Origin of the sequence: Leifsonia sp. (assembly GCF_051955155.1) — a bacterium.
GTDB lineage: Bacteria > Actinomycetota > Actinomycetes > Actinomycetales > Microbacteriaceae > Leifsonia.
In genome coordinates this window covers 1-56,755 of the sequence record NZ_JBQCGZ010000008.1, presented here as the reverse complement: position 1 = coordinate 56,755, position 56,755 = coordinate 1, and the positions used below count along the sequence as shown (strand labels likewise).

Sequence of the window (56,755 nt, the reverse complement as noted above, 5' to 3'; positions counted from 1 at the left end):
GATGAGCGCCAGCCCGATGCCGGTGTTGCCGCTCGTCGCCTCCACGATGGTCGCCCCCGGCGCCAGCGCGCCCGACGCCTCTGCGGTGCGGATCATGTTCAGCGCGATGCGGTCCTTCGACGAGCCGCCAGGGTTGCGGCCCTCCAGCTTGACCAGCACGCGGGACTCCAGCCCCGCGGGGAGCGCGTGCAGCTCCACGACCGGTGTGTTCCCGATGAGGGCGGCCACCGAGTCGCAGACCTCGCCGAGGGGCAGGTTCCCTGGCAGGTCGGCGGAGCGGAGGTCGAGGGTCGTCATGCAGGAACGATAGGTCCGCGCGCCGGGCGGCGCACCTGCTGTTGCCCCGTATTACGGTCCGCGACCGCTCAGGCCCCTGTCGCCACGGGCCGGGACGGGTCGTTGGACCAGGCGGAGAACGACCCGGGGTAGAGCGCCGGCATCGGGAGCCCGGCGGTCACCATCGCGAGCGCCGCGTGCGCCGCGGTGACGCCGGAGCCGCAGTACACGCCCGCCGGTGTTTCCGGCGCGACGCCGAGCCCCGCGAAGTGCGCGGCGAGCTCCGCCGGGGCGAGCATCCGGCCGTCCGCGGCGAGCGTCGCCGACGTCGGGGCGCTCACAGCACCGGGGATGTGCCCGGCACGCGGGTCGACCGGCTCCACCTCGCCGCGGAAGCGCTCTGCGGCGCGCGCGTCCAGCAGCACGCCGTCTTCCGCCATCCGGGCGGCGGCGTCCGCGTCCAGGGTCGGCAGTGTCCCGAAGCGCACCCGGATGCCGCCCGGCTCCGGGCGCGCGCCCTGCGTCTCCAGCCGCCCGCCGGCCGCGACCCAGGCGTCGAGCCCGCCGTCGAGCACGCGGACATCGGCCACGCCCGCGTGCAGAAGCAGCCACCACAGCCGGGCCGCCGAGGTGCCGGAGACGGCGTCGTAGACAACGACCGCGTCTGCGTCGTTCAGCCCCCAGCGCCGAGCGGAGGCGGCGAAGTCGGCCTCGTCCGGCAGCGGGTGCCGTCCGTCGGTGGGTTCTCCGTGCCCGGCGAGCTCGGTGTCCAGGTCGACGTATACCGCCCCCGGAATGTGGCCATTCGCGTACTCCTGCGCGCCGGGAGGGCCGCCGAGCTTCCAGCGGACGTCGAGCACCCGCGGCGGCGTGGACGAGGAGAGGGCGGCGGCGAGGTCGGCAGCGTCGATCAACGGGGTCACCCGGCCATTCTCGCACCGGCCGGACGCACGACGGGCGGTCGCCGGTCGCCCGGAGACGGCCCGTCGTTGCCGACTGTCAGCAGCGCGTCATTTCTCCGACCGCCGGCGTGATCGAGCCCGGTCCGCCGATCAGCGTGATGCTCTTCGTCTGCCAGCCGCCCATCGCGAGCGCGGCGGAGTAGGCGACGCAGCCCGGGCGGGTCAGGAGCAGCGGCTGGTGCTTCGTGCCCGCCAGCACGGCGCCGACGAGAGCGTCCGCGAACACTTCCCCGCTCGCCAGGTACACCGCGCCGCCGTCGGGGAAGGCCGCCTGCGCGACGTTCTTCGACGCCTCGTACCGGTCGGCTCCGCCGTAGCGGTGCATGTGCGCCGCGCCGCCGACCAGGCCGGCCAGCTGCGTGTAGATGCCGGCCGAGACCGAGCCCGCGCCGCCCACGACGGAGATGTCCGTCGGGTGGAGCTTCGCGATGACCGCCAGCGTCGCCTGGTCGAGAGTCCCCGCGTCGCCGCGCACGGTGAGCACCGGCGAACCGTCGGAGGCGCCCGCTGCGGATGCCGAGAGGGAGTCGGGGAAGCCCTGGCCGGTCGCGATGTAGAGGTTGCTCACCGCAGGAGCGCCCGGCTTCGCATACACCCCGGACACCAGCGCCCTGGCGACGGCGTAGCGGTCCGCACCCGCGTAGCGGACGACGTGACCCACGCCGACGATGTCGGTGAGAGCCTGCTCGACCGCCGGCGACACCGAGGCCGGCCCCCCGGCGATGACGATGTCCGTCGGTTTCAGACGCTTGACCTCGTCCGACACCGCCGTCGGCATCGCCCCTGGCCGCGTCAGGAGCACCGGACCGCCCTGCCTGGTCGCCGCCGGACCGGCGACGAGCGCGTCCGGGAAGTTCTCGCCGCTGGCGATGTACACCGTGTCCGCGGTGCCGGGGAACGCCTCCTTCGAGACCGAGACCGCGAGGGCATACCGGTCGGCACCGGAGAGGCGATCGCTCGGCACCGTTCCGACGCGCACGGCCGTCGTCGCGGTCGCCGATCGGCTGTTCGAGCCGTAGGCGGCGACCGCGGACACCAGGTGCATCCCCTGCGAGAGCGAGCTGACCGGCAGCGACCAACTCCCGTTCGCCGCGACCGGCGCGGTGCCGGTCGGCGTGGCCGCGCCGTCGACCGTCACGATGACCGAGTCCGCCGTCGTGGAGTTCGTCAGCGAGCCGGAGATCACGGCGGCGCCGGTGTCGCCCGCCACATTCGAGATCGACGGGGCGTCTAGCTGGACGGCCGGCTCCCAGTCGGTGTGCACGCCCATGATGCTGTCGGCGGAACCCTGCATCGGGAAGACGGTCGAGAATGCGCCCGTGTCCTTGCAGGCGGCGCTCGACCACGATCCCGCGGAGTTGACGCCGACGGCGTAGTTGCCGATCATCGCCGCACCGCCGCTGTCGCCGTGGTACATGCACATCGTGGTGATGATGGAGTTGACGTCCTTGCCGTTGTTGCCGTTGTCGTCGGCGTCCACCGTCACGATCTCGTTCACCGAGACCACCTTGCCGCAGGTCCAGCCGGTGGTGCGCCCGGACTTGCAGATGGATGCGCCGGTGGTCGCCGTGATCGTGCCCCGGACCGGCAGCGTGCTGCCGTTCCAGGTCGAGGTGAGCGGGCGCGGGGTCTGCGCGCTGCCCGTCACCGGGATGAGGCCGGCGTCGCGGTTCCCGCCGAACTCGAAGGACGAGGAGTCGAGGTCGCCGATCGGCTTGCCCGCCGCGGTCGCGTCCTGGTTCGGCTTGGTCTGGTTGTAGCGGTACGCGGTCACCGGGTCCGCGGGCACGGGGTCGTTGGCGAGCAGGCAGTGGCCCGCCGTCACGAGCGTCTTCACTCCCCCGCGGAAGCCGTTGAAGCCGGTCGAGCAGATGGAGATGTAGTCGGCGTTGAGTTCGAGGTACCAGCCCTGGCCGTTGTCGAGGTTGTCGTACGACGAGAACGGCTTCGAGGTCTCCGGCGCCGCGGGCGGGGTCGCCGCCGTCGGTTCGGCGCCGAGCGCGGCGACGGCCTTCTCCTGCGTCGCGGTGGTCGTGTGCACCCGGATCGTCGTGTCGTCGATCCAGACATCGGCCGGCTTCACGCCGGTCTTCTCCAGCTCGGGCAGGATGTTCGACGCCGTCGCCGCCGTCTGCGCCTGCTCGAGGTAGTGCTGCGGCGAGATCCCGAGGTCGCGCTGCACCGCGGCGCTCAGCCCCTGCGGGAGGGCGGACGGGTCGTCCGGGCCGAGCGTGGCGTCACCTGTGCCAGGAGCCGGCGTGGGCGCGGGCGTCGCCGGACCCTCCGGCGCCGACGGCCTGGGCGCCGTGAGCCCGGCCGGCTCCGCACTCTTACCGATCGCCTGCGTTGCGGCGGGCGCAGTCGCGCAGCCCGCCAGCAGACCGACCGCCGCGGCCAGAGCCACGGCCACGCCTGCACGACGAATCATCGTTCCCCCTCGATAGCGATGGGCTCGCTCGTCGAGCCCAGCTGCATCCTAGTGGGGCCGGAATACGTGCAGACGTGCAAAAGCGGGCGGCTTCGAGATTTCGAAGCCGCCCGCTTTCTCGGTGCGACGCGTCAGCGGCCGGTGGAGGCCTTCGCGTTCGACTCGTAGGAGGTGTTCGTGGACTCGAAGAAGTTCACGAGCTCCAGCGTGTCGTTGGCGGTCGCCATCCACTTGGCCGGGTTGGAGACCTTGTACTCGGCCTCGAAGCCCAGCTCCTCCAGGCGGCGGTCGGCCAGGTACTTGACGTACTGGTTGATGTAGTTGGCGTTCAGGCCCAGGATGCCGCCGGGCAGGAGGTCGCGGTTGTACTGCTCCTCCATCTCAACGGCGTCCAGGATCATCTGCTTGATCTCGGCGGCGAACTCCGGGGTCTGCAGGTCGGGGTTCTCCTCGAGCACCGTGAGGATGAGGTTGATCCCGAACTTCAGGTGCAGCGACTCGTCGCGCACCACCCAGTCGATCAGCGAGCCGAAGTTGCGCAGCAGGTTCCGCTGGCGGAACGAGAGCGCCACCATGAAGCCGGAGTAGAACCAGATGCCCTCGAGGATCACGTTGTACGCGATGAGGTTGCGGATGAAGTCCTGCTTGCCCTCGGTCGTCGTGATGTCGAGCGCCTGCTCCGTCATCCGCTTGATGAACGTGACCTCGAACTCCTCCTTCTTCGCCATCGACGGCACGTCGACGTGGGAGTTGTAGGCCTGCTCGCGGTCGATCGGGAACGTCTCCAGGACGTACTCGAACGACATGCAGTGGTTCGCCTCCTCCCACATCTGCTTGGCGAGGTAGAGGTGCGCCTCCGCCGCGTTGATGTAGGGGTACACGCCGAAGGCGAGCGCCTTGTTCACGAGGAGCTCGTTCGGGTTGAAGTAGCTCATCAGGAAGGTGACGGCGTGGCGCTCCTCGTCGGTCATCTTCTTGAAGTCCGCGATGTCCTCGCCCAGCTGGATCTCGTTCGGGAACCAGGTGTTCGCGACGGCCTGGTCGTACAGGTCCATCGCCCACTGGTACTTGACGGGCTTCAGCAGCAGGCCCTCTTCGATTCCCGTTCCCAGGATGCCCATGGTGTTTCTCTCCTCTGTGTTGCTCAGGCTCGGTCGCCGGGTCGGATCACTGGCAGGACTCGCACTGCAGGTCGTCCATCGGGTCGACCGGCACGTAGTACTCCTCCACTCGGGTGCTGTTCATCACTTGTCACCCCCCGCGGTGTTCGACGTGCTCAGGCCTCCGAAGCCGAACCCGCGACGGGCGGGAGCGGCGGGGGCGGGTGCCGAGGCGCTCTCGGCGGCCGGGGTGGCGGGCGCCGCGGCGCCGACGCTCGCGAAGCCCTTGCGGCCGCCCGAGATCTCCTCGGACTTGTTCACCTTGACGGTCGACTGCTCGGCCTGGTGACGCGGCTTCATGTGCAGGTAGTAGGTGGTCTTGACGCCCTTCTCCCACGCTGCGTAGTAGATGTCCATCATGTCGCCGAGGTCGCGCGTCTCGAGGTACATGTTGCGGCTGATGGCCTGGTCGATCCACTTCTGGGCACGGGCGGCCACCTCGATGAAGGCGTACGGCGAGAGCTGGAAGCTGGTCTTGAAGGCCGCCTTGATCTCGTCCGGGATGGCCGCGATGCCCTGGATGTCGCCCTGCGAGCGCAGGATGGACTCGCGGGTCTCCTCCCACAGCCCGCGCTCCTGCAGAGCCGAGACCAGGTTGCGGTTGACCTCGAGGAACTTGCCGGACGAGGTCGAGCGGCTGAAGATCTGCGAGAACTGCGGGTCGAAGCCGGGGGTGGTGCCGGCGACGAGGCCGATGGACGCGGTCGGGGCGATCGCCATCAGGGTGGCGTTGCGCATGCCGCCCTTGACCTTCTCGCGCAGGCGGTCCCAGTCGAGGCGGATGGTGCGGTCCACCGTGATCGGGGTGCCGCGGTCGGCCTCGGTCAGCGCGATCGAGTCGTAGGGCACCAGGCCCTGCGACCAGCGCGAGCCCTCGAAGTTCGGGTACGCGCCGCGCTCCTGGGCGAGGTCGGCGCTCTCGTCGATCGCCGCGTAGGAGACGTGCTCCATGATCTCGTCGATCAGCGCGTACGCCTCCTCGCTCTCGTAGCTGAGGCCGAGCTTCTCGACGACGTCGGTGAAGCCCATCACGCCGAGGCCGATCGCGCGGTTCTGCTGGTTGGAGAAGTCCGCCTCCGGAACGCTCGACACGGTGATGTCGATGAGGTTGTCCAGCTGACGGACGGCCTGGCGGGCGCTCTCCTCGATGCGGGCGAAGTCCATCTTGCCGTCGACCAGGTGGCGCGACAGGTTGATCGAGGCCAGGTTGCAGACCGACACGTTGTCGCGGTCCTGCGGCAGCGTGATCTCGGTGCACAGGTTGGAGAGGTGGATCGTGCCCGTGTTGTTGTTCAGAGCACGGTTGTTGATGGTGTCCTTCCAGGTCAGCCACGGGTGGCTGGTGGTCTGCAGGCTCATCAGGATGTCCTTGAACTGCGCGCGGGCGCTGATCTTCTTGAACATCCGCAGGTTGCCGGCCTCGGCCTCGTCGATGTAGTGCTGGTAGCGCTCCGAGAACTCCTTGCCGTAGAGCTCGTTGAGGTCGGCGACCTCCAGCGGGTCGAAGAGGTACCAGTCCTGGTCGTTCTGGACACGCTTCATGAACTCGTCGCTGATCCAGACCGCGGTGTTCGCGGTGCGGGTGCGGCGGTAGGGGTCACCCGAGTTCTGACGCAGATCCAGGAACTCCGGGAAGTCCATGTGCCAGTTCTCCATGTAGAAGCAGAGGGCGCCGAACTTCTTGCCGCCGCGGCTGACCGCGCGCAGCACGGAGTCGATCGTGTGCATGAACGGGATCGGGCCGGTGGAGGTGGTGTTGTTGGAGCGGATCGGCGAGCCCTGCGCGCGCAGCTTGGTGACCGAGAGGCCGATGCCGCCGGTGCCCTTGGTGAGCCACATGACGTCGCGGACCGACTTGGCGATGTGCTCGATGTCGTCCTGCATCTCCATGACGAAGCAGTTGGAGAGCTGTGGGTAGGCAGTGCCCGCGTTCACGAGCGTGGAGCCGGCGGCGAGGTACTCGAGCTTCGACATCTTGTCGTAGAAGGCGATCGCGTGGCTGGTGGGGTCGGCCTCGTTGAGGGAGAGGCCCATCGCGATGCGCATCCAGAAGTACTGCGGGACCTCGAGCGAGTCGCCATTGCGGGCCTTGATGCCGTAGCGGTTGTTGAGCGTGACCACGCCGATGTACTTGAGCAGCTCGTCGCGCGACGGGTCGAGGTAGCCGGCGAGGCGGTCGAGGTCGAAGAGGGAGGTGAAGCGGGAGTCGAGCAGCGTCTCCGCGACGCCGCGCTCGATGTAGGCGCGGAAGTGGGAGCTGTGCAGCTCGACCAGCTCGTCGAAGCTCTCGTAGTCGCCGAGGACGCGCTTGTAGATCGTCTTGAGGAGCAGGCGGGCGGCGACGGTGTCGAACGCGGGGTCGTCCTTGACGTTCTGCAGCGCGACCTGGATGACCGCCTCGTCGAGCTGCTGGGTGGTGATGCCGTCGAACAGGGTCAGCTCGAGCTCGCTCGCGATCTGGGTGACCCAGGTGATGTTCTCGTCCAGCCCGGCGGCGGCGTGCTCGATCGCCAGGTTGATCTTGTTCGCGTCGTACGGCTCGCGCTCTCCGTTGCGCTTCACGACAGTGATAGCCACGTTCTCTCCCTCTCGATGTGCCGCTGGAATGAGCGGCTGGCCTGCTGGATTCCGCACCCGGTCATCCCCGTGGACCGGCCGGTGCGCCTCCGTGCTGAACCACTATATAGCGGGGCACCGACATTTCCATGCCCCCACATCTAGTGGGCGTGTCATCCACAGATGTGGGAAAGTTATGCACATTTCCACACCCTCATCGCGCCTCGCGGGACCTCGTCCGGAGTCGGTGCCGACCGATAGAGTTGGAGTCTTGTGAGCACCTACTCGAGCCTTCTGAAGACGCCGGGCGTCGCGCGGATCATCGCCGCCCAGCTGACCGCCCGGTTCCCGTTCGGCATGCTCTCGCTCGCGTTCCTGCTCCATATCGAGCGCATCCACCACTCGTACGGGGCGGCCGGGCTCGTGCTCGGCGCCATGAGCATCGGCCAGGCCATCGCCGGACCGATGACGAGCCGCCTGATGGGCGTGCTCGGGATGCGCGTCGTACTGTGGACGACGCTCGCCCTGTGCGCGGCGGCCGTCGCGGCGATCGGCGTCTTCGTCATGCCCGTCCCCGTCACGATGGCGGTCGCGTTCTTCGCCGGGCTCAGCATGCCGCCTATCCAGCCGGCGGTGCGCACCATCTATCCGAAGATGGTCAACTCCCGGCAGCTCACCCCGCTGTTCTCGCTCGACGCATCGTCGCAGGAGATCATCTGGATCGCCGGCCCGGTGGCGATCACCTTCGTCTCGACCCAGATCGGCACCGTCGAGGGCATCCTGATGTCGGTGGCGATCATGCTGCTCGGCGGCTTCTGGTTCATCGCCTCCCCCGAGGTCGGCCGCGTGCGCATCCCGCGCAGCAAGCGCCGGTTCGGCGTCGTTCTCGCCCGGCCGCCGGTGCTGCTGGCGACCGTGGTCGGCTTCCTGCTGATCGGCTCGTGCGCCGCGGTCGAGGCGGGTGTCGTCGCGACCTTCGGCGAGGGCTCTCCGCTGGCCGGCATCGTGCTCGCGATCTGGTCGCTCGGCTCGCTGGTCGGCGGTCTCGCGTTCGGACACGTGCCGATCGGGCCGTGGGCGACCGCGCGCCGGATGCTCATCGTCTTCGTCGGCGTCGTGCTCTCCACCTTCATGCTGTGGTCGTGGTGGGGCCTGTCGCTCACGCTGCTGATCGCCGGCCTCGGCATCGCGCCCGCCCTCGCGGTGCTGTTCGCGATCGTGTCGGCGAGCGTCAAGTTCTCGGACACCGCGGAGGCCTACGGCTGGGTCGGCACCGGCCAGCTGATCGGCGCGGCGCTCGGCTCCGCCGTCGCCGGCTTCCTCATCGACTCGAGCGGCGCGATCGGCGCGTTCTGGGTCGCCGGCGCGTTCGCGCTCGTCGGCTTCATCGTCCCCGCCCTCGCGCACCGCTTCCACCCCGACCTCCGCGGCCGCGACGCCTCGCCCATCCCCGACACCGAACCCGTCCCCGTCCAGCCCTCGTAGCGGTGAGTGGTGACATCATGTCACCACTCGGCTCGGATAGCCGCCGTTTGTCACCACTCGATTCGGGGCTGTGGAGAGATTCGGACGGTGCGGCACCGGATTGTGCAGGGTGGGGAGATGGGTCGCCCACCAACTCCCCTCCCCGGCGCGCTCGAGCGCGCGGCGGTCTCGGTCGGGGACTCCGACGCTCTGGGGGTGCCGAGGAGCCGTCTCCGTGCGGCCGATCTCGCGCGCCCGGTCCGCGGATTCCGCGTCCCGGCCGATGCAGAACTCGCGCAACGCTGCCGCGCCCTCCGGCTCCACCGCTCCGATCTGGCGTTCAGTCATTCGACCGCGCTGGAACTGTATGGCGCACCGCTTCCCGCGCGGATGAGACGGGACCCGCGTATCCACGTCACCGTCGCCGCGCCGACCCGGGCACCGCAGATCCACGGGGTCGCCGGCCACGTCACCCGGAGCATCGTCGTCCGGTCGCATCGCGGACTACCGGTGATCGCGCCGGAACAGTCGTGGCTGGATGCCGCTGCCATGCTCACGCGTCCGGACCTCGTCGCCGTCGGCGACTACTTCGTGGCGCACGGCTTCGCGACCCCCGCGTCGCTGGAGACGGCGCTCGCCGCATCCCGAGGACGCCGCGGACTTTCGGTGGCACGCCTTGCCCTTCCTCTTATCAGGGCGGGAGCGGAATCGCCGAGCGAGAGTCTGCTTCGCGTCCTCCTCCATGACGCGGGCCTCCCACCGTCGGCGTTGAACGTCAACGTCTTCGATCTTCAGGGGCGCTTCGTCGCTCGCGTGGACCTCGCCTACGAGGACCAGCGCATCGCGGTGGAGTACGAGGGCGACCATCACCGGACGGACAGGGCGCAGTGGCACAAGGACATTCATCGTCAGGGCCGTCTGGAGGACCTGGGGTGGCGGGTCATCCGCGTGACCGCCTCCGACCTGGCCACCCCCGCCACCCTCCTCACCCGTGTCCGTCGAGCTCTGGGTCTCGAACGGTGAGCAGTGGCGGAAATACCGGCCGGGTGGCGACGTGATGTCACCGCTCGGCGGGCGGGCTACCAGCGGGGGTGGATGGTGGGGCGGAGGCGGGTGTCGTAGAGGGCGTGGACGGCGGCGTCGAACGTGGCGGGGAGGCGGACGTCGGCGGCGGCCGCGTTGAGCCGGGCCTGCTCGGGTGAGCGGGCGCCGGGGATGACCGAGGTCACGCCGTCCTGCGCGATGATCCACGCGATCGCCGCCTGGGCGGGCGCCACGCCCTCCGGCGCGAGCGCCGCGAACGCGCGGGCGGCCTGCACGCCGGTCTCGTAGTCGACGCCCGAGAAGGTCTCGCCGACGTCGAACGCCTCGCCGTGCCGGTTGTAGTTCCGGTGGTCGTCGGCCGCGAACCGCGTCGACTCGGTGTAGCGGCCGCTCAGCAGGCCGGACGCGAGCGGGACGCGCGCGATGATCCCGACGCCGGCCTCGCGGGCGGCGGGCAGCACCTCGTCGAGCGGCTTGAGCCGGAACGCGTTCAGGATGATCTGTACGCTCGCCGTGCCCGGCCGCGCGATCGCGGCGAGCGCCTCGGCGCAGGTCTCGACGCTGACCCCGTAGCTCGCGATCGCGCCATCGGCGACCAGCGAGTCCAGTGCGTCGTATACGGCGTCGGAGGAGAACACCGGCGTCGGCGGGCAGTGCAGCTGGACGAGGTCCAGGGTGTCGACGCCGAGGTTCCGGCGCGAGCGGTCCGTCCACTCCCGGAACTTCGCGAGCGTGAAGTTCGCCGGGTCCTGCTCCTCGCGCCGCCCCATCTTGGTGGCGACGGTGAGCGGCAGCTCGGGATGCGCGGCGCGGTAGCGGCCGATCAGCTGCTCGCTGCGCCCGTCGCCGTAGACGTCCGCGGTATCGAAGAAGGTGACGCCGGACGCGGTCGCCGCATCCAGCACCGCCATCGCGTCCGCCTCCGACACGTCGCCCCAGTCGGCGCCGAGCTGCCAGGTTCCGAGTCCGACGACGGAGACCTGCCGGCCCGTCCTGCCAAGTGTGCGCTGTTCCATGCCGTCAGCCTACGCACGCGGCCGCGACCACCCGGGCAAGGCGCTTGCGGATGATGTGGTCGTTCGCCTCCACCCGGTGCATCGTGACGTGCCGCATCGTCTCGATCACGGCCAGGCTGCCCGGCGCGATGAAGGCGTCGAGCGTGCCGTAGACCACCTCGACGGGGACCCGCACCCTGGCGAGATCGCTGACGACCGTCTGCTGCTCGATGCAGTTCTCGAGCGAGCGCACGAACGGCGTCCAGTTGCGCTCGGTGATCTCGAAGACGCCCTTGATGGGCAGCAGCCGGGCGAGGATGCGGGCGTTGCGGATCGTGAAGTCCTTGTTCGCGCGCAGGAACTCGTAGGCCCGCAGGTAGGCGCTCACCCTGCTGCGCACGCGGCGGTCGCCGATCGCCGCCGGACTGCCGTAGATCGGAGGGCCGACGAGCACGAGCCGCGCGAGCGCTCCGGGATGCCGGGCGGCGTAGCGGGTGACGATGAGGCTGCCGAGGGAGTGGCCGACGAGGACGAACGGCTCCCGCAGGCGCAGCGAGCGCAGTGTGCTGGCGAGGGCCGCCTCGTGCTCCTCGATCGTGTACCGGGCGTCGGCCGGGGCGGGCGAGCGCCCGAACCCGAGGATGTCGATGGAGACCACGCGGCGCGTCGGCTCCAGGAGCGGCACGAGGTTCTGGAACGTCACGGACGAGGAGGCGATGCCGTGCACGAGGACGACGACGGGCCCCTCCCCCTCGTCGCCGGCGATGTGCAGCAGCGGCGGCCGCCGCAGCAGCCGGTCCAGCGCCCGGCGCACGCGCCCGCGTCCCGCCATCACGCGCCCCGCGCGTCGTCCGGCCACCACGACGGCGTCAGCCGGGCCACCAGGGCGAGGAACGAGTCGACGTCGCGCGGGCGCGGCCGGCTGAGCCAGACGTCGATGGCGCCGATGATGCCGTCGGCCAGGTAGCGCTCGATCGTGCGGCGCTCGATGTCGTCGGCCGCGGGCACGGAGACGCTGCGCTGGTCGAGCAGGAGCTCGATGGAGCCCTGGAAGTGCTCGCTGAGCATCGCGTGCAGGCTGGCGTCGCCGCTGTCGGTGCCGAGCCCGCGGCGGTAGATCGCGTCGTGCGCGTCGACGTGCTGGAGCACGGCGCGCGTCACGCCGCTCACCGCGGCGACCGCGTCCTCCGGGGCCACGTCCACGAGGTAGGCGGCGCGGAGGTCGTCGAGGTCGGAGCGCAGCACCCGGCGCAGCAGCTCGGCGGGCGACGACGCGTAGGTGTAGACGGTCGAGCGGTGCACGCCAGCCGCGGCGGCGAGGCCGGAGACGGTGACCTCGGTGATGGGCCCGGCGGTGGCGAGGTCGAGGACGGCGGCGGTCAGGCTCGCGAGCGTCTTCTCCTGCCTGGCATCCACTCCACGATCGTACAATGGAGATATCCGACAGATGTCGGATAACGAAAGGAGATTTCCCATGGCTCAGTACGATGTCGCCGACCGGTCCGCCATCGTCACGGGAGGCGGCTCCGGCATCGGCCGCGCCGTCGCCCTCACCCTCGCCGCGAGCGGCGCCGCCGTGCTCGTCACCGATCTGAACGAGGAGCACGCGAAGGCCGTCGTCGCCGAGATCCAGGCGGCGGGAGGCACCGCCGCCGCCCTCGCCGGAGACGTCACCGACCCGGCGTTCGCCGAGGCCAGCGTGAAGGCGGCGAACGAGCTCGCCCCGCTGAAGATCGCGGTCAACAACGCCGGCATCGGCGGCGAGGCCAACCCGGTCGCCGACTACTCGCTCGACGGCTGGCGCAAGGTCATCGAGGTCAACCTGAACGCCGTCCTCTACTCGATGCAGCCGCAGCTGACCGCGATGGCGGAGAACGGCGGTGGCGCGATCGTGAACATGGCGTCCATCCTGGGCTCCGTCGGCTTCCCGAACTCGTCCGCCTACGTCACCGCGAAGCACGGCCTGGTCGGCCTCACCCAGAACGCGGCGCTCGAATACGCGGACAAGAAGGTGCGCGTCGTCGCCGTCGGCCCCGGCTTCATCAAGACCCCGCTGGTGGAGGCGAACATGAGCCAGGAGGCGCTGCAGTTCCTGGAGAGCAAGCACGCCCTCGGCCGCCTCGGCGAGCCGGAGGAGGTCGCCGCCCTCGTCGCGTTCCTCGCCTCCGACGCCGCCAGCTTCATCACCGGCAGCTACCACCTGGTGGACGGCGGCTACACCGCCCAGTGATCCCCTGCCGTGCCCGGTCGCGCTCCCCTAGGCTGAGGAGCGTGACCGAGCACGACGACCTCCTGAGCGACGACCGCATCGAGCGGTTCCGCGCGCGAGCGGCGCAGTACGACGCCGAGAACCGCTTCTTCACCGAGGACTTCGCGGAGCTGGCGGAGGCCGGCTACCTGAAGGCGCTGGTCCCGACCGAGTTCGGCGGCCTCGGCCTCAGCCTCGAGCAGACCGCCCGGCTGCAGGTCCGGCTCGCCGGCGCCGCGCCCGCCACCGCGCTCGCGGTCAACATGCACCTGGTCTGGACCGGCATCGCCAAGACCCTGCACGACCGCGGCGACGACTCCCTGGAGTTCCTGCTGCGCGAGGCCGGCGCTGGAGAGGTGTTCGCATTCGGGCTGAGCGAGGCGGGCAACGACCTGGTCCTGTTCGGCTCGACAACGGACGCGCGGCCGCAGCCGGACGGCGGCTACCGCTTCCACGGCACCAAGATCTTCACCTCGCTCTCCCCCGCCTGGACCCGGCTCGGCACGATGGGCCTCGACTCCACGAGCGAGGACGCTCCGAAGATCGTCTACGGCTTCATCGACCGCACCGGCGGCGGCTTCGAGATCCGCGAGGACTGGGACACGCTCGGGATGCGCGCGACGCAGAGCAGCACGACCGTCCTCGACGGAGCGCTCGCGCCGGCCGACCGGGTCGTCCGGCGGCTCGACCCCGGCCCCAACCCGGACCCGCTGGTGTTCGCGATCTTCGCCAACTTCGAGATCCTGCTCGCGGCCGTCTACACCGGGATCGGCGCCCGCGCGCTCGAGCTCGCCGTCGCCGCCGCGCACCGCAGGAAGAGCCTCAAGAACGACGGCCGCAGCTACGCGAGCGACCCGGACATCCGCTGGCGGGTGGCGGAGGCGGCCATCGACCAGGACGCGCTGCTGCCGCAGCTGGACGCGATCGCCCGCGACGTCGACACGCTCGCCGACAACGGCGCGCAGTGGTTCCCCAAGCTGGTCGGGATGAAGGTGCGCGCCACCGAGACCGCTCGCCGCGTCGTCGACCAGGCCATCCGGGTCTCCGGCGGCTCCAGCTACTTCTCCGGCAGCGAGCTCGGGCGGCTCTACCGCGACGTGCTCGCCGGGATGTTCCACCCCTCCGACGCCGAGTCGGCCCACAACACCGTCGCGAACGCCTGGCTCGGCCCGGCGGAGGACTGAGAGCACACGAGAGCACGAGGAGCAGGATGCGCCCGATCACCGCACAGGACTTCGCCACCCGGCTCGCCCGCGGCGCCGCCCAGGCCCGCGAGGCGGGCTTCGACGGCCTGCTCGTCGCGCCAGGCGCCGACCTCGCCTACTTCGCCGACTACCTGCCGATCGCCACGACCGAGCGGATCACCCTGCTCGTCGTGCCGGCCGAGGGCGAGCCGACGATGATCGTGCCGGTGCTGGAGCACGACAGCGCGGCGGCCACCGCCGCCGCCGGCGCCTTCCGCATCGTCGACTGGCGAGACGGCGAGGACGAGTACGTCCCCACCGCGGCGCTGCTGGAGGCGGCCGGCCGCTACGCCGTCTCCGACGCCACCTGGGCGATGCACCTGCTGGCGCTGCAGGAGAAGCTCCCTGGCGCGCGCTTCGAGTCGATCTCGCACGCGCTGCCGATGCTGCGCGCCGTGAAGGGGCCGGACGAGATCGACCGGCTGGCCGCGGCCGGCGCCGCCGCGGACGCGACGTTCGAGGACATCCTCTCCGTCCGCTTCGCCGGCCGCACCGAGAACGAGGTGGCAGCCGACCTCGCCCGGCTGCTCCGCGAGCACGGGCACTCGCAGGTCGACTTCACCGTGGTCGGCTCCGGCCCGAACGGCGCGAACCCGCACCACGAGGCGGGCGAGCGCACCATCCTGGACGGCGACATGGTCGTGCTCGACTTCGGCGGGATCATGGACGGCTACGGCTCGGACACCACGCGGACCGTGCACGTCGGCGAGCCGACGGACGAGGAGCACGAGGTCTTCGAGGTCGTCCGGCACGCCCAGCAGGCGGCGTTCGAGGCGGTCGCGGTGGGCGTGCCCTGCCAGGACATCGACAGGGCGGCCCGCGCCGTGATCGCCGACGCGGGATACGGCGACCACTTCATCCACCGGGTCGGCCACGGCATCGGGATGACGACGCACGAGCCGCCGTACATGGTCGAGGGCGAGGAGCGGCCGATCGAGGCCGGGATGTGCTTCTCGATCGAACCGGGGATCTACCTGCCCGGCCGGTTCGGCGTCCGCATCGAGGACATCGTCGTGGCCGACCATGACGGCGCCCACCGGCTCAACAACACCAGCCGCGAGCTGCACATCGTCCGGTGACGACTGCGACGGCCGACCGCGACACGGAGCGACGCCGGGCGCTCCGCCGCATGAAGGTGCTGGCGACCGGCCTGCTGCTGATCGCCGCGGTCGTCTTCGCTGTCGCGTTCGCACTGCAGGACGCCTACCCGTGGCTCGGCTACGTCCGCGCGGCGGCCGAGGGCGCGATGGTCGGCGCGCTCGCGGACTGGTTCGCTGTCACCGCGCTGTTCCGGCACCCGCTCGGGCTGCGTATCCCGCACACGGCGATCATCCCGACCCGCAAGGACGAGATCGGCGAAAGCCTCGGCGAGTTCGTGGAGACCAACTTCCTCTCCGACGAGGTGGTGGCGACCCGGCTCGGCGGTCTGGACCTGGCGGGCGCGATCGCGGGCTGGCTGGCGACGCCGGCGAACGCGCGACGGGTGGTGGCCGAGGTCTCGGGAGGGCTGACCGGGATCGCGGGACTGCTCGACGACGACCGGATGCGGGAGGCGGTGGAGGCGGTCGTCCGCACGCACCTGGTGGAGCCGGAGTGGGGGCCGCCGCTCGGCCGGCTGGCTGAGCGCGTTCTCGCCTCCGGCGGCCACCGGGAGGCGGTGGACCTGCTGCTGGACCGGCTGGACGACTGGCTCGCCGCGCATCCGGAGGCCCTCACCCAGCTGGTCTCCGGCCGGCTGCCGTCCTGGCTGCCCTCGTTCGTGGACCGGCTGGTGGACGAGCGCGTGTACGTGGAGCTGCGCCGGTTCCTCTCCGACGTCCGGCACGATCCCGAGCACCGGGTGCGCCAGGCGCTCGACGACTACCTGGCCGACTTCGCCCGGCGGCTGCAGAACGACCCGGCGACGATCGGGCGGCTGGAGGACGCGAAGGCGCGGACGTTCGACGACCCGCGCATCCGCGAGCTGGCCGCGTCCGCGTGGACGGCGGCGCGGACGGCGGCGGTCGACGCGCTGTCCGACCCGAGCAGCGAGTTGCGGCACCGGGCGACCGCGGCGGTGGTGGATGCGGCGGCGCGGGTGCTGGACGACCAGGAGCTGCGCGCCTCGCTGAACGCGCGCCTCGGCGACGCCGCGCTGCACCTGGTCTCGACGTACCGGCACGACATCGCGAGCATCATCTCGGACACCGTTCGCGGCTGGGACCCGGAGGAGACGACGGACAAGATCGAGACCCAGGTGGGCCGCGACCTGCAGTTCATCCGCATCAACGGCACCGTCGTCGGCGCGCTCGCCGGCCTCGCCATCTACACCCTCGCCACCCTCACCTCGTCCCTCTTCTGACCCGCCCAGCAGCCGAGTACGCAGATTCTCTGCGTACTCGCGTGGTTCGGGGCGATTTTCTGCGTACTCGGCAGGTGGGGTATGGATGAGCGGGGTCAGGCGCGGCGGAGGGAGCGGCGGCGCACGAACGGGAGGGCGACGAGGCGCCAGCCGACGAGGAAGACGCCGAGCACCGCGAACGCGACGGCGATGAAGCTGGGCTGGACGCCCTGTCCGGCCGAGGTGCGGATCAGCATCCCGAGCGCGACCGTCATCAGCCAGATCGGAATGCCCGGCCACACGATCGCGAGCGGACGGCGCCATGCCCAGGTGACCAGCCAGCCGGCGACGAGCCCGACCAGGAACGGCCACAGCGTGGTGAGGATCCCCAGCGCACTCGCGGCCTCGCCGTGGCTGCGGCGCCCGACGAGCACGAACACGGTGACGAGGACGGCGTCGATCACGAACGCTACGAGCGCAGTCCTCCAGGATTTCACGCGGTCGATGCTACGCGGCGCCTCCCGTGGGTTCCCTGGACGCCGAGGGCTGCGCGACTGTCGTCATTCGGTGCGTTCGCCCCTGCTCGCGCGGGGACGGACGTACCGAACGCGGACAGTGACGGCCGGGCCTTCTCAGTAGACTTGCAGAGAGCCCACCGACGAGCCCTGGAGCCCCCCGTGCCGAATTCCGACTTCCTCGCCCAGCCCTCGCTCCCCCGCCCCGACGTCGGCGCCGACGACGCGGCCGGCATCGCCGCGCGCGCGTTCGGCCTGGAAGGCAGCATCCGCGAGCTCGGCAGCAACCAGGACCGCAACTTCCTTGTCGACACCGGCGAGGAGCGGTTCGTGCTCAAGATCGCCAACCCCGTCTTCTCCGCCGACGAGCTGCACGCGCAGAACGCCGCGCTGAGCGTGCTCGCCGGCTCCGGCATCCGCATCCCCGAGGTCGTCCCGTCGCTCGAAGGCGACGACGTGATCGAGGTGGACGTGCAGGGCCGCCCGCTGCTCGCGCGCGTGCTGCGCTACCTCGACGGAGACCCGCTCACCGACGTCGAGCGGCCGACCGTCGAGCAGCTGCGCACGCTCGGCGCGCTCGCCGGCTCCGTCGCCGCCGGCCTCGCCGGGCTCGACCATCCCGGCCTCGACCGCACCACGCAGTGGGACGCGCGGATCGGCGGCGAGGTCGTCGACCTCCTGCTCGACCACGTCGAGCAGCCCGCCAAGCGCCGGGCGGTCCGCGCGGCGACGGACGCCGCCCTCGCCCGCCTCGCGCCGCTCCGCGAGCGCCTGCGCGTGCAGGCGGTGCACGGCGACGTGACCGACGACAACATCGTGCTCGGCGACGACGGACCCGGGGTGATCGACTTCGGCGACGTCGCCGACGGCTGGCTGGTCGCGGAGCTCGCCTCCACCGTAACGAGCGCGCTGCACCACCTGCCGGACGAGCCGATCGCCGTGCTGGAGGTCATCGAGGCGTTCCACGAGCGGGCGCCGCTGGACGACGCGGACGTCGCCGCGCTCTGGCCGCTGGTCGTGCTGCGCGGTGCCGTGCTCGTCGTCAGCGGCGAGCAGCAGGTCGCGCTGGACGGCGACAACCTCTACGCCGACGAGAACCGCGCGCACGAGTGGGTCGCCTTCGATGTGGCCCGCCGGCTGGATGCGGACGAGCTGGAGGCGCTCATCCGCGCCCGGCTGTGGGGCACCGGGAGCGCCGTCTCCGGCCTCGGCCGCGTCGTCGGCTTCGAGAGCACGGCCGCCAACGTCGCCGACCTCTCCGTCACCTCCCGCGACCTCGACGAGGGCGCCTGGCTGCGGGCGGACGCGGAGGACGGCGTGCTCGCCCGGGTGTGCAGGGACAGCGGGCATGCCGTCACCCGCTACGGCGAGGCGCGGCTGACCAGGGCGACCGTCGACCGGAGCGCCCCGTCGGCGACGATCGCGCTCGGCGTCACGCTGGAGCTGCCGGGCGGGATGAGCGTGCTCGCGCCGTTCGCAGGCGAGCTGTCGCTGGTCGAGGGCTCGTGGCTGCTGCGCGGCGACGGCGTCGACCTCTGGCTCGACGGCCTGAGCCGTCCCCTCACGACAACCTCCGTCGCCGCCGGTGATGAGCTCGGGACGGCCGTCCGCCTCACCGTTCAGCTCAGCAGCATCCCCGGCCGACGCCCGCCGGCGTTCGTGACGCCCGCCTTCCCGCTCGCGGTGTGGAGCGCGGTCTCCCCCGACCCGTCGGCGCTGTTCGGCATCGACCTGGCCGTCGCGACCGCCGATCCGGCCGACGTGCTGGCGCGCAGGGACGCGACCTTCGCCCAGGTGCAGGAGCACTACTTCGCCGAGCCGCCGCTGATCGAGCGCGGCTGGCGGCACCACCTGCTGGACACCCGCGCGCAGAGCTACCTGGACATGGTCAACAACGTCACGCAGATCGGGCATGCGCATCCCCGGCTCGTGAACGCCGTCCGCGACCAGTGGGCCCGGCTGAACACCAACTCGCGGTTCCACTACGAGGAGCTGTCCCGGTTCACGCAGCGGCTGGCCGAGGTCGCGCCGGACGGGCTCGACACGGTCTTCCTCGTCAACAGCGGGAGCGAAGCGGTCGACCTCGCGCTCCGGCTCGCTCAGGTGCACACCGGCCGCCGCACCGTGCTCGCCGTGACCGAGGCGTACCACGGCTGGACGGTCGGGGCCGACGCGGTCTCGTCGTCGATCGGCGACAACCCGCGCGCCCTGGAGACGCGTCCCGACTGGGTGCGCCTCGTCGCCTCCCCGAACGTCTTCCACGGCAGGCACAGGGGCCTCGACTCCGCCCCCGCCTACCTGGCCGAGCTGGACGCGGACCTCGCCGAGCTCGACGCCGCCGGCGTCCCGGTCGCCGGCTTCATCGCGGAGCCGGTGTTCGGCAACGCGGGCGGCCTGATGCTGCCGGACGGCTACCTCGCCGGCGTCTACGAGCGCATCCGCGCGCGCGGCGGCGTCTGCATCGCCGACGAGGTGCAGGTCGGCTACGGCCGCCTCGGCCACTACTTCTGGGGCTCCGCGCAGCAGGGCGTCGTCCCGGACGTGATCACGGTCGCGAAGGCGATGGGCAACGGCCACCCGCTGGGCGCCGTCATCACGCGCCGCGAGATCGCGGAGTCGTTCGCCGCGGAGGGCAGCTTCTTCTCCTCGGCCGGCGGCAGCCCGGTCAGTTCGGTCGTCGGCCTCACCGTGCTCGACGTCATGCGCGACGAGGGCCTGCAGCAGAACGCGGCCGTCGTCGGTGACCACCTCGCCGACCGGCTGCGCGCCCTCGCCGATCGGCACCCGATCATCGGCGCCGTGCACGGGATGGGCCTCTACCTGGGCGTCGAGCTGGTGCGGGACAGGGACACCCTCGAGCCGGCAGGCGCGGAGGCGGCGCTGATCTGCGAGCGGATGCTGGCGGAGGGCGCGATCGTGCAGCCGACCGGGGACCACAAGAACGTCCTCAAGATCAAGCCGCCGCTGTGCATCACCCGCGAGAGCGCCGACCGCTTCGCGGACGCGCTGGACCTGGTCCTCGCGACGCTGAGTGGTGAGTAGATGCCCTTTCGAAGACGGAGATGCAGCATCTAGTCACTGTTCGGCGATGCCTCCGCCCGGCGTAGGGTCCGTGTGGCCGCGGCCGTGATCTCGGCGGCGACGCGGTCGAGCGCGGTCGAGCGCAGGGACCACTGCTGCCAGTACAGCGGGACGTCGAGCGCGCCGGCGTCGTCCAGCGGGACGAGCCTGCCGTCGGCGACCAGGGCGTCCGCCTGCAGGTCGGGCAGCATCGCCCAGCCGAGTCCGAGCTCGGTCGCGCGCACGAACTCGGTGGACGCCGGGATGGAGCTGCGCGGCGGCCTGGCTCCCGGTGCGAAGCCGGACAGGTACCTGTCCTGCAGGGTGTCCTTGCGGTCGAAGACCAGCATCGGCGCGGCGGCGGCCGCGTCCGGCGTCCAGCCGTCTGGGCACCAGCGCTCCACGAAGGCCCGGCTCGCCATCGGCCGGTAGGTCATCGCCCCGAGCGGGCTGACCACGCAGCCCTGCACCGGTTCCCGGTCGGAGCTGATCGCCGCCATCGCCGTGCCGTCGCGCAGGCGGTCGAGGGTGTGCTCCTGGTCGTCGAGCACAACGTCGACCGTGATGCCGGGCAGCGCAGCGAGCGCCGGCAGCACCCAGGTCGCGAGCGAGTCGGCGTTGACGACGAGCGGGATCCCGGCGGCCCCTTGCGCGGAATCGGCGAGCTCGGCCGCCGCCTCCGCCTCGAGCAGGGCGACCTGGCGGGCCAGCCGCACCAGCACCGCCCCGGCTTCGGTGGGCTCGATGGGCTTGCTGCGGCGCACCAGCACCCGCCCGCTCTGCTCCTCGAGCGCTTTGATCCGCTGGCTGACCGCCGACGGCGTGATGTGCAGCGCGGAGGCGGCGCGCTCGAACGTGCCGTTGTCGACGACGGCGGCGAGGGTGCGCAGGTGCTCGGCGTTGGTCTCCATCGACAGCAATGCTAATGGTTCTTAAGAAAGCTGAGCTGTACTGAATGAAACCCCTTCCGTATCGTCGTCGTGTGCCCTCGCTCTCCGCCCTCGCCCCGTTCGCCGCCGGCCTCGGTTCCGGCGCCTCGCTCATCGTCGCCATCGGCGCGCAGAACGCGTTCGTGCTCCGCCAGGGGCTGCGCCGGGAGCACGTGCTGCCGATCGTCGCGATCTGCGTCGTCAGCGATGCGGTGCTGATCACGGCGGGCGTCGCGGGGATCGGCGCGCTGGTGACGGCGGCGCCGCTCGCGCTGCAGATCGTGCGCTGGGCGGGCTTCGCGTTCCTGATCGGCTACGCGATCGTCGCGGCGCGGCGCGCGCTGCGGCCGACGGGCCTGTCCGCCGCCGGGGCGGGCGCCGCCTCGCTCGCGGCGGCGATCGGCACGTGCCTCGCGATCACCTGGCTGAACCCGCACGTGTACCTCGACACCGTCCTGCTGCTCGGTTCGCTCTCGGCCGCGCACGGCGAACCCGGCCGCTGGGTGTTCGGGGCCGGCGCGGCGACGGCGAGCCTGCTCTGGTTCACGGTGCTCGGCTTCGGCGCACGCGTCGCCGCCCCGGTCTTCGCGCGCCCGGTGGCCTGGCGCATCCTGGATGCCGGGATCGCCGTGCTCATGGCGGTGCTGGCGGTGCTGCTCGTGGTCTGACCCGGCGGCTCAGCCGAGCACCGCGGCCAGCTGCGCGGCGGACGGCACGCCGTCGACTGCCACCAGCCGGACCGCGAACTCCACGCTCTCCCCCGCAGCCAGCCGCGTCTCCGCGTCGAAGAACGGCGCGGGACCGAACCCGGGGTATTCGAGAGACCGCACGAACCACGGGGCCGGCGCCGGCACGCCGAGCGCCACGGTCGCTGTGCGGTCGGGGGCGGTCACGGCCAGCCGGCGCGCGCCGACGCCGAGCAGGTCGTCCGCCGGAGCCTCGCGCCCCTCGTCGGCGCGGGCCGTGGCACCCAGGAACCCGGGCGCCAGCCGCAGGAACACGCCGCCGTATCCCGCGCCGGCACGCCCGTTCGTCGCCGGACTCCCGAGCGTGAGGGGCCGGGCGGCGGCGACCGCGGAGCGCCAGTCCAGCACCCAGCCGTCGCCCGCTTCGCTCGCGGTCAGCGTCCGTTCCTCCGTCGCGAGCAGGTCCCCGGACGCGTCGGTCCAGTCCAGCGACGAGTGGATGCGACCGGAGACGCCGTCCACGTCGAGCGAGGTGGTCGTCATCCGGCCGTTGTCGCCGCGGTCGAGGTAGGCGTGCGCGTCGCGGTCGAAGCTCCGGCCGCCCCACAGGTTCGCGGGGCCTGCCTCGGCGATCGCGAGCGACAGTCCGTGGTGCCAGGTGTGGTCGGCGGGACGGAACCCGGCGAGCTCGACGCCGCCGCGCGTGCGGAGCGGGTACACATACGGCCGCGGCGACTCGAACGCCTCGGTCTCCGGATGTGCGACGTAGCGCGCGACGCGCCCTCCGTCGAGCCGGATGTCGATGCCCGTCGCATCCCGTTCGAGCCTTAGCGCCACGCCAGCCCGTCCAGCTCGGAGAACAGCCGCTCGGCGGCGACGGCCCTGCGCACCGCGCCCTCCGCGTCGCGCAGCACCGGGCGCCGCTCGGCGCCCTCGCCCTCCCACGTCACGTGGCCGTCGCCGATCGGGCGCACCGGCGCGTCGCCGACGGTCTCGATCACGCGCACGAAGCCGCCCGTCGCCGCCAGGGGCGAGAGCAGCCCGGCGTCGCCGCGGCGCGCGTGGATGAGGTTCTCCAGCAAGTCCGTCCTCCCGTACTGCGTCTCCCCCGCCCGGGTGGACAGCGTCAGCCGGTCGGTCGTGTACGACAGCGTGGCCTCGCCCTCCGTGCCACGCACCAGGACGACCGGATCCGCCTCCACGGGCCCGGCGAGCGTGAACGCGCAGGTCAGCGTGCCCGCGAACCGCGCCGCGCCGACCGCCGACGGGCGCACCAGGACCGTCGAGGTGTCGTCCACCTCGATGTCGTTGACCCGGCGCAGGTCGGTCTCGATGCCGCCGATCGCCTCCGGAGTGTCCCAGCCGGCGATCCGCAGCGAGGTCATCACGGCGTGCGCGAACGGGTTCGCCACCGCGCCGTCCGCGACCCGCTCGCCGTCGAGGTGCCGCCGCCCCGCCCAGCGGGACCGGGTCCAGTAGCCGTGCGGCCGGGTCCAGGAGCCGGACGCGCCGATCGCGCGCAGCTCGCCGAGCTCGCCGGCCGCGATCGCGCGCTGCAGTTCGGCGAGCGCGTGCGAGCCGAGGCTCTGGAAGCCCACCTGCACCATCCCGCCGGTCTCGGCGACGGCGCCTTCCAGGAGCGCGAGCGTCGCGAGGTCGGTGACCGGCGGCTTCTCCAGCAACACGTCCGCGCCCGCTCGCAGCGCCGCCATCGCGAGCGCGGCGTGCGTGTGCAGCGGCGTCGCGATCACGACGATGTCGACGGGGATGCGCCCGAGCAGGTCGTCCATGCTGTCCAGGCGCACCGGGAGCCGTTCCTCCGGCACGCGCACACCGTCGCGGATCAGCGGGCCGCCCGCCGGGTCCACCAGGGCGACGAGCTCCAGGATCCCGCGGTCCTGCAGGGCGAGGGCGTTGAGGATGTGGGCGGCGCCGTAGCCGTGCACGCCGACGACGGCGACGCGCGGCACCGCCAGGCGCCGCCGGCCGACGAGAGGGGCGCCGGGGTCGACCCGGGTCACGAGGCCGCTCCGCGCTCGGCGCGCAGGCGCAGCCGGAACCGGGCCGGGGTGGCGCCGCCGATCAGCAGCCGGACCCCGTCCGCCTGGTCGGTGCCGCCGAGGTAGGCGTAGTCCTCGCCGGGGGCGTAGGCGATCGGGTGGGCGACGGGGTCGAGCCCGTCGACCTCGACGCGGATGGCGTCGCCGCCCGCCGTGTACCGGGCGATGGGCCCGGTCAGCACGAACGCGCCGTCCTCCGGCCGCGGCCCGGGGACGTCCAGCACGCCGCCGGTGCGGAACGCCAGCTCGATCGAGAAGCCGACCCGCGGCCCCTCGATCGCGACGTCCAGGTCCGCGCCGTCGTCGCGCGGCCGGACGGCGATCGTCGTCCGCAGCTCCACCTCGTCCACCGCGCGCTCGCCGAACGCCATCGCGGCGGAGAACCGGCCGTCGTCGGTGAGGGCGTAGTCGCCTCCAGCATCGCGCCGCTCCGCCGGCAACGGTTGGTAGTACCCGGCCGCGACACGCTCGCCGAGCAGCAGCGATCCGTCGGCGGCGGCCTCCAGGCCCTCGGCGCGGAACGGGCCGAGCCCGAAGAAGGTGCGCGACAGCCGCACCGAGTCCAGCACCGCCTCCCCGGCCAGCAGGCGCAGGAAGGTCGGGTCGTTGGCGAGTCCCGAGCGGATGCCGCGGTGCCGCGCGTAGTCGGAGCCGCCGTACACGACCACCTCGGCCGCGCTCCCCCGGCGGACGGCGAGCGCGACGGTGGGATGAACGATGGTCTCGGGGAAGGCCGGGGCCTCGCTCGGCGGCAGCGCGTCCGCCAGCGACGGGTCGAGCAGCAGCTCGGCCAGCACGCCGGCGTCGTCCACGCCGTCTCGGACCGCCCGCTCGGCGGCCCACGCCAGGTCGCCGCGCACGGTGTCGATCGCCGCGCGGCGGAACGCCACGGCGTAGCGGCCCAGCGGGAACCGGGTGCCCTGGTCCTGGCGGCGGGAGGCGAGGGTCTCGACCGCCCCGTCCGCGCCGATCAGCGACAGGGTCAGCTCCAGGTTGCGCAGCACCGCCGCGCGGAGCGCCGGGCGGTCCAGGATGTCGGCGATGGCGGTGAGCGAGGGGATGCTGACGGCCGCCGCGTAGTTCGGACTGCGCTCGGAGAACCAGCCGTCCGCGTCGATGTCGACGCCCTCCGCGAGCCACTCGTCCACGCGCGCCACCAGGCGGTCGTCGGGGAACGAGCGGTGGATGCGCGCGAGCGCCGCGGACAGCTCCCAGCGGTGGTTGGGCGTGTGCACGCCGCCGGCGAGCAGCGCGGGCGCGGCCGCCCGGATGACGGCGGCCAGCGCCTCCCGGAGCGGCACGAGCGCGGCGTCGGCGTCCCGCAGCAGGTGGTGGACGTCGCACGCGTCGTTGATCGTGAAGGCACTGTCCGGCGGGGACTGCACGTTGTCGCCGCCCTCGAACAGCCCGGACCCGCTCTGCAGCCCGGCCAGCTCGGCGACGAGGGCCTCGGCGGCCGCGACCGTCCCGGCCGGCGCGTCCTCCGGCGCGGCGAGCGCGACCGACACGAGCGTCTTGACCCTGCGCATGAGCTCGCGGTGGGCGAGGCCAGGCGCGGCCACGACGGCCTCGCGCGCGCCGCGCAGCGCCGCCTGCCGTGCGGCGTCCGCGAATGTGCTGCCCATCAGTCCTTCAGTCCGGCGTTGATGTTGGCGTTCATGACGTACTTCTGGAAGACAAGGTAGAGCAGGACGAGCGGGATGATCGAGATCACGGACGCGCCGAGCAGCACCGACCAGTTGATGTTCTGCGCGCCGACGATGCTCTGGATGCCGATCTGCAGCGTGAACTTGGTGGGGTCGTTGAGCACGAGCAGCGGCCAGATGTAGTCGTTCCAGCGCCACTGGAACGAGAAGATCGCGAGCGTCAGCATGATCGGCCGCGAGATCGGCACCATGATCCGGAAGAAGATCGCGAGCTCGCGCGCGCCGTCGATGCGCGCCGCCTCCACCAGATCGTCCGGGACGGTGAGGAAGAACGCGCGGAACATCAGCACGCCCGTGGCCGTCAGGATCGACGGCACGATGATGCCGGCGAGCGAGTTGTACATCCCGAGGTCGCGGACCACCAGGAACGTCGGGGCCAGCATGACCTCGGTCGGCAGCATGGTGGTCGCCAGGATCCCGATGAACAGCACCTTGAGCCAGCGGTTGTCGTACTTGGCGAGCGCGTAGCCGGTGCAGCAGCTGGCGATCACGGTGAGCACCGTCGTCACGATCGCGACCAGGAACGTGTTGGCGAAGAACTGGTAGAAGTTGAAGCTGCTCCACGCGTCGACGTAGCCCTGCACGGTCCACGACTTCGGCAGCAGCGTGAGCGGGAACGAGAACAGGTCCCCGGCGGGCTTGAACGAGCTGAGCACGAACCACAGCAGCGGGAACCCGTAGGCGAGCGCCATGATCCAGAGCAGCGTGCTCGCGGAGATGGTGCGGCCGAGCTGCTTCGGCTTCCGGCCGCGGCGCCGGGCCGGGACCGTGCGCGCCGGCTCGGGTGCCGCCGCGCGGGGGGTGAGGGTGCTCGCGGTCATCGGCGGCGCTCCGTTCGGCGGTTGACGGCCAGCTGGATGATCGCGATGGCCATCAGGATGAGCATGAGGATGAAGCTGGCCGCGCTCGCGTAGCCGATCTGGCCCTGCTGGAAGCCGGTCTGGTAGATGTACTGGACCAGCAGGTTGTTCGAGGTGCCGGGTCCGCCGTTGTTCAGCGACTGGAAGAGCGCGTACTCCTTCATGGCGTTCAGCGTGGTCAGCAGGATCACGATGAACGAGGTCGGCGCGATGCTCGGCAGCGTGATGCTGCGGAACAGCCGCCAGGGCCCCGCGCCGTCGAGCGCCGCCGCCTCGTAGTAGGAGACCGGGACGTTCTTGATCGCCGCGATGAACAGCAGCATCGAGAACGCGGTCCCGCCCCAGGTGGAGGCGATCACGACGACGATCAGCGAGAGGTCGGCGTTCGACTGCCACGGGATGGCGTGGCCGCCGAGCGACTCGATGACGAAGTTGACCAGGCCGAAGTTCTCGCCGAACAGCCAGCGCCAGATCACGCCGCTCACGATCGGGGAGATCAGCCACGGGACGAAGAAGATGATCCTGGCGACCAGCTTCCCCTTCGAGAACCTGCTGACCATCAGGTTCGCGACCAGCAGCGAGAACACGAAGCTGGTCGGAACGACGATCAGGGTGAACAGCAGCGTTCGACCGAGGGCGGCGTAGAACGCGGAGTCGCCGAAGAGCTGTTCGTAGTTGGACAGCCCGATGAAGTGGAAGGAACCCACGCCGGTGTAGTCGGTGAACGAGTAGATGAGCCCGATCACCGCAGGCCAGACGAAGAACACCGCGAAGAGCACGACGTTCACCGCCACCAGCACGAGCGGGGCGAACCGGTAGTGGTTCAGGCGGGTGCGGCCGGCGCGGCGCGCGCCGCCCGCCTCCCGCGTGCGCGGCGCGACCGCCTCGGGGGCCGCGGTTCCTGTGACCGACATGGGTTCCCTCCCTTCGGATCGAACGGCTGTTACTGGCCGACCTGCTTGTTGTAGCCGGCGACGATGTTCTTCAGCGCCTGGGAGGCGGACTGCTGGCCGTTGATCGCCTTGCCGAGCTCGGTGACGGTCGGGTCGGTGGTCAGGGACTTGCCCTTCAGCACCCAGCCGGTCTGCGCCTGCAGGAAGTAGCCGGAGATCGGCTTGTAGAGCGCGAGCTCCTTGTTGTAGAGCGCGAACGCGTCCGTCGCGGCCTTCTTGCTGAAGCCGTACTGGATGTCCAGCCCGGTCTCGACCGGCAGGTAGCCGTTGATCTCGGAGAGCTTCGTGTACTGCGCCGGCTCGTACATCCACGTCAGGAAGTCCGTGGCCGCCTTGCCCTCGGCGTCGCTGTTCTGGAAGCCGACCATCAGGCCTCCCGAGTTGACGTCCGCCGCCTGAACGGGCTGTGCCGGGGTGGGCACGCTCGCCCAGTCGAACGAGGTGATGCTGTCGGAGAACGCCGACACCTGCCAGACGCCCGACCAGTACGCGGCGACCTGGCCGCTCTGGAACAGGGCCGACGGGTCGGCGCCGCTGGTCCACACCGACTTCGGCATGGTCTTGTCGTCGTTGAGACCGACGAAGTAGTCGACGGCCTTCTCACTGGCGCTGTCCGTGGAGAACGAGCCGCTGTCTCCGTCGCGGTGGACGTACTTCCCGCCCATCTCGTAGACCATCGCACGCAGCCGCGACGGGGAGGCGTCGTACACCAGCGAGTACTTGGCGCCGGTGGACTCGCGCACCTTGTCGGCGGCGGCCACGAACTCGGGCCACGTCCAGGTCTTCTCCGGGTCGGTCGGGAAGGTCACCCCCGCCTTCTCCCAGAGCGTCTTGTTGATGAACAGGCCGGTCGCCGTCACGTCGGAGGGGATGGCGAGGACCTTGCCGTCCGAGCCCTTCGCCACGTAGCTGGCGTTGATCTTGTTGGCCTTGTCGTCGGCGATCGCGGTGAGGTCGACGAGCTTGTTCTTCCAGATCGGGTCGAGCGCCGGAACGCTGGCGACGTCGGGCAGAGCGTTCGCCTGGGCGGCGTTGTGCAGCTTGGTCGCGTATCCCGAGTAAGGGATGTTGACGATGTCGATGGCGACACCGGTCTTCTTCTTATAGTCCGTCGCGAGCTGGTCGAAGCCCTTCTGCTGGGCGGCGCTGAGCGACACCCAGAGGGTCAGCTTCTTCGCATCGCCGCCGGAGCCGCCGGCCGAGCAGCCCGCGAGGGCGATGCCGGCGGCGGTCACGATCGCGGCGACGGCCAGCGAGCGCCGGCGTCGGGAGGTGCCTCTGAGGCGTGAAGTGAGAGTCATCGTTGAGTCCAATTCGTTCCGAGAAGTGGCCGGCGGCCGGCGAATGCGCGAACCGCTGCAGGCTTTTCTATCACTACGATAGATAAACCACAAGGAAAACTCGTCCGAGCATTTCCACCGCGCGACCGCGCGCCGCTTGTCAGGCGGGATGCCGGTGCGCGAGGATTTACTCACAGCGATGTGAAAGGGGCCGCAGATGAGCGTCTCGGAGACACCGCGCACGGCGACCACCCGCGACGTGACGGAGATCAACCGCACCGCGATCCTCGACCTGCTGCGCACCGCGGGCCCGGCGTCCCGCCGCGAGATCCGCGAGCGGACGGGCCTCGGCTCCGCGACCGTGGAGCGGCTCACGCAGGCGCTGATCGAGGACGGCCACGTCGAGATCGCCGGCCTCGACCGCTCCTCCCCCGGCCGCCCGTCCAGCCTGCTGCGCTACGTGTCCGGCCGCCGGGCCATCGCCGCCATCGACATCACAGAGTCCAACGCGCGCGGCCGCATCGTCGACCTCGGCGGCACCGTCCTGCACGAGATCAACGAGCCCTTCGTCTTCGACGGGGCCGACCCCGGCACCGCCCGGCTGGACGGCCTGCTCCGGCTCGCCGACCGCCTCGTCGCCGATGCGCCCGCCGTCGGCGCGCCGGTCGCGGGCATCGGCATCGCGCTCCCCGGCATCACCGACGAGGGCCACGTCACCAAGGCCAGCGAGCTGGAGTGGCGGGACGTCCCGGTCGCCGACATCCTGCGCGAGCGCACCGGGCTCCCGGTCCTGGCCGAGAACGACGCGAACGCGACGGTCTACGGCGAGTACCTGCACGGCGCCGCCCGCGGCGAGGAGAGCGCGATCGCCCTGGTCCTCGGCACCGGCATCGGCGCCGGCATCGCGAGCGAGGGCCGGCTGCACCGCGGCTTCCGCTCGGCCGCGGGCGAAGTCGGCTACCTGCTCACCTCGTCCGCCTCCTTCTCGCGGTACTTCACCGAGCACGGCGACACCGAGAACACGATCGCCACCGAGCTGGCCCCCTGGGTGGACCGCGCCGGCAGCCACGTCGACCGGCGCATCGGCCCCGCGTTCCGCCGGATGATGGCGGCAGTCGAGGCCGGTGACAAGGCGGCCGCGACCACGCGCGACGAGTTCTTCGACCACATCGGCCTGGTCTGCGCCGCCATCTCGGTCGTCATCGCCCCGAGCGTCATCGTGCTGGCCGGCGCGTTCGCGCAGTACAGCGCCCTCTCCGTCGACCAGCTCAGCCGCCGCCTGATCGGCCGTATCCCCTCCCCGCCGCGCCTCGCCGCGAGCGCCCTCCGCTTCGACGCCGCCATCACCGGCATCAGCGCCCTCGCCATCGAGCGCGCGCGCGAGGCCACCTACCTCGTCTGAGGCCGCGAGGCAGCGCTACAGGAAGTGCCGCTCGTCGGCGAACTCGCCCTGGCAGAACGCGATGAGGTGCGTGAGCATTGCGCTCGGCTGCATCCGTTCCGGCACCGCGAGCACGACGGAGTTCGGCGCGACGTCGTCGGAGATTCGGCGGTACACCAGCGGCAGGCCGTCGTAGGTGCGGTCGCCGTACGGCCTCCCCATCAGGATCGTGTAGCCGAGGCCGCGCGCCACCATCGAGCGGATCGTCTCGACCGCAGTACTCCGCCAGGCGATCGTCGGCAGCAGTCCCGCCTGGCGCAGGATGCTCTCCACGTGGCTGATCGCCGGCTCGATGCCGAGCAGGATGGCGCGCTCGTTCTCGAGCCGGCGCAGCGGGATCTCCTCCAGCTCGGCCAGCGGGTGGTCCGGCGCGACCACCACCTGGAGCCGAGCGGGCGTGATCTGGTGCGCCGTGACCCCGGTGCCGAGATGGTTCGCGTAGGTCAGGACCGTGTCGAGCTCCCCGGCGCGCATCCTGGCGGAGAGGACCGAGGTCGGCCCCTCGACGAACTGCAGATCCACCTGGGGATGCTCGCGGTCGAAGTGGGCGACGATCGCCGGGATCATCCACGGCGAGATCGTGGTGAAGCAGCCGATGCGCAGCGGTCCGGACAGGCCGTCCGATCGGACCAGATCACGAAGTGTCCCGGCATCGGCGAGCGTCGCCCTCGCCCGGGCATACGCCAGCTCGCCGGTCGGGGTGATCGTCGCACCCTCGCCGCGACGGCGCACCGCCAGCTGCACGCCGAGCGCGTCCTCCAAGTCGCGGAGCGCGACGGACACCGCCCCGGGCGTCAGGTGCAGACGGCGCGCGGCCGCCGTGATGGAGCGCTCTTCGACGACGGCGACGAAGCACTCGAGCTGGCGAAGGGTGAAGTCAGCCATGTTAGCAATTCTAAAGAACTAATAGAGCCAATTCCGTTTGATTCGGAAGTGGGATGCTGTTCAGACTGGGCGGACAGCGCCGGTCGCCACTGGCGCCCCCATCCCCCGAATCCGAGAGGCTCAACGATGAGTGTCCACACCCCCGGCAGCGCGCCGGAAATCTCTCCTCCTGGCACGGCAGACCAGGGCGAGGGCTCGCTCAACACCAAGCCGATGCGGCGCATCCTCGCGTCGAGCTTCATCGGCAGCACGATCGAGTTCTATGACTTCCTGCTCTACGCCACCGCCGCGTCCCTGGTCTTCCCGCAGGTGTTCTTCACCGGGCTCGATCCCGCCCTCGCCACCATCCTCTCCTTCGTCACCCTCGCCGCCGGCTACGTCGCGCGGCCGCTCGGCGGCATCATCTTCGGCCACTTCGGCGACCGGCTCGGACGCAAGGGCGTGCTGGTCACGTCGATGGTCTCGATGGGGATCGCGACGCTCCTGATGGGGCTGCTGCCCGGCACCGCCCAGGTCGGCGCGCTGGCGCCCGTCCTCCTCGTGCTGCTGCGCGTCTGGCAGGGTATCGCCGTCGGCGGCGAGTGGGGCGGCGCGATGCTGATCGCGCTCGAGCACGCGCCGGGCGGCAAGCGCGGTTTCGCCGCCTCGTTCGCCAACCTCGGCGCCCCGGCCGGGTCGAGCCTCGCCGCGCTGGCTCTCGGCGCTGCCAGCCTGCTGCCGCACGACCAGTTCATCGCGTGGGGCTGGCGGATCCCGTTCCTCGCAAGCGTTCTCCTGGTGGCCGTCGGCCTCGTCGTCCGGCTGCGCGTCTCCGAGAGTCCGCTCTTCACGCGGTTCCAGGCGGAGGCCGAGCGCAGGCGCATCCCCATCGTGGAGGTGTTCCGGACGAACGCGAAGAATGTGGTGCTCGGCGTCCTGGTCGCGATGACGCAGCTGACCATCTCCGGCATCGCCACCGTCTGGGCCGTCGGCTACGCCGTCGCCCAGGGCGCAGAGCAGACCGGGGTGCTGAGCGCGAAATCGGTCTCCGCGGTCGCGATGTTCGTCACGGCGATCACCGCGGCGCGGCTGTCGGATCGCTTCGGCCGCAAGCCGGTGATCGCGGTGGGCATCGTCGCGGCCATCCTCTTCGCCTACCCGATGCTGCTGCTGGTACAGAGCGGCACGGTCGCCGGCTTCGCCGTCGCCGTCATCGTCGGACAGGCCATCCAGGGCATCATTCTCGGCCCGCTCGCGGCGTTCCTCGCCGAGCTCTTCCCGACCTCCGTACGCTTCACGGGCGCGTCGGTCGCGTTCCAGGGAGCCTCCGCGATCGGCGCCGGCTTCACCCCGGTGATCGCCGCGTCGCTGGTCGCGGCCACCGGCGGCATCGTCCTGCTCGGCGGCGTCTGGATCGGCGTCCTGGTGATCTGCCTCGGCGCGTTGCTGGTGTCCGCAGAGGGCCGGCGCCGCGACCTCACGACCATGATCAGCCGCTGAACGGCGAGAAGGAGAACACGCTCATGACAACCGGATTCGACGCGGACGTCCTGATCATCGGCGGCGGCCCGGTGGGCCTCGTCGGCGCCCTGGACCTGGATGCGCACGGCGTCTCGGCCATCGTCGTCGAGGAACGCGCGTTCCTGGCCCCGCCGAGCGTCAAGGCGAACCATGTGTCGTCGCGGACGATGGAGCGTCTGCGCCGCTTGGGGGTCGCGGACGACGTGCGCGCGGCCGGCCTGCCGCAGGACCACCCGCACGACGTCGCCATCCGGACGTCGGTCACCGGAGGCGACCTCGCCAGGATCGTCCTGCCGTCGCCTCGCGGTCGCGCGGCCGGTGCCGAGGGCGCCGACACGGCGTGGGCGACGGCGGAGCCTCCGCACCGGATCAACCAGACATTCCTGGAACCGATCCTGCAGCGCCATGCGGCGGCCCGCCCGCACCTCGAACTGCGGATGCGGACCCGCTTCCTGCGCTGCGAGGCCGACGAGGACGGCGTGACCGCGTGGCTGCTCGACCTCGAGACCGGCGCCGAGCGAAGCGTCCGCGGTCGCTACCTGATCGGCGCGGACGGGGGCCGCTCGCTGGTGCGCAAACACATCGGCGCTCGTCTGCACGGCGACCCCGTCCTGCAGCACGTGCAGTCCACGTGCGTACGGGTTCCGGCGCTGCGGGAGCTGATGGCGGCAGCGCCGGCCTGGGGCTACTACACCTACAACCCACGGCGCAGCGGGCACGTCTTCTCGATCGACGGCATGCAGACCTACCTCGTGCACAACCACCTCAGCGCGGCCGAAGCAGAGGCCGGCACCGTCGAGCGGATGACATCGTTGCGCGCCATCCTCGGCATCGCCGAGGATGTCCCGGTCGAGGTCGTGTCCGAGGAGGACTGGATCGCCCGCCGCCTCGTCGTCGACCGGTTGCGCGACGGCCGCGTCTTCATCGCGGGCGACGCCGCCCACCTCTGGGTGCCCTACGCCGGCTACGGCATGAACGCCGGGATCGCCGACGTCCTCGACCTCACCTGGCTGCTCGCCGCGACCGTGTCCGGCTGGGCGCCGGACAGCATCCTGGACGCCTACGAGGCGGAGCGGCTGCCGATCACCGACCAGGTCTCGCGGTTCGCGATGGCCCACCAGCAGAAGGTGAGCAGCGCCCTCGTCCCCGCCGAGATCGAGGAGGAGTCCCCGGAGGGCGAGCGCGCCAGAGCCGCCCTCGGCGCGACCGCATATGCGCTCAATGTCGAGCAGTTCGCCGCCGAGGGTCTCAACTTCGGCTACGTCTACGACGCCTCCCCCATCATCGCGTATGACAGCGGGACCGCCCCGGCCTACACCATGGGCTCGTACACGCCGTCGACGGTGCCGGGCTGTCGGGCCCCGCACCTGTTCCTCGAAGACGGCTCGTCGCTGTACGACCACCTCGGTCCCGGCTACTCGCTCGTGTGCCTCGCCGACCCCGCCGCGATGGCGCCCCTGCTGGACGCGGCTGCCGCCGTGGGGATGCCGCTGGCCGTGATCGACGCGCGGGGCAGCGCCGCCGCAGCGTACGACCATCCGTACGTGGTGGCGCGCGAGGACCAGCACATCGCGTGGCGCGGGGATGCCGTTCCCCTCGATCCCGCCGGTCTCATCGGCGTCCTGACCGGGCGCACCGACGAGGCCGCGGAGCCCGAACCTCCCTCCGCGGCCGGGCGGCACGTCGCCAGCGTCTCGTGAGTCCGACGCAACAGGAATCGACAGCGGATCGCGCCGTCGGCGATGGGTTCCGTCGCGCGCGGCGGAAATGACGGCGTAATCCGTATTGCGTGGATAATGGCTCTCACGCCCGTCGCAGCGTTGCGGCGGGGAACACCGGCGATCGGCACCAGACGCCACGTTCTTGAAGGAGAGAACATGACGACCTCTACGGGTACCACGACAACGCGCTCCCGAGGCGCCACCCTCAAACGTTCACTGGGCCTGTGGGCCATCGTCGGGCTCGGGCTCGGCTACATGACGCCGACCGTCGTCTTCGACACGTTCGGCATGGTGTCCAGGGACACCAACAACGTCGTCCCGCTCGCCTACCTGGTCGCGCTGATCGTGATGATGTTCACGGCGATCAGCTACGGCAAGATGTCGGGCGCCATCCCCAGCGCCGGCTCCGCGTACACCTACGTGCGCGAGTCCGTGCACCCGAACGTCGGGTTCATGGTCGGCTGGACGTCGCTGATCGACTACGTGCTGCTGCCGATGGTGAACTGCCTGATCATCCGCAGCTACCTGGAGGCGCTGTTCCCCGAGATCCCCGGCTGGATCTGGGTGGTCATCTACTGCGCCGTCGTCACGACCGTCATCTACCTGACGATGAAGGGCACGTCGAACATCAACATGATGCTGCTGGTCTTCTCGATCGTGGTGATGGCGGTCTTCGTCGTCCTGGTCATCGCCCAGCTGGTGCACGCGTCCGGCGAGGGCCAGTCCGTGCCCCTGGTCGCCCCGTTCTTCCACGACGGCGTCACGATGGGCGCCGTGCTGACCGGCGCCACCATCGTCTGCTTCTCCTTCATCGGCTTCGACGCGGTCACCATGTACGCGGAGGAGGCGAAGACGCCGAAGATCATGCCGCGCGCCATCCTGCTCACGGTCATCATCGGCGGTGCGATCTTCCTCGTCGCCGCGTACTTCACCCAGCTGCGCTTCCCCTCGTCGACGGCGTTCCCGACCGAGGCGATCGAGGACAGCACCCTGCCCGAGATCGGCCTCCAGGTCGGCGGGCCGGTGCTTCAGGCCGTGCTGACCGCTGCCGGATTCTGCGCGACGCTGGCCTCCGGTCTCGCCTCGCACGCGTCCGTCTCGCGGATGCTACTGGTGATGGGCCGCAACAACGTCCTCCCGAAGCGCTTCTTCGGCTACATCAACCCGAAGACCCACACGCCGACCTTCAACATCGTCCTGGTCGGCCTGATCAGCCTGCTGGCCGCGGCCTTCACCCTCGAACTGATCGCCGCGTTCATCAACTTCGGCGCGCTGATCGCGTTCACGTTCGTGAACGTCTCCGTGATCGCCTGGTTCGCCATCCGCCGCGGGATGCGCAAAACGCCGAAGGACATCTTCTCCTACATCGTCCTGCCCGCCATCGGCATGGTGCTCACCGGCGTCCTCTGGGCGAACCTGCACGCCGACGCGCTGATCGGCGGTCTGATCTGGACCGCTATCGGCTTCGTCTACCTGCTCGTGCTGACCCGCGGCTTCCGCCGCAAGGTCGCCGCGTTCGACGAGAACCAGCCGGTGACCGGGTTCACCAAGGCCGTCAAGTAGCCGAAGGGCACGCACGACGGAGAAGGGGAGGACATCGGGGATGCCTCCCCTTCTCCGTCGACGGCGCCGCCGCCCGCGGCGCTAGGCCGAAGCGGCGCGACCGACCGGGAGCCACGGGTCGCGCCCGCGCTCGTGGGCGGCGATCACGTCCTCCAGCATCAGGGTCAAATCGATCGGGTCGTAGCCGTGGACGAGGTTGTAGTGCGCCGCGTCGTCCAGCGAGAACGGGACGTCGACGAGGCCGGCCGCGGTGCAGGTGAGGGTGCGGCCCTCGACGTCGATGCTGATCTCGGCGTCCGGATCCGCGTCGACCGCGTCCATGAGCACCTCGACGGTCTCCGGAGAGGCGACGACGGGAACGAGTCCCTCGTTCGGCAGGTTCGTGCGGTGGATGTCGGCGATCTGGGTGCTGATGACCGCCCGGATGCCCCAGTCGCGCAGCGCCCAGACGGCGTGCTGGCGCGACGAGCCGCAACCGAAGTTCGGGCCGGCGACGAGGATCGTCGTCTGCGCGCGCTCCGGCCGGTTCAGCACGAACGCGGGGTCCTTGCGCCAGTTCTGGAACAGCCCGTCCGCGTACCCGGTGCGCTCGACGCGCTTCATCCAGACAGCGGGGATGATCTGGTCGGTGTCGATGTTGGAGCGCCGGATCGCTGACGCGCGTCCGGTCACTCGAGTGACTGCGTGCATGGGATTCCTTCGTGTCGACGTGTCGGTGTCAGGCGGTGGCGGCCAGCGCGCTGGGTGTCGTGAGGAACCCCGCGACCGCGGTCGCCGCAGCGGTCTCCGGGGAGACGAGGTGGGTGCGTGCGCCGACGCCCTGGCGACCCTCGAAGTTGCGGTTCGAGGTGGAGGCGGCGTGCTGTCCTGCCGGGACGGTGTCGCCGTTCATGCCGACGCACATCGAGCAGCCTGGCGAACGCCACTCAACCCCTGCCTCGGCGAAGATCGCGGCGATGCCCTCGGCCTCCGCCTGCAGCTTGGTCTGCGCCGACCCCGGCACCACGATCGCACGGATGCCGTCGGCGACGTGCCTGCCCTCGAGCACGCGGGCCGCGGCGCGGAGGTCCCCGAGCCTGCCGTTCGTGCACGAGCCGATGAACACCGTGTGGATGGGGATCTCCGCGGTGGACTGACCGGCCTGCAGGCCCATGTAGGCGAGCGCGGACGCGGCGGCCTGCGCTTCCTCCGCGGTGGCGAACTCGGAGGGGATGATCGCTCCGACCGGCACCGCCTGGCCCGGGTTGGTGCCCCAGGTGACCATCGGGCCGACCCCGCTGACGTCGACCTCGACGGCACGGTCGAACACGGCGCCGTCGTCGGTGTGCAGCGTCTCCCAGTGCGCGAGCGCACGATCCCACAGCTCGCCGGACGGGGAGCGATCCCGTCCCCTCAGCCAGGCGAACGTCGTCTCGTCGGGCGCGACGAGGCCGGAGCGCGCCCCGGCCTCGATCGCCATGTTGCACAGGGTCATCCGGCCCTCCATCGGCAGGGCGCGCACCGGTTCGCCGCGGAACTCGATGAGGTGACCGGTGCCGCCGCGGTGGCCGATCGCGCGGATCACGGCCAGGGCGAGATCCTTCGCTGAAGCGTCACCGTGCGGCGTGCCGGTGAGCGTCACCGACATGGTCTTGGGACGGTCGACACGCAGCGTCTGCGTGGCCATGACGTGCTCGACCTGGCTCGTGCCGATGCCGAACGCGATAGCGCCGAAGGCGCCGTGGGTCGCCGTGTGACTGTCGCCGCAGACGATCGTCATCCCCGGCTGGGTCAGGCCGAGCTCTGGGCCGATGACATGCACGATGCCCTGCCCGGCCGATCCCATCGGGTGCAGCTCGACGTCGAAGTCTGCGCAGTTCTCCTTCTGCAGCCGCAGCTGCTTGACGGCGAGCTGGTCGGCCAGCGGGAGATGGATGCCCACCGTCGGCACATCGTGGTCGGCGGTGCCGACGGTCAGGTCCGGGCGGCGCAGCCTGCGTCCGGCCGAACGGAGTCCCTCGAAGGCCTGCGGCGAGGTGACCTCGTGGATGAGGTGCATGTCGATGTAGATCAGATCGCCTTCGCCGTGGTCGAGCAGGTGCGCGTCCCAGATCTTGTCGATGAGCGTGCGGGGTTTCATGAGAGCGTCCCTTCTTCGGTGGTTGTCATGCGGCGCCGGATCAGCACCGCGGCGATCGGGCCGGGCGCGCAGGATCGGGGACCCGGAGTTCGGCGACGTACAGCGGGAGGATCGAGAGGATCAGGGTGATGCCGACGATCATGGCGAACGTGCCCAGCGCGCACACCACGAGGTTGCGGGCCACCGTTCGGGCGGCGCGCTCGTGATGGAGGTGGTTGCGTTCACCATGCGGCGAGCCTAGTATTACACAGGTAAACAGACAAATTTAGCGAGGTTACGACATGGCGCTCAGCCCGGCGCAGCGCATTCCGCTGTCCGAGACGGTGGCCGATCAGCTGCGACAGGCACTGGACGACGGAACCTATCCCGCCGGGTCCAAACTCCCGACCGAGGCCGCACTGACGGCGACGATGGGCGTCGGCCGCACGACCATCCGCGAGGCGATGCGCATCCTGGTCAACGAGGGCCGCGTCGAGAGCCGTCAAGGCTCCGGCGTCTACGCGACCGGTCAGGTCCCGCTCGGCCAGCGGCTCTCCACCGCTGCCCTCGTCGAGGTGTTCCACGCCCGCAACGCGATCGAGACGTATGCGGCCGGACTCGCGTGCACCAACCGGGACGACGCGGACCTGACGGCCCTGGAGGAGGCGCTCGCCCATCGGGATGAGCTCCGCCCGCGCACGCGGGAGTTCGCCGCCAGGGACATCCTCTTCCACAAGGCCGTCGTCGCCGCGTCGAAGAACACCATCCTGCTCGAGATGTTCACCGCGATCGAACCGCGCCTGATCGACGCGTCCGTGGAGACGCGGTTCCTCGACCGCGCAGAGCCCGAGCGCGCCGAGCGGCACGTCCGCTCGCACTACGCGCTCATCGAGGCCATCCGCTCGCGCGACGTCGAGCAGGCCAGGGAGATCGCGGAGATGCTGCAGGACGGCGCGATCCAGGTGCTCGAGCGCGAGTCCCGCGGCCGGTAGCACCGCCGAAACACCATCACGGAAACAGAAAGGACAATGCCGTGACCGACAACGACCCGTTCGCGCGCCTCCCAGAGGTGCCCTCCTTCGCGGTGACCAGCAGCAGCATCTCCCACGGAGCCGCGCTCGCGCGCGCTCAGCGATCCGGGTTGTTCGGCGTCGCCGGCGGCCGGGACCGCTCGCCGCAGCTCAGCTGGACCGGCGCCCCGGACGGCACGAAGAGCTACGTCGTGACCGTGTACGACCCGGACGCCCCGACCGGCTCCGGCTTCTGGCACTGGGCGGTCGCCGACATCCCGGCCACGACGAACACGCTCGAGGAGGGCGCCGGTGCACCGGACAGCGCCGCGCTCCCCCACGCCGCCCGTCAACTCCGCAACGACGCCGGCCTCTCGCACTACCTTGGCGCCGCCCCACCGGACGGGCACGGACGCCACCGCTACTACATCACCGTCAACGCGCTGGACGTCGAACGCCTCGACATCCCTGACGACGCAACCCCTGCGTTTCTCGGCTTCGCGCTCTCCGAGCACATCGTCGGGCGCGCGGTCCTCATCGGCACCGCAGACGCGTCCGACTGACGCGCACGCATCACACCGGAGAAACGAAGAAGGGCCGCCATTCCTGGCGGCCCTTCCTGTATCCGGTGGAGCTAAGGAGATTCGAACTCCTGACCTCTTCGATGCGCACGAAGCGCGCTACCAACTGCGCCATAGCCCCGGGGAACTGCTCAGCTAGCCTAGCACTCCCGCCGCGCCGAATCGAAATCGAGCACGGCTCAGCTCGCCGCTCGGCGGCGGCGGAGGACGGCGTCCAGGTCGAGCGCGCCGTCGTCGACCGCGTCCACGATGCCCATGCTCGCGAAGCGGCTGGGAACGGGCGCCGCGGGGGTGGGGGCAGCCGCGGCCACCGGCGCTGCCGCGACCGGGAGCTCCTCCGCAACCGCCGGCACCGGACGCAGTCGCACCGGCGCCGGCGCGGCCTCGGTGACGATGTCCGCCGCCTTGCGGTCGAAGTCGGCCCGCGCGGCCGCCCTGCGCAGCTCGGCGGCCGCGTCGACGGAGGCCATCGCCGCCGCGGCGACGGTGCCGGGAGACAGATGCAGCGGCTTCGGGAGCGGGCGCGGGGTCCAGCTCTGGCGCAGCCGCTCCTTGACCGGGATCTCGTCGTGCTGCGCGTCGTCGTAGAGCACGGGCGACACCGGCCGGGCTGCGGGGGCGACCGCGGGTGCGGTCTCCGCGGGGCGCGCGAGCCGGCCGAGCATCCCGAGCGCGGCGACGGCCAGGACGGCGGAGGCGGCCGGCAGCAGCCAGGCGCCGGTGGCGACCATGACGGACGTGCCTGCGATCACGCCGACGACACCGGCGACGAGCAGGAGCGTGGAGAGGGCACGGGCGCGGCGGAGCCGGCGGCGGCGCTGCGGCGAGAGTGTGGGGCGCGCGGCGGACTGCGCGAGCGCGCGGGCCCGCTCGGCGGCCGCGGCACGGGCGGCGCGCTCGACGGCGATCGCCGCGGCGGCGGCCCGCTCCTCCTCCTCGGCCACGCGGCGGCGCTCCTCGGCGATCGCCTGCTCGCGGCGCGCGACGGCCGCGGCCTCGGCGCGCGCCTCGGCCAGGCGACGCTCCTCGGACCGGCGCAGCACCCGCTGGTGCTCCGCGACGGTCCGCGCGTTCGCTTCCACCCGGACCTCGTCTGGCAGCTCGCTCGTCTCGGCGAGGATGCGCAGCGTCTGCTGCAACCGGACGGCGTTGCGCTCCGTCGCCAGGTACTCGCGACGGCGCAGCCACACCGGGATCAGATAGGCCAGCCAGAGGGCGGCCGCGATGGCGACGACCACCCCACCGCCCATCACATCCCCGTTCATGCCTCTACGGTAGGGGGCCGCCCCGCTGGGCCACGGTCGCCGCGCGGGTGTGTTGCGCGGATGGGGACTCTTTCAGCGTTGCCGGGCGACCGGGAGCGGGATGGCAGCGGCCGCCCTGTCCTCCGCTGTGATGGTCGCGGCGTCCTCGGGGACGTTGCCGTCCAGCCAGCGGCGCAGGACCCCCTGAGGGAGTTCCTCCGACACCAGCCCGAACGAGAAGTGGTCGCGCCAGTCCCCGTTGATGTGGATGTAGCGGCGCCGCAGTCCCTCGTATCGGAAGCCGAGCTTCTCGACCACGCGCAGGCTCGGGGCGTTCTCCGGGCGGATGCAGATCTCCATCCGGTGCAGGCCGAGCTGGAAGAAGCAGTAGTCGGTGGCCAGGGCGACCGCGGTCGGCGTGATGTTGCGGCCGGCGAACTCCTCGGCGATCCAGTAGCCGATGGTGGCGCTGGACAGCGAGCCGTACGCGATCGAGGACACGTTGAGCTGGCCGGCGAGCCGGCCGTCGTACTCGACGATGAACGGGAGGCCGTGTCCGGCGCGCGCGTTGGCGAGCAGCGAGCGGATGCTCGCGCGCGTGTCGAACGCGCCCGGCGCGTACGGGCTCGTCGCCTCCCACTGGCGCAGCCAGGAGCGATTGTCGAGGAGCGACCGCTCCAGAGGGCGCGCGTCGCGGAGGCGGATCGGGCGCAACCCGATCCGCCCCTCGCTCAGCGTGGGGATGACGAACGCCACGGCGTGCTCCTTCTATGCCTCGGCCGTCAGCGGGTCGTGTCGGCGACCGACTCGAGCGGCTCGGCCGGCTCGGCCGGCATCTCCTCGACGATCTCCTCCGGCTCGTCCGCCAGGCCGTCCGCGAACGCGCGCAGCCACGGACGCAGCTCGGGGCCGAGGTCCTCGCGGTCCGCCGCCAGCTGCACGATCGCCTTGATGTAGTCCAGCCGGTCGCCGGTGTCGTAGCGGCGACCGCGGAACACGACGCCATAGACGCCGCCGGTCCAGTCGGGCGCCTGGGCCATCGACTCGAGGGCGTCGGTCAGCTGGATTTCTCCGCCGCGGCCCGGCTCCGTACGCTCCAGCACGTCGAAGACCTCCGGGCGCAGGATGTAGCGGCCGATAATCGCATAGTTCGAGGGGGCGTCCTCGCGGTTCGGCTTCTCGACGAGGCCGGTGATGCGCACGACGTCCTCCTCACCCGTCTCCTCGACCGCGGCGGCCCCGTACAGGTGGATGGACTCCGGCGGCACCTCCATGAGGGCGACGACGGTCGTGTTGTACCGGTTCTGCACATCCAGCATCTTCGACAGCAGCTCGTCCCGGGCGTCGATGATGTCGTCTCCGAGGAGCACAGCGAACGGCTCCCGGCCGACGTGCATCTTGGCGCGCAGCACGGCGTGGCCGAGGCCCTTGGGGTCGCCCTGGCGCACGTAGTGCAGGTCCGCGAGCGCCGTCGAGTAGTTCACCTTCTCGAGCCGGTCGGTGTCGCCCTTCTTGATGAGGGTCTCCTCGAGCTCGGCGTTGCGGTCGAAGTGGTTCTCGAGGGCGTTCTTGTTGCGCCCGGTCACCATCAGGACGTCGTGCAGACCGGCGTCGACGGCCTCCTCGACCACGTACTGGATGGCGGGCTTGTCGACGACCGGCAGCATTTCCTTGGGCATCGCCTTCGTCGCGGGGAGGAAGCGCGTCCCCAGTCCCGCTGCGGGTATGACTGCTTTCGTGACGTGGTTCACCATGCCGCCTACAGTATCCGCATTCCCGAAGGGTCGCGGAGCGATCTTCTAGGATTGCGCTATGGACTCGGATACTGCCGCCCATCGCAAGCGCGCCCTGCGCGCCGAACTGCGCGAGCGACGACAGAACCTCACGACGACGGAGCGCGACACCGCCACGGCCGGCATCACCCGGCACCTGGTGGACCTCGCGACGGATCTCTCCGCCCGCTCGATCGCCTGCTACCTCTCCACCCCGATCGAGCCGGACACGCGTCCGTTCCTGAACTGGGCGCACGCGCAGGGGCTGCGGGTGCTGCTGCCGATCTCCCGCGAGGACGGCTTGCTGGACTGGACGACGGGTGACGGCGAGACGGAGACCGAGGGCCTGTTCGGGATGCCGGAAGCGGTCGGCGAGCTGCTCGGCCCGATCGCGATCAACGACGTCGACCTCATCCTCATCCCGGCCGCCGCGGTCGACGCGAGCGGGATGCGGATGGGCTGGGGGCGCGGGTATTTCGACGAGACCCTGGGCAGCAGGGAAAAATGTCCCCCGGTGTACGCCGTCCTGTTCGACGGCGAGCTCGTGGACGAGGTCCCGCGCGAGCGTCACGACCAGCCGGTGGACGGCGCGGTGACGCCGACCCGGATCGTCCAGTTCACCTGAAGCACCCGACGACACGGAAGACGATGCCCACCTACTCCTACACCTGCCGTGACTGCGGTCACGCCTTCGACATCCAGCAGGCCTTCACCGACGACGCGCTCACCGTCTGCCCGAACTGCGGCGGCCACCTGCGCAAGGTGTTCGGGACGGTCGGCGTGACGTTCAACGGGTCCGGCTTCTACCGGACCGACTCGCGCGGTGGTACGAAGTCGGGGGGCGGGTCGTCTTCGTCGTCGTCTTCGTCGTCGTCTTCTTCGTCGTCGTCTTCTTCGTCGTCGGGCTCCGGCTCGGCCGCGTAGCGCTCCTCCACCACCAACCGCGAAAGGATCGGCAGTGATCAAGGGGTTCAAAGAGTTCATCCTGCGAGGCAACGTGCTCGACCTAGCGGTCGCGGTCGTCATCGGCGCCGCGTTCACCGCGATCGTCACCTCCATCGTGAACAACCTGATCACCCCGCTGATCAGCTCCTTCTTCAAGGCCGACCAGCTCGACAACGCGCTGATCGTCACGCTTAATGGCTCGCACATCAAGTTCGGCGCGGTGATCGGCTCGATCATCAACTTCCTGATCGTCGCCGTCGTGGTCTACTTCGCGTTCGTCTATCCGCTGAACAAGCTCAAGCAGCGCGCCGAGCGCCTGCGAAGCAAGGGCGTCGTGGAGCCGGACGCGCCGATCACCGAGCTGGACCTCCTCACCGAGATCCGCGACCTCCTGCAGGCCCAGCAGGCCCCGCCGGCTACCCCCGGCAAGCACGCCGACCCCCAGGTCTAGCGGCTCCCGCACCGCGCGCGGGTGTGCGCGTTCGGGACGTTCGGGCCGTGCTCGCGCAGGGCCACACGTACCGCGTGGGGACAGTCGCGGCGGCCCGGGCGCGCGATTGCGGCGCGGCGTCGCGTTTGCACCCCGGCGCCGCACCGCACTCGGTACGCGCGGGCGCACTCACCGGCGCGCGCGACTGTGTGCGCCTTCGGGACGTTCGGGCCGTGCTCGCGCGCGGCCACACGTACCGGGCGAGGATAGTCGCGGCAGCCAGGGCGCGCGACTGCGGCGCGGCGTCACGTTTGCACGCCGGCGCCGCACCGCACTCGGTACACGCGGGCGCACTCACCGGGCTCGCGCAGGGCCACACGTACCGGACGGGGACAGTCACGGCGCCCCGGGCGCGCGATCGCGGCGCGGCGTCACGTTTGCACGCCGGCGCCCCACCGCACTCGGTACACGCGGGCGCACTCACCGGGGCGCGCGAGTGTGCGCGTTCGGGACGTTCGGGCCGTGCTCGAGCAGGGCCACGCGTACCGGGCGAGGACAGTTGCGGTAGCCGGTGACGCGAGTGCGTGCGTTCGGGACGTTCGGGCCGTGCTCGCGCAGGGGCACCCGTACCGGGCGGGGACAGTCACGGCGGCGGGGTGCGGGGCGGGTTACCAGTGCGGGGGGACGTCGCGGCGGAGCTGGTCGTCGTTCGGGGACCAGGCGCCCTCCTCGCGGTCGCGCTCGGGGACCCGCGGGGTCGGGTCGGCGCCCGGCGCACCGTCGCGCTGCACGCGGCGGTGCCGGCGCGCGGGGCGGTCCTCGGAGGGCGTGCTGGTGCTCACCGTTCCAGGCTAACCCGGCTCGGCTCACCGGCCGAGCAGCGGCGGGACGCGCTCAGAGCACCGGCAGCGTGATCGGGGCGGTCTCCGCGCTCGGCTCGCCCGCGCCGATCAGCGCCGCGATGCGGGCGGCGACGGCGTCCGGGTCGGCGAACAGCTCGAAGCTGTGCACGCGGAGGTAGTGCCAGCCGAGCCGGCGCAGCACGTCGGGGCGCAGCCGGAGCGTCTCGCGCAGGCTCCCGCGGTTGACATCGGAGTCCGTCTCCACCACGACCGCGCGGCCCTCGTGCGCGGCGACCAGCGTGAGCTTGCCGCGGTAGCCGAGCTGAACGTCCAGGCCTTTGCGGGCGAGGCGCTTTGCCAGGTCGGCGACCATCGGGTCCGCGTCCGGGCTCAGGTACTCCGGGACCGCCGCCTGCAGCTGGTCGGCCTCGCCGAGCACCTGGGCGAGCGCGGCGATGCCGTGCCGCATCCTGCTCTCGTCGATGTCGTCCGGGCGGAAGCAGGAGACGATGTCCATGCCGCGGCGCGCCCTGGTCATGCCGACCGCGAGCAGGCGGTCGCCGCCCGGCTCGGCGAGGGCGCCGAAGTTCGACAGCAGCCGGCCGTGCGGGGTGCGCCCGTAGCCGATCGAGAAGATGACGCGGTCACGGCTCTGGCCGACGGACTGGTCGAGCGTGACCACCGTGAACGGCTCCGGCCGGTCGCCCAGGATGAAGTCGGCGAGCTCGCTGCGCTTGGCGAACGCGGACAGTACCGCCTGGTTCACGCGCACGGCGTGCCGCTCGCTCGCGGTGATCACCATCAGGGACTCGCGCGGCCGCTCCGTCGCGTGCTTCAGGACGAGCTCGACCACCCTGGCGACCTCGGCGTCCGTGCTCTCCACGGCCCCGGTGTCGCTGTCCGGCATGCCCTGGCCGCCGGTCACGTAGTGCAGCGCGAGGCTGCCGTGGCCGAGATAGGTGCCCGCCCACGGCAGCGAGTCGATCATCCCGCCGTAGAAGCGGCGGTTGACCAGCTCGGCGAGGTCCTCTCCCCCGGCGCGGTAGCTGCGGGTGAGCGTGTAGACCGGCAGCAGCTCGGAGAGCCGGGCCAGGGCGGAGTCCGCGTGCAGCTCGTCCACGTCGGTCGAGCCCGTCGTCGTGCCGTACTCGTGCACGCCGATGTCGAAGCGCGACGGGGTCTGGGTCACCGGGTCGCCGAAGGCGACGATCTGCTTGGCGCGCCGCAGCACGGGGACGCACTCGGCGAGGCTGGCCGCCCCGGCGTCCACCAGGAGCACGGCGTCGAACGCGACGTCCGCGCGGACGTCGGGCACCTCGTACGGCGACACCAGCCAGACCGGCGCGATCGGGCGCGCCAGGTGCGGGGCGGCGTCGTTGAGGGACGCGGCGGTGGGCGTCCCGGACTTCAGCAGCCGCTTGAGCGCTGCAGCCTCGTCCGGCCAGTCGACGATGCCGATCTTCCAGGTCTCGGCGAGCATCCAGGCCAGCTGCTTGCCGGTCGCGGAAGCGTGCGCCTCGTCAACGAGCCGGAAGTCCGCCTCCAGCCGGTCGAGGACGGATGTGTTGCCGCTGAGCAGGGCGCGGTCGCCCGCGAGCAGAGCCTCCAGCACCGACTGCCACCAAGCCAGCTCGAGCTCGGCGCTCACCTGGGTCTCCGGCACGTGGCGGACGGACAGGTCGGAGAGCAGCGGGTCGAGCTCCAGGTCGCGGAGCTGGTCGAGCAGCGCCGTGCGCTCCTGCAGGTTGGCGAGCACCTCGGACTCGGCGGCGAGGCCGGCGATCTGACGCGTCAGCTCGTCGATCGGCAGCGCGGCGAGCGACTGCGGGGTGCCGGTGCGGCGCAGCGGGATGTCCAGGCGCGCGAGGTCCTCGGCGACGCGCTGGAAGGCGACCTGCACGTCCGCGATCCCGACGGGCACCTCCGGCACGACGCCCGCGACGGCGAAGCGGTTCCACAGGATGCGCTGCTGCTGGATGCGCCGCAGGCTCTCGTTGAGGTCGGTCACGTGCACGCCGGGGCGCACGTACTCGAGCGCCAGCTTGCGCAGCCGGCGCCGGTTCGCCCCGGACATCGCCGGGGACTCCCGCCGGGACGCGGTGGCCGCGATCAGCTCGGCGAGCGAGCGGTCGAAGACCGACGGGGTGAACTTGTCGAGCGTCTCGCGCACGTCCAGCAGCAGCCGCAGGTACACGCCGAGCTCGGCGATGGTCTCGAACGGCCGCATCCTGGTCTGGCCGATCAGCGCCTTCGCGCGCTCGATCAGGCGGGGCAGCTCGGCCCGGTTCAGCTTCTTGGCCAGGTCGTGCGCGGCCTTGCCCTCCTCCGTGGTGGAGAAGGAGGCGCCGTACCAGGGCGAGTCGCTCGGCCCGTACCGGAACTCGCCGAGCCGCGCGGAGCGGATCAGCGCGTCGGCGGCCGCGTCGCGGTCCTTCGCCAGCATCTCGATGGCCCGGCGGCCGAGGCGCGCGGTGGTCGACGGCGGGGAGGGCAGAAGGGCAAGCCGGGACAGCTCGCGCAGCGCGTCCAGCACCGACACCCGGAGCACCGGGTCGCGGCGGGCGAGCGCGGCGCGGTAGTCGATGAGGACCTTGCGCAGGCGCACCAGCGCCTCGTCCACGTCGGTGACCTTGGGCTGCGCGGCCTTCTCGTTGCGACCGATCGACTGAATGAGGTCGCGGCGCAGCGTGCGCGGCGTGACCGCGAGGCCGGGCAGGCCGACCTTCGCGAACCGCTGCGCGATGTCCTCGAGGCTGGAGCGGCGCGGGCTGACCACCAGCACGCGCTTGTGCTGGGCGACGAGTGCGCCGATCGCGTTGACGATGGTCTGCGTGCCGCCGGTGCCGGGCAACGTCTTGACGACGAGGGAGTTGCCCGCCGCGATCTGCGCGACGACGTTCTCCTGCTCCTCGTCCGCGTCCAGCAGCAGCGAGTCGGTGGCGGGCGGGCGCTCGTCCTGGCGGATCGGCTCGACCGGGTTGAAGGCGCTCTCGATGGCGGTGCGCGCGGTCGGGTTGCCGGCCAGCGCATCCAGGAGCGGGGTGTCCAGGTCCTCTGCCTCGGCGCGGAGCGCCGGCGCGACGTCGGCGAACGAGGAGACGACGAGCCGTGGCAGCACGTTGAACCAGGGCAGGTGCGAGGTCAGGCCGCGCAGGCGGTCGATGACCGGCTGCGGCTTGAAGGCGCCGTTGTCGAGCGCGAGCGCGACGAACGCGTCCGCGTCCAGGGTGATCTGGAACTGCTCGGCGAGGGCACGGGAAAGTTCGGGGTTCAGGAACGGCTGGCCCTTGAGCTTGAGCTCGAAGTCGCGGCCGTAGCGGCGGATGGCGAGCGGGCGCAGCAGGATCGGGGCGCTGTACTCCTCGGTTCCGTGCCGCCACTGGGCGAGGCCGATCGCGAGGTGCACGGACTCGATGCCGCGCACAGAGCGCAGCTCGATGCCCTTCGCGGTGATGGCGTTCGCGGCGGCGCGCGCGGTGCGCAGCGCCAGCTCGTCACGGATCAGGCTGGACAGCAGCGTGCTGCGGCCGGTGATGAACTGCGGAAGGCCGCCGGGGTGCGTCGTGCTCAGCTCGATGCGGGTGCGCGGGCTGTCCTCGAAGTGCAGCAGCGGCGAGACACCGCCGATCGCGGCGATCTCCTCGCGCCACTTCCGCCAGACCGGCTCGGCGATGTTGCCGGCGACGAGGCCGGGATCGCCCAGGCTCAGCGAGTGCGGAGCGGTCGTGTTGGAGGCCGGTCGCATGGCGTCGCCGTCAGGCACGTCCGACGCCATGTCGTCGTCCTCGCTCTTCCTATCCAGTCGCCACACACCGACACCCTACGTGCCGAAGCGCAAAACCCTCGGCAACTCCGGCGGGTTTTCGCAGCAAAACGGCCAGCCACGGGGTGCCGGCCGCACTTCGGCCCCCGCAACTCGTCCCGTTGCCGCTCGCGACTCGTCACGAATGCATGCCGCTCGTGACGAACCACGCGCGTTCGTGACGAATGGATGCGGCGGCCGGGACGGCTAGGTGTCCCGGCCCCCGGGCCGCGGGGCGACCGTGCGGGAGCCGAGGAAGACGATCGCGATCAGCCCGCACAGCAGATAGAGGGACGCCTGCGCATCCAGTACGGGGACCACGTCGAAGAGTTCCGCGAGCACGCCGCCCGCGAGCAGGCCGATCCCCTGGGCGGCGCCCGCCAGCGTCGTCATGGCCGCGATCACCCGGCCGAGCCTGCCGCCCGTCGTCACGGTCTGGACGAGCGTGATCTCGCCCGTGGCGGTCGCGACGGCTGGGACGCCCATCGCCACGAACAGGGCGGCGTAGACCCAGACGGCCGTCGTCACCGGCGCGAGGTTCCAGGTCAGCAGCGAGAGAGCGCCGAACACGAGGTAGCCGACCCCGACCAGGACGCGGGAGCTCAGCCGGCGCAGCAGGACGCCGGTGAGGAGCCCGCCGAGGACACCGCCGATCGCCTGGACGCCGCGCAGCAGGCCGACCTCCGGATCGCCGGCGCCGAGCTCCTGCGTGACGTAGACGATGAAGAGGACGAGGAAGAGCCCCTGGGCCACGCTGCCCAGCGCGGTGACGACGGCGATCGTGCGCAGCGTCCGCGACCGCACGATCTCGCCGAGCCCCTCCAGCCACTGCCGGAACAGCCGGCGCTCGGCCGCGGGGAGGTCGTCGCGCGCCGCCGTCGCCGCCGGCCGCTGCGGCCGGCTGAGCGCGACGAGCAGCGCCGTGACCAGGAACGTCGCCGCATCCACCACGACCACGCCGGGCAGGCCGAGCGTGGCGAAGGCGAGGCCGCCGAGCGGCGAGCCGATCAGCCGCGCGAGATTGTCGCTGACGGCGATGAGCGCGTTCGCCCGCCCGAGGTCGCGCGTCTCGACCAGGCTCGGGACCAGCGCCTGGCGCGCGGGGTTGATCACGCCGCCCAGGCACGCCTGGACCGCGGCGACGGCGTAGACGATCCCCATCCGGTCCGCGCTCGCGGCCAGCAGCGGCAGCAGCGCGACGCCCTGGAGCAGCGCGGTGACCACCATCGTCCGTCGGTGGTCCCAGCGGTCGACGAGCACGCCGAGGAACGAGCCGGCGAGCAGCATCGGGATGAGCTCGGCCAGGAACACGGTGGACGCCCCGAGCGCCGACCCCGTCACCGAGAACGCGAACAGCGGCAGGGCGATCATCAGCAGCCAGTCGCCGGTGTCGGAGACGAGGCCGGCCGACCAGATCAGCGCGAAGTCGCGGCGCAGCAGCGGCGAGCGCGTGCGCGCGGCGGCGGTCGTCCCGGTCATGGCGCGTCCGGGTGCCGGAAGGCGTTCAGGTGCAGGGCGACGACCGCGCTGTCGTCGGGGGCGTCCGCGCGGGTGAGCGCGATGTACGGCCGGATCAGCGCATCCAGCTTCTCCCCCAGCTCGCGCAGCTCGTCCGGCGCGATCCGCAGGGCGTACGCGGAGAGGATGCTGGCGTCCCGCCACTCGGCGGGCAGGTCGTCGCGCTGCGCGATCGCGCGGTGCACGCGGTCGGCCTCCTCGTCCACCTGGCGGTCGGCGAGGAATCGCTCCGTGGTGTCGGTGCCGAGCCGGAAGGCGGGGTCGCCGGTGCGGCCGAACTGCAGGCCGGTGGAGGTGGTCCGCCAGGGCCGCTCGCGGCCGTCCTCCGCCTCCACCCGCTCGACCAGGCCGAACTTGGCGAGCGCGCGCAGGTGGTAGCTGCAGTTGGACGCGGTGGAGCCGACGACCTCGGCGCACTCGCTCGCGGTCCGCGGGCCGAACGCGAGCAGATAGTCGAGCAGGGCGAGGCGGAGCGGGTGCGCCAGCGCGCGCAGCGCCCGCGGATCGCTGACCGTGCTCCGGCGCTCGGGACGCGATGTGAAAGACATGTTTCAGATTGTGCGCGCCCGACTCTTTCACGTCAAGCGGGAATGCCCGTCGCCTCCCCGTGTTGTTGTCACGTGTGAACGAACCCACCCGAGCCGGCGTCGGCTTCCGCTCCGAGCGGGGCCCCATCCTGATCGCCCTGATGCTGACGACGGGGCTCGTGGCCATCGACGCGACCATCCTGGCCACGGCGGTCCCGTCGATCGTGAGCGACCTGGGCGGGTTCGCGCAGTTCCCGTGGCTGTTCTCCATCTACCTGCTGGCGCAGGCGGTGTCGGTCCCGGTGTACGCGAAGCTCTCCGACACACTCGGGCGCAAGCCGATCGTCCTCGTCGGCATCGGGCTCTTCCTGCTCGGCTCGATCCTCTGCGGGTTCGCCTGGAGCATGCCCGCGCTGATCGCGTTCCGCGCCATCCAGGGCCTCGGCGCCGGCGCCATCCAGCCGATGTCGATGACCATCGCCGGCGACATCTACACCGTGGCCGAGCGGGCGAAGACTCAGGGCTATCTCGCCAGCGTGTGGGCGATATCCTCCGTCGTCGGCCCGACGCTCGGCGGCGTCTTCTCACAGTTCCTGTCGTGGCGGTGGATCTTCTTCGTCAACATCCCGCTCTGCATCCTGGCGGCGTGGATGCTGATCCGCAGCTTCCACGAGTCCGTCGAACGCCGCAGGCACCGCATCGACTACACCGGCTCGATCCTGCTCACCGGCGGGATGACGCTGATCATCCTCGCGGTGCTCGAGGGCGGGCAAGCGTGGGCGTGGAACTCCGTGTGGAGCATCGGCGCGTTCACGCTCGGCGCACTGCTGCTGGTGGCGTTCGCGCTCGTGGAGCGGCGCGCGGCGGAGCCGGTGATGCCGCTGTGGGTGTTCTCGCGGCGGCTGCTGGTGACGACCACGCTGATCTCGCTCGGCGTCGGCGCGATCCTGATCGGGCTCACCTCGTACGTGCCGACCTATCTGGAGGGCACCATCGGCGTGCCGCCGATCGTCTCCGGCCTCGCGGTCGCGGCGCTCACACTCGGCTGGCCGATCGCCGCGAGCCTGTCCGGACGGTTCTACCTGCGCATCGGCTTCCGCAGCACCGCGCTGCTCGGCACCAGCATCGCGATCGTCGGGACCGCGGTGCTCGCGGCGACCTCCACGCATCCCAGCGTGTTCTTCGTGGCGCTCAGCTGCTTCGTCGCCGGGCTCGGGATGGGCCTGATCGCGACCCCGACGCTGATCGCCGCGCAGTCGAGCGTCCCGTGGAACGAACGCGGCGTCGTCACGGGCACCAACATGTTCGCGCGGTCGATCGGCAGCGCTGTGGGCGTCGCGGTGTTCGGCGCGATCGCGAACGCGATCATCGGAGCGTCCGCCTCCGGAGCGCACGATCCTGCGGCCGTGCAGGGCGCGTCGACCGCGGTGTTCGTCGCGGTCGCCGTGGCGGCGGTGCTGACCATCGTCGCCGGGCTCGCCATGCCGCGCTCGCGCGTCGAGGACGTCGAGGTCGGCCGCAGCGCCGCGCCGGCCGAGTAGCGCACCCGCGCGTCACCCGCCGCCTGCCCGCCCGCTGCTAGGCACATTTGTGCCAAATCTCGACTGCGCCCCGCGCCGTGCCGCGATTTGTGCCAAATCTCGGCTGCGCCCCGCGCCGCGCCGCGAATTGTGCCAAATGTCGGCTGCGGTGACCGCGTGGTAATGTGGTCGGACCACATGGTCGGACCACAGGAGGCGCGATGACCGCGGAGCCGCGGGCCTGGGAGGGCGTGCTCGCCCACATCGAGGCGCAGCTCGTCGACGGCCGCCTGCGGCCCGGCGACCACCTCCCCGCCGAGCGTGCGCTCTCCGCCGAGCTGGGCGTCGCGCGCTCCAGCGTCCGCGAAGCGATCCGGGTGCTGGAGGCGATGGGTCTCGTGCGCACGCAGACCGGCTCCGGCCCGAGCTCCGGTGCCATCATCGTCGCGAGGCCCGGCGGCGGGATGCAGGCGCTGATGCGGCTGCAGGTCGCCGCGCACGGCTTCCCAGTCGCCGACGTCGTCCGCACCCGTCTCCTGCTGGAGACCGCCGTCGCCGCCGACCTCGCCGAGCGCGCGACCGCCGTGTCCGCCGACCTCGCCGACGCGCGCCAGCTGCTGGACGCCATGGACGACCCCGCGCTCACGCCGCAGGAGTTCCTCGCGCTCGACGCCCAGTTCCACCTGTCCCTCGCCGAGGCCTCCGGCAACACCGTCGTCGCCGCCACCATGTCCGGCCTGCGCAGCTCCATCGAGGGCTACGTGCTCGCCGGGCTCGCCCGCATCCCGGTGTGGGAGGACATGGCGACCCGGCTGCGGGCCGAGCACCGCGCCGTGATCGCGGCGATCGCCGCCGGCGACGCCGCGGCGGCGCGCACCGGCATCCACGACCACATCAGCGGCTACTACCGCGATGCGTCCCCGTCCGAACCCGTCCACGAACCCCGTTAGGCAGCACATGGTCACACGACAGCTCCCCAAGCCCGCCGAGCTCCTGGAACTGATGACGTTCAAGAAGCCGGAGCTCAACGCCAAGAAGCGCCGGCTGGATGCGGCCCTCACCATCGAGGACCTGCAGCGCATCGCCCGCCGGCGCACCCCCAAGGCGGCCTTCGACTACACCGAGGGCGCCGCCGAGGGCGAGCTCTCGCTCGCCCGCGCCCGGCAGGCGTTCCAGGACATCGAGTTCCACCCGTCGATCCTGCGCGACGTCTCCACCGTCGACACCTCGTGCGAGATCTGGGGCGGCAGCTCCGCGCTCCCGTTCGGGATCGCGCCGACCGGCTTCACTCGGCTCATGCAGACCGAGGGCGAGGTCGCCGGGGCCGGCGCCGCGGGAGCCGCGGGCATCCCGTTCACGCTCTCCACGCTCGGCACCACCTCGATCGAGGGCGTGAAGGCGGCGAACCCGGCCGGCCGCAACTGGTTCCAGCTGTACGTGATGCGCGACCGCGAGATCTCCTACGAGCTGGTCAGGCGCGCAGCCGCGAACGGCTTCGACACCCTGTTCTTCACCGTGGACACCCCGGTCGCGGGCGCGCGCCTGCGCGACAAGCGCAACGGCTTCTCGATCCCGCCGCAGCTGACGCTCGGGACCATCGTCAACGCGATCCCGCGGCCGTGGTGGTGGTACGACTTCCTGACGACCCCGAAGCTCGAGTTCGCGTCGCTGTCCTCCACCGGCGGCACCGTCGGCGAGCTGCTGGACGCGGCGATGGACCCGTCGATCAGCTTCGCCGACCTGGACGTCATCCGCGGCATGTGGCCGGGCAAGATCGTGGTCAAGGGCGTGCAGAACGTCGAGGACTCGCGCACGCTCGTCGACCTGGGCGTGGACGGCATCGTGCTCTCCAACCACGGCGGCCGCCAGCTGGACCGCGCGCCCATCCCGTTCCACCTGCTCCCCCAGGTGGTCGACGCCGTGGGCGACCGCACCGAGATCGCGATCGACACCGGCATCATGAACGGCGCGGACATCGTCGCCGCGTACGCGCTCGGCGCCAAGTTCACGCTGATCGGCCGCGCCTACCTGTACGGGCTGATGGCCGGAGGCCGCGCGGGCGTCGACCGCACCATCCAGATCCTCCGCGACCAGATCGTGCGCACCATGAAGCTGCTGGAGGTGCCGACGCTCGCCGACCTGACCCCGGCGCACGTCACCCAGCTGCAGCGGCTGGTGCCGGTGGCAGGTCACTCGCAGGCGACGCCGTCCCCGTCCCTGTCGAGGTCGTAGATGTCCTGACCGACGACGCGGACCGGCCCTGCCACATAGGCGGGGCCGTTTCCGCTTCCGCCGGCGCAGTCGACGTCCGAGGCGATCGGGACGCACGCGCCGGTGTAGTTCGGGTCGCACGATGCCGGGGCCTCGGCCGCCGGCGCCTGGGCGGGCGGCTCCGCGGCGGCCGGCGCCTGCCGGGTGCCGACACTGGTGACCTGGTCGACGGGCGCCTTCGTGACGGTGTCCGAGATCAGCTCGCGCGACGTCTCGACGCCGTCCGTCGTCGTCACGCGGTACGTCTTGGTCCTGACGCCGGCCACGCCCGCCGTCATCACCGCGCTCGTCCCGGCGTCACGGTTCGCGTCCTCCACGGTCTTCGCGGCGAACGGCACCGCCTCCGTCTCCGTGACGGTGCTCGTCTCGACGACCGGCGTCGGCGTCGCCGGCGCGCTCGACTCCTCCGAGAAGCCCGCGGTAGCGACCGTCCGGTGCTCCTCGGCCGGCCGGCTGCCTGCCGCCGCGGCCGAGACACCGATCACGATGGCCAGCGCTGCACCGACGCCGACCGCCGCCCACCCCTTGCGTCCGAGCGTCCTGATGCCCACGATCCCTCCGATCCTCGCCGGCGAGTATTCCGGCCGGTCGGAGTCGCGCACAACGTCCCCATCAGAGGGACGGACGCCTCACACCGGGCGGTGCGTCACCATCACGAACTCGTTGTAGCGGAACGCCCTGCCCGCGAAGCGCGGCAGCGGGAAGCTGAACTGGCGGTCGACCGTGAGGCCGGTCGCCGCGCTCAGTCGCCGCAGGCCGGCGAAGTCGGTGAAGGTGATGTGGGTCGGGTCGCTCGCGAAGCCGCCCTCCTGCGGGGTGATGAAGCAGACCTTCCCGCCCGGCTTCAGGTAGGGCAGGTACTCCTTCACGAGCCAGACGCCGTAGTCGGGGGACACGTGCTCGATCACGTGGGCGAAGAGCAGCGAGTCGAACGCACCGGGGACGGCGTAGCCGCTGTCCGGGAACTCGGCGCTCGTGAACGCGGTGAGGCCGCGGGAGCGCGCGATCGCGATCGAGTCGGCGTTGTGGTCGACGCCGACGCTGTCGTTGGCGAGGTGCGCGAGGTTGCGGCCGAGGCCGCAGCCGACGTCGAGCGCGCGGCCGAGGCCGAGCCGGCGGATGTTCCAGCGGTACGGCGCCTGCACGTTCAGCAGCCGCCGCCAGCGAGCGCCCTCCAGTCGGTTGAGCCTCTCCGCGTAGTCGGCGGCCGCGGTGTCGGCTCCGTCGCTCCGGTCGTCCTGATCGCCTGTCGTCATCGGGCCGTCTCGCTCGTGGTCACGCCCCCTACGCTATGCCAGCGGCTCAGCGCATCCAAAGCTATTTCCCCATACGATCGTCAGGGAAACTGTCGGCCGTCGAATGGAACAAACACCAATGGCTACTGGTAAGGGTGCCTCGGGCCCGTCGAAGCGCGACCGCCGCGAGGAGGCGCGCGAGACCGCCAGGAGGATGCGCGAGGAGGCGGCCAAGAAGGCCAAGCGCCGCAAGGTCATCGTGCAGAGCTCGGTCATCGTCGGGATCGTGGCCGTGCTCGCCATCGTCGGCGTCGTGATCTTCACGAGCGTCAGCGCCTCCAGCAACGTGGCGAACCCGAAGAACATGCTCAGCGGCGGCCTGCTGCTGACGAAGTCGGACCAGGCGGTCACCACCCCCGCGATCGCCTCCGGCGCGCAGCCCACCCCGACCAAGCAGACCCTCGACGGCAAGACCGCGCACATCCAGATCTGGCTGGACTACCAGTGCCCGTACTGCAACGAGTTCGAGACCACGAACGCGCCGCAGATCAAGCAGATGCTCGACGAGGGCAGTGCGACCCTGGAGATCCACCCGGTCGCCATCCTCGACAGCGCGAAGAACAACCAGTACTCGACCCGCTCCGCCGCGGCGATGGCGTGCCTGGCGAGCGAGCAGCCGGACAAGTTCTTCGACATCAACAGCGCGCTGTTCGCCAAGCAGCCGGACGAGTCGACGGGCACCGGCCTCACCAACGCCGAGATCCTGACGATCTTCAAGGACAACGGCGTCGACTCGAAGACCATCACCGACTGCGTCAACAAGCAGACCTACGAGAAGTTCATCACCAACCGCACCAACGACGCCGTCGCCGACAAGCAGCTGGCGGGCCCGCAGGGCGGCTTCGGCACCCCGACCGTCTTCGTCAACGGCGAGCGCTACCAGGGCGGCTTCACCAACGCGGAGCAGTTCGCGGCGTTCGTGGCGGCCGCGGTCAAGGACGCGGGCAGCAGCGGCTCGGTGACCTTCCCGACGCCGACCCCGTCGAAGTAGGACCCCGGCAGGACCCGTCGAAGGGGGGCGCACCCCCGATGGGCCCCCGACTT

Annotated in this window: 50 protein-coding genes and 1 tRNA gene (1 of these 51 cut by a window edge); 21 read left to right on the top strand and 30 right to left on the bottom strand. The window is 71.2% G+C overall.

Annotated elements, in window-relative coordinates:
• From ACTHMF_RS00745 to ACTHMF_RS00725, 5 genes are all read right to left on the bottom strand, one after another.
• Positions 1–297: the beginning of a PLP-dependent cysteine synthase family protein gene (locus ACTHMF_RS00745; protein WP_314149633.1), read on the bottom strand. The gene continues 726 nt to the left of window position 1, outside the view; only the first 297 of its 1,023 coding nucleotides appear in the window; it begins with the start codon at positions 295–297; its stop codon lies off the left edge, out of view.
• 68 nt (positions 298–365) lie between these two features.
• Positions 366–1,199: a sulfurtransferase gene (locus ACTHMF_RS00740; RefSeq protein WP_440315888.1), complete on the bottom strand. Its 834-nt coding sequence runs from the start codon at positions 1,197–1,199 to the stop codon at positions 366–368.
• A gap of 76 nt (positions 1,200–1,275) precedes the next feature.
• The gene (locus tag ACTHMF_RS00735) at positions 1,276–3,648 is read right to left on the bottom strand and encodes a cell wall-binding repeat-containing protein (protein ID WP_440315887.1); all 2,373 of its coding nucleotides are present in this window, start codon (positions 3,646–3,648) and stop codon (positions 1,276–1,278) included.
• 149 nt (positions 3,649–3,797) lie between these two features.
• Positions 3,798–4,787 carry a ribonucleotide-diphosphate reductase subunit beta gene (locus tag ACTHMF_RS00730; RefSeq protein ID WP_314147501.1) on the bottom strand — a complete coding sequence of 330 codons (990 nt, stop codon included), beginning with the start codon at positions 4,785–4,787 and terminating at the stop codon, positions 3,798–3,800.
• 123 nt (positions 4,788–4,910) lie between these two features.
• Complete coding sequence (locus tag ACTHMF_RS00725) at positions 4,911–7,403, bottom strand: ribonucleoside-diphosphate reductase subunit alpha (RefSeq protein WP_314147499.1); 2,493 nt, start codon at positions 7,401–7,403, stop codon at positions 4,911–4,913.
• Positions 7,404–7,655: 252 nt separating this feature from the next.
• Here ACTHMF_RS00725 and ACTHMF_RS00720 point away from each other — a divergent pair, with 252 nt between their 5' ends.
• Complete coding sequence (locus ACTHMF_RS00720; protein WP_314147498.1) at positions 7,656–8,867, top strand: MFS transporter; 1,212 nt, start codon at positions 7,656–7,658, stop codon at positions 8,865–8,867.
• A 195-nt stretch (positions 8,868–9,062) separates the two neighbouring features.
• Positions 9,063–9,869: an endonuclease domain-containing protein gene (locus tag ACTHMF_RS00715; RefSeq protein ID WP_440315886.1), complete on the top strand. Its 807-nt coding sequence runs from the start codon at positions 9,063–9,065 to the stop codon at positions 9,867–9,869.
• Positions 9,870–9,925: 56 nt separating this feature from the next.
• Here ACTHMF_RS00715 and ACTHMF_RS00710 read toward each other — a convergent pair whose 3' ends face one another.
• From ACTHMF_RS00710 to ACTHMF_RS00700, 3 genes are read right to left on the bottom strand one after another with little or no spacing between them, the layout of a single operon-like run.
• Complete coding sequence (locus tag ACTHMF_RS00710; RefSeq protein ID WP_440315885.1) at positions 9,926–10,906, bottom strand: aldo/keto reductase; 981 nt, start codon at positions 10,904–10,906, stop codon at positions 9,926–9,928.
• A gap of 4 nt (positions 10,907–10,910) precedes the next feature.
• Positions 10,911–11,717, bottom strand: coding sequence for an alpha/beta fold hydrolase (locus ACTHMF_RS00705; protein ID WP_440315884.1), 807 nt, complete (start codon positions 11,715–11,717; stop codon positions 10,911–10,913).
• The gene (locus ACTHMF_RS00700; protein WP_314147494.1) at positions 11,717–12,301 is read right to left on the bottom strand and encodes a TetR/AcrR family transcriptional regulator; all 585 of its coding nucleotides are present in this window, start codon (positions 12,299–12,301) and stop codon (positions 11,717–11,719) included. Before ACTHMF_RS00700 ends, ACTHMF_RS00705 begins: the two co-directional genes overlap by 1 nt.
• 58 nt (positions 12,302–12,359) lie before the next feature.
• Between ACTHMF_RS00700 and ACTHMF_RS00695 the strand changes: the two genes are divergently transcribed.
• The 4 genes from ACTHMF_RS00695 to ACTHMF_RS00680 are packed head-to-tail and all read left to right on the top strand — an operon-like array spanning position 12,360 to position 16,718.
• Entirely contained in the window at positions 12,360–13,115 is a 756-nt protein-coding gene (locus ACTHMF_RS00695; protein WP_440315883.1) for an SDR family NAD(P)-dependent oxidoreductase, read from the top strand.
• A 41-nt stretch (positions 13,116–13,156) separates the two neighbouring features.
• Positions 13,157–14,317, top strand: coding sequence for an acyl-CoA dehydrogenase family protein (locus ACTHMF_RS00690; RefSeq protein ID WP_314147492.1), 1,161 nt, complete (start codon positions 13,157–13,159; stop codon positions 14,315–14,317).
• Between the two features lie 26 nt (positions 14,318–14,343).
• Entirely contained in the window at positions 14,344–15,456 is a 1,113-nt protein-coding gene (locus tag ACTHMF_RS00685; protein WP_314147491.1) for an aminopeptidase P family protein, read from the top strand.
• Positions 15,453–16,718, top strand: a complete 1,266-nt coding sequence (locus tag ACTHMF_RS00680) for a DUF445 domain-containing protein (RefSeq protein WP_440315882.1) — start codon at positions 15,453–15,455, stop codon at positions 16,716–16,718. Before ACTHMF_RS00685 ends, ACTHMF_RS00680 begins: the two co-directional genes overlap by 4 nt.
• Positions 16,719–16,813: 95 nt before the next feature.
• On the opposite strand, the gene ACTHMF_RS00675 is transcribed toward ACTHMF_RS00680, so the two are convergent.
• Positions 16,814–17,194: a DUF3054 domain-containing protein gene (locus ACTHMF_RS00675; protein WP_314147489.1), complete on the bottom strand. Its 381-nt coding sequence runs from the start codon at positions 17,192–17,194 to the stop codon at positions 16,814–16,816.
• 180 nt (positions 17,195–17,374) lie between these two features.
• Here ACTHMF_RS00675 and ACTHMF_RS00670 point away from each other — a divergent pair, with 180 nt between their 5' ends.
• Complete coding sequence (locus ACTHMF_RS00670; protein WP_440315881.1) at positions 17,375–20,254, top strand: aminotransferase; 2,880 nt, start codon at positions 17,375–17,377, stop codon at positions 20,252–20,254.
• A gap of 29 nt (positions 20,255–20,283) precedes the next feature.
• Here ACTHMF_RS00670 and ACTHMF_RS00665 read toward each other — a convergent pair whose 3' ends face one another.
• On the bottom strand, positions 20,284–21,183 hold the full coding sequence (locus ACTHMF_RS00665) for a LysR family transcriptional regulator ArgP (protein WP_440315880.1): 900 nt from the start codon (positions 21,181–21,183) through the stop codon (positions 20,284–20,286).
• 71 nt (positions 21,184–21,254) lie between these two features.
• Between ACTHMF_RS00665 and ACTHMF_RS00660 the strand changes: the two genes are divergently transcribed.
• Positions 21,255–21,869, top strand: coding sequence for a LysE/ArgO family amino acid transporter (locus tag ACTHMF_RS00660; RefSeq protein WP_440315879.1), 615 nt, complete (start codon positions 21,255–21,257; stop codon positions 21,867–21,869).
• A gap of 9 nt (positions 21,870–21,878) precedes the next feature.
• Here the strand turns inward: ACTHMF_RS00660 and ACTHMF_RS00655 are convergent, their stop codons facing one another.
• Genes ACTHMF_RS00655 through ACTHMF_RS00630 form a run of 6 tightly spaced genes read right to left on the bottom strand, consistent with a single transcriptional unit; the run spans position 21,879 to position 28,767 of the window.
• Positions 21,879–22,724, bottom strand: coding sequence for a PmoA family protein (locus tag ACTHMF_RS00655; protein WP_440315878.1), 846 nt, complete (start codon positions 22,722–22,724; stop codon positions 21,879–21,881).
• Positions 22,715–23,908 (bottom strand): Gfo/Idh/MocA family protein, encoded by a 1,194-nt coding sequence (locus ACTHMF_RS00650; protein WP_440315877.1) that lies wholly within the window; start codon positions 23,906–23,908, stop codon positions 22,715–22,717. Before ACTHMF_RS00650 ends, ACTHMF_RS00655 begins: the two co-directional genes overlap by 10 nt.
• Positions 23,905–25,572 (bottom strand): hypothetical protein, encoded by a 1,668-nt coding sequence (locus ACTHMF_RS00645; protein ID WP_440315876.1) that lies wholly within the window; start codon positions 25,570–25,572, stop codon positions 23,905–23,907. The genes ACTHMF_RS00650 and ACTHMF_RS00645 overlap by 4 nt, the downstream gene beginning before the upstream one ends.
• Positions 25,572–26,474 (bottom strand): carbohydrate ABC transporter permease, encoded by a 903-nt coding sequence (locus tag ACTHMF_RS00640; RefSeq protein WP_440315875.1) that lies wholly within the window; start codon positions 26,472–26,474, stop codon positions 25,572–25,574. The genes ACTHMF_RS00645 and ACTHMF_RS00640 overlap by 1 nt, the downstream gene beginning before the upstream one ends.
• Entirely contained in the window at positions 26,471–27,427 is a 957-nt protein-coding gene (locus ACTHMF_RS00635) for a carbohydrate ABC transporter permease (protein WP_440315874.1), read from the bottom strand. Before ACTHMF_RS00635 ends, ACTHMF_RS00640 begins: the two co-directional genes overlap by 4 nt.
• Positions 27,428–27,456: 29 nt before the next feature.
• Entirely contained in the window at positions 27,457–28,767 is a 1,311-nt protein-coding gene (locus ACTHMF_RS00630; RefSeq protein ID WP_440315873.1) for an ABC transporter substrate-binding protein, read from the bottom strand.
• 196 nt (positions 28,768–28,963) lie between these two features.
• Here ACTHMF_RS00630 and ACTHMF_RS00625 point away from each other — a divergent pair, with 196 nt between their 5' ends.
• Complete coding sequence (locus ACTHMF_RS00625) at positions 28,964–30,148, top strand: ROK family protein (RefSeq protein ID WP_440315872.1); 1,185 nt, start codon at positions 28,964–28,966, stop codon at positions 30,146–30,148.
• Between the two features lie 15 nt (positions 30,149–30,163).
• Here ACTHMF_RS00625 and ACTHMF_RS00620 read toward each other — a convergent pair whose 3' ends face one another.
• Positions 30,164–31,072, bottom strand: coding sequence for a LysR substrate-binding domain-containing protein (locus tag ACTHMF_RS00620; protein ID WP_440315871.1), 909 nt, complete (start codon positions 31,070–31,072; stop codon positions 30,164–30,166).
• 126 nt (positions 31,073–31,198) lie between these two features.
• Here ACTHMF_RS00620 and ACTHMF_RS00615 point away from each other — a divergent pair, with 126 nt between their 5' ends.
• From ACTHMF_RS00615 to ACTHMF_RS00605, 3 genes are all read left to right on the top strand, one after another.
• Positions 31,199–32,551 (top strand): MFS transporter, encoded by a 1,353-nt coding sequence (locus ACTHMF_RS00615; RefSeq protein ID WP_440315870.1) that lies wholly within the window; start codon positions 31,199–31,201, stop codon positions 32,549–32,551.
• A gap of 23 nt (positions 32,552–32,574) precedes the next feature.
• Positions 32,575–34,272 (top strand): FAD-dependent monooxygenase, encoded by a 1,698-nt coding sequence (locus ACTHMF_RS00610; protein ID WP_440315869.1) that lies wholly within the window; start codon positions 32,575–32,577, stop codon positions 34,270–34,272.
• Positions 34,273–34,449: 177 nt separating this feature from the next.
• Positions 34,450–35,856, top strand: coding sequence for an APC family permease (locus ACTHMF_RS00605; protein WP_314147474.1), 1,407 nt, complete (start codon positions 34,450–34,452; stop codon positions 35,854–35,856).
• Positions 35,857–35,937: 81 nt separating this feature from the next.
• On the opposite strand, the gene leuD is transcribed toward ACTHMF_RS00605, so the two are convergent.
• From leuD to ACTHMF_RS00590, 3 genes are read right to left on the bottom strand one after another with little or no spacing between them, the layout of a single operon-like run.
• Entirely contained in the window at positions 35,938–36,546 is a 609-nt protein-coding gene (gene leuD / locus ACTHMF_RS00600) for a 3-isopropylmalate dehydratase small subunit (protein WP_440315868.1), read from the bottom strand.
• Between the two features lie 28 nt (positions 36,547–36,574).
• Positions 36,575–37,975: a 3-isopropylmalate dehydratase large subunit gene (leuC, locus tag ACTHMF_RS00595; RefSeq protein ID WP_440315867.1), complete on the bottom strand. Its 1,401-nt coding sequence runs from the start codon at positions 37,973–37,975 to the stop codon at positions 36,575–36,577.
• Positions 37,976–38,015: 40 nt separating this feature from the next.
• Positions 38,016–38,159 (bottom strand): hypothetical protein, encoded by a 144-nt coding sequence (locus ACTHMF_RS00590; RefSeq protein ID WP_440315866.1) that lies wholly within the window; start codon positions 38,157–38,159, stop codon positions 38,016–38,018.
• 97 nt (positions 38,160–38,256) lie between these two features.
• Between ACTHMF_RS00590 and ACTHMF_RS00585 the strand changes: the two genes are divergently transcribed.
• Together ACTHMF_RS00585 and ACTHMF_RS00580 are read left to right on the top strand one after the other, a co-directional pair.
• A complete protein-coding gene (locus ACTHMF_RS00585; protein WP_314147470.1) occupies positions 38,257–38,946 on the top strand; it encodes a FadR/GntR family transcriptional regulator in 690 nt (229 codons plus the stop codon).
• A gap of 41 nt (positions 38,947–38,987) precedes the next feature.
• Positions 38,988–39,527, top strand: coding sequence for a YbhB/YbcL family Raf kinase inhibitor-like protein (locus ACTHMF_RS00580; protein ID WP_440315865.1), 540 nt, complete (start codon positions 38,988–38,990; stop codon positions 39,525–39,527).
• Positions 39,528–39,593: 66 nt separating this feature from the next.
• Here ACTHMF_RS00580 and ACTHMF_RS00575 read toward each other — a convergent pair.
• From ACTHMF_RS00575 to galU, 4 genes are all read right to left on the bottom strand, one after another.
• A tRNA-Ala gene (locus ACTHMF_RS00575) sits at positions 39,594–39,666 on the bottom strand.
• Positions 39,667–39,724: 58 nt separating this feature from the next.
• Positions 39,725–40,810, bottom strand: a complete 1,086-nt coding sequence (locus tag ACTHMF_RS00570) for a hypothetical protein (protein WP_440315864.1) — start codon at positions 40,808–40,810, stop codon at positions 39,725–39,727.
• Between the two features lie 72 nt (positions 40,811–40,882).
• Positions 40,883–41,545 (bottom strand): GNAT family N-acetyltransferase, encoded by a 663-nt coding sequence (locus ACTHMF_RS00565; RefSeq protein ID WP_314149824.1) that lies wholly within the window; start codon positions 41,543–41,545, stop codon positions 40,883–40,885.
• 26 nt (positions 41,546–41,571) lie between these two features.
• Positions 41,572–42,543 (bottom strand): UTP--glucose-1-phosphate uridylyltransferase GalU, encoded by a 972-nt coding sequence (galU, locus tag ACTHMF_RS00560; RefSeq protein ID WP_314149823.1) that lies wholly within the window; start codon positions 42,541–42,543, stop codon positions 41,572–41,574.
• A 58-nt stretch (positions 42,544–42,601) separates the two neighbouring features.
• On the opposite strand from galU, the gene ACTHMF_RS00555 reads away from it, so the two are divergent.
• From ACTHMF_RS00555 to mscL, 3 genes are read left to right on the top strand one after another with little or no spacing between them, the layout of a single operon-like run.
• Positions 42,602–43,186 carry a 5-formyltetrahydrofolate cyclo-ligase gene (locus tag ACTHMF_RS00555; protein ID WP_440315863.1) on the top strand — a complete coding sequence of 195 codons (585 nt, stop codon included), beginning with the start codon at positions 42,602–42,604 and terminating at the stop codon, positions 43,184–43,186.
• Between the two features lie 23 nt (positions 43,187–43,209).
• The gene (locus tag ACTHMF_RS00550) at positions 43,210–43,485 is read left to right on the top strand and encodes an FmdB family zinc ribbon protein (RefSeq protein ID WP_440315862.1); all 276 of its coding nucleotides are present in this window, start codon (positions 43,210–43,212) and stop codon (positions 43,483–43,485) included.
• A 34-nt stretch (positions 43,486–43,519) separates the two neighbouring features.
• Entirely contained in the window at positions 43,520–43,957 is a 438-nt protein-coding gene (gene mscL / locus ACTHMF_RS00545; protein WP_440315861.1) for a large conductance mechanosensitive channel protein MscL, read from the top strand.
• Between the two features lie 647 nt (positions 43,958–44,604).
• On the opposite strand, the gene ACTHMF_RS00540 is transcribed toward mscL, so the two are convergent.
• From ACTHMF_RS00540 to ACTHMF_RS00525, 4 genes are all read right to left on the bottom strand, one after another.
• Positions 44,605–44,778 (bottom strand): hypothetical protein, encoded by a 174-nt coding sequence (locus tag ACTHMF_RS00540; protein ID WP_440315860.1) that lies wholly within the window; start codon positions 44,776–44,778, stop codon positions 44,605–44,607.
• A 52-nt stretch (positions 44,779–44,830) separates the two neighbouring features.
• Positions 44,831–48,553 (bottom strand): AAA family ATPase, encoded by a 3,723-nt coding sequence (locus tag ACTHMF_RS00535; RefSeq protein WP_440315859.1) that lies wholly within the window; start codon positions 48,551–48,553, stop codon positions 44,831–44,833.
• A gap of 234 nt (positions 48,554–48,787) precedes the next feature.
• On the bottom strand, positions 48,788–50,059 hold the full coding sequence (locus ACTHMF_RS00530; protein ID WP_440315858.1) for an MFS transporter: 1,272 nt from the start codon (positions 50,057–50,059) through the stop codon (positions 48,788–48,790).
• The gene (locus ACTHMF_RS00525; protein WP_440315857.1) at positions 50,056–50,646 is read right to left on the bottom strand and encodes a winged helix-turn-helix domain-containing protein; all 591 of its coding nucleotides are present in this window, start codon (positions 50,644–50,646) and stop codon (positions 50,056–50,058) included. The genes ACTHMF_RS00530 and ACTHMF_RS00525 overlap by 4 nt, the downstream gene beginning before the upstream one ends.
• 74 nt (positions 50,647–50,720) lie before the next feature.
• Between ACTHMF_RS00525 and ACTHMF_RS00520 the strand changes: the two genes are divergently transcribed.
• The 3 genes from ACTHMF_RS00520 to ACTHMF_RS00510 all read left to right on the top strand — a co-directional run bounded on the left by ACTHMF_RS00520 (position 50,721) and on the right by ACTHMF_RS00510 (position 54,377).
• Complete coding sequence (locus ACTHMF_RS00520; protein ID WP_440315856.1) at positions 50,721–52,166, top strand: MDR family MFS transporter; 1,446 nt, start codon at positions 50,721–50,723, stop codon at positions 52,164–52,166.
• Positions 52,167–52,366: 200 nt separating this feature from the next.
• Positions 52,367–53,095, top strand: coding sequence for a FadR/GntR family transcriptional regulator (locus ACTHMF_RS00515; RefSeq protein WP_440315855.1), 729 nt, complete (start codon positions 52,367–52,369; stop codon positions 53,093–53,095).
• Positions 53,096–53,102: 7 nt separating this feature from the next.
• On the top strand, positions 53,103–54,377 hold the full coding sequence (locus ACTHMF_RS00510) for an alpha-hydroxy acid oxidase (protein ID WP_440315854.1): 1,275 nt from the start codon (positions 53,103–53,105) through the stop codon (positions 54,375–54,377).
• Here ACTHMF_RS00510 and ACTHMF_RS00505 read toward each other — a convergent pair.
• Positions 54,335–54,967 carry a G5 domain-containing protein gene (locus ACTHMF_RS00505; protein WP_440315853.1) on the bottom strand — a complete coding sequence of 211 codons (633 nt, stop codon included), beginning with the start codon at positions 54,965–54,967 and terminating at the stop codon, positions 54,335–54,337. The two genes, ACTHMF_RS00510 and ACTHMF_RS00505, sit on opposite strands and share 43 nt — an antisense overlap.
• A 78-nt stretch (positions 54,968–55,045) precedes the next feature.
• Positions 55,046–55,672 (bottom strand): class I SAM-dependent methyltransferase, encoded by a 627-nt coding sequence (locus ACTHMF_RS00500; RefSeq protein ID WP_440315852.1) that lies wholly within the window; start codon positions 55,670–55,672, stop codon positions 55,046–55,048.
• A gap of 118 nt (positions 55,673–55,790) precedes the next feature.
• Here ACTHMF_RS00500 and ACTHMF_RS00495 point away from each other — a divergent pair, with 118 nt between their 5' ends.
• On the top strand, positions 55,791–56,702 hold the full coding sequence (locus tag ACTHMF_RS00495; RefSeq protein ID WP_314149179.1) for a DsbA family protein: 912 nt from the start codon (positions 55,791–55,793) through the stop codon (positions 56,700–56,702).
• The last annotated feature ends 53 nt before the right edge of the window (positions 56,703–56,755 follow it).

What these genes read in the sequence shown, in the direction of transcription:
- ACTHMF_RS00730 (WP_314147501.1), bottom strand. Translation starts at nt 4,787, where the DNA reads ATGGGCATCCTGGGAACGGGAATCGAAGAGGGCCTGCTGCTGAAGCCC.
- ACTHMF_RS00710 (WP_440315885.1), bottom strand. Translation starts at nt 10,906, where the DNA reads ATGGAACAGCGCACACTTGGCAGGACGGGCCGGCAGGTCTCCGTCGTC.
- ACTHMF_RS00705 (WP_440315884.1), bottom strand. Translation starts at nt 11,717, where the DNA reads ATGGCGGGACGCGGGCGCGTGCGCCGGGCGCTGGACCGGCTGCTGCGG.
- ACTHMF_RS00695 (WP_440315883.1), top strand. Translation starts at nt 12,360, where the DNA reads ATGGCTCAGTACGATGTCGCCGACCGGTCCGCCATCGTCACGGGAGGC.
- ACTHMF_RS00685 (WP_314147491.1), top strand. Translation starts at nt 14,344, where the DNA reads ATGCGCCCGATCACCGCACAGGACTTCGCCACCCGGCTCGCCCGCGGC.
- ACTHMF_RS00665 (WP_440315880.1), bottom strand. Translation starts at nt 21,183, where the DNA reads ATGGAGACCAACGCCGAGCACCTGCGCACCCTCGCCGCCGTCGTCGAC.
- ACTHMF_RS00645 (WP_440315876.1), bottom strand. Translation starts at nt 25,572, where the DNA reads ATGGGCAGCACATTCGCGGACGCCGCACGGCAGGCGGCGCTGCGCGGC.
- ACTHMF_RS00640 (WP_440315875.1), bottom strand. Translation starts at nt 26,474, where the DNA reads ATGACCGCGAGCACCCTCACCCCCCGCGCGGCGGCACCCGAGCCGGCG.
- ACTHMF_RS00635 (WP_440315874.1), bottom strand. Translation starts at nt 27,427, where the DNA reads ATGTCGGTCACAGGAACCGCGGCCCCCGAGGCGGTCGCGCCGCGCACG.
- ACTHMF_RS00630 (WP_440315873.1), bottom strand. Translation starts at nt 28,767, where the DNA reads ATGACTCTCACTTCACGCCTCAGAGGCACCTCCCGACGCCGGCGCTCG.
- ACTHMF_RS00625 (WP_440315872.1), top strand. Translation starts at nt 28,964, where the DNA reads ATGAGCGTCTCGGAGACACCGCGCACGGCGACCACCCGCGACGTGACG.
- ACTHMF_RS00620 (WP_440315871.1), bottom strand. Translation starts at nt 31,072, where the DNA reads ATGGCTGACTTCACCCTTCGCCAGCTCGAGTGCTTCGTCGCCGTCGTC.
- ACTHMF_RS00615 (WP_440315870.1), top strand. Translation starts at nt 31,199, where the DNA reads ATGAGTGTCCACACCCCCGGCAGCGCGCCGGAAATCTCTCCTCCTGGC.
- ACTHMF_RS00610 (WP_440315869.1), top strand. Translation starts at nt 32,575, where the DNA reads ATGACAACCGGATTCGACGCGGACGTCCTGATCATCGGCGGCGGCCCG.
- ACTHMF_RS00605 (WP_314147474.1), top strand. Translation starts at nt 34,450, where the DNA reads ATGACGACCTCTACGGGTACCACGACAACGCGCTCCCGAGGCGCCACC.
- leuD (WP_440315868.1), bottom strand. Translation starts at nt 36,546, where the DNA reads ATGCACGCAGTCACTCGAGTGACCGGACGCGCGTCAGCGATCCGGCGC.
- leuC (WP_440315867.1), bottom strand. Translation starts at nt 37,975, where the DNA reads ATGAAACCCCGCACGCTCATCGACAAGATCTGGGACGCGCACCTGCTC.
- ACTHMF_RS00585 (WP_314147470.1), top strand. Translation starts at nt 38,257, where the DNA reads ATGGCGCTCAGCCCGGCGCAGCGCATTCCGCTGTCCGAGACGGTGGCC.
- ACTHMF_RS00570 (WP_440315864.1), bottom strand. Translation starts at nt 40,810, where the DNA reads ATGAACGGGGATGTGATGGGCGGTGGGGTGGTCGTCGCCATCGCGGCC.
- galU (WP_314149823.1), bottom strand. Translation starts at nt 42,543, where the DNA reads ATGGTGAACCACGTCACGAAAGCAGTCATACCCGCAGCGGGACTGGGG.
- ACTHMF_RS00555 (WP_440315863.1), top strand. Translation starts at nt 42,602, where the DNA reads ATGGACTCGGATACTGCCGCCCATCGCAAGCGCGCCCTGCGCGCCGAA.
- ACTHMF_RS00550 (WP_440315862.1), top strand. Translation starts at nt 43,210, where the DNA reads ATGCCCACCTACTCCTACACCTGCCGTGACTGCGGTCACGCCTTCGAC.
- ACTHMF_RS00535 (WP_440315859.1), bottom strand. Translation starts at nt 48,553, where the DNA reads ATGGCGTCGGACGTGCCTGACGGCGACGCCATGCGACCGGCCTCCAAC.
- ACTHMF_RS00530 (WP_440315858.1), bottom strand. Translation starts at nt 50,059, where the DNA reads ATGACCGGGACGACCGCCGCCGCGCGCACGCGCTCGCCGCTGCTGCGC.
- ACTHMF_RS00525 (WP_440315857.1), bottom strand. Translation starts at nt 50,646, where the DNA reads ATGTCTTTCACATCGCGTCCCGAGCGCCGGAGCACGGTCAGCGATCCG.
- ACTHMF_RS00515 (WP_440315855.1), top strand. Translation starts at nt 52,367, where the DNA reads ATGACCGCGGAGCCGCGGGCCTGGGAGGGCGTGCTCGCCCACATCGAG.
- ACTHMF_RS00510 (WP_440315854.1), top strand. Translation starts at nt 53,103, where the DNA reads ATGGTCACACGACAGCTCCCCAAGCCCGCCGAGCTCCTGGAACTGATG.
- ACTHMF_RS00500 (WP_440315852.1), bottom strand. Translation starts at nt 55,672, where the DNA reads ATGACGACAGGCGATCAGGACGACCGGAGCGACGGAGCCGACACCGCG.
- ACTHMF_RS00495 (WP_314149179.1), top strand. Translation starts at nt 55,791, where the DNA reads ATGGCTACTGGTAAGGGTGCCTCGGGCCCGTCGAAGCGCGACCGCCGC.